The following is a 55,848-nucleotide window of genomic DNA, read 5'->3' as shown; positions in this document are numbered from 1 at the left end:
GGCGGCGGCTGCGCCCGGGCGCAGCTCGGTGAGCAGCCCGGCGGCGGCCAGCCTCGGGGCCGTCTCCGCGCCGAGGTGGAGCGAGCCCAACTCCGAGGCCCCGAGGGCGAGATCGGCGTCGTCCGTGGTGCGGGTGCAGCGGCCGGTGCCGTCCGCGGCGACCTCGATCGCCCAACGGCCGGACGCGAAGCCGAGCTTGTCGTCGACCTCCAGCACCACCCGGCCGGGGGCGCCGTACGTCCGGGCGCCGAACGCCGCCTCGACGTCCAGCACGCGCAGCCACATGAAGTCGGAGTTGTCCTCGTGCGGGGTGGCCGCACGAGGGTCCTGGAGCAGCAGCGGCAGCGGGTCGTCCGGGGAGGCGTTGCCCACCGCGATCCTGGCCACCCAGTCGACGGACATCAGGAAGCGCCACAGCTCGACCGTGGTGGGCAGGTCGAGGGCGGTGAACTCCTCGACGGTGAGCGTGCAGTCGGGGTAGGAGCCGTCCCACTTGTCGTCGATCCGGTAGGCCACCAGACCGGTGACCGCGCCGTAGGCGTCCCGGTGGACGGCCGCGAACGGCTCCTTGAAGTCGAAGCCCGGCACCCGGACCTCGCCCGTGTTGCGCTGCCACCACAGCTCGTCGCGGTCGATCGCGCCCGGCTGGGTGCGCCGCCAGCGTTCGTGCAGGGCCGGCCCGAGCTCGCGCGCCTCGGCCATGGTCACGAAGTCGATCCGGCCGCCGGGCACGCTCGGCAGGCCCGCGCGCAGGCCCCGGGTGCGGCGCAGGTCGACGCGCCAGCCGGCGCTCCGGGTGGCCGGGCCGAAGCCGAACCGGCCGTAGATGTTGTGCTCGGCGGCGATCAGGATGGCGACCGCCGTACCGCGATCGGCGGCAGCCGCGAGGTCCCGGCGCATCATCGTGCTGAGCAGGCCCCGACGGCGGTGGGTGGCGCTGACCGTGACGTGGGTGATGGCGTCGGCCGTGATGACGGCCCCGCCGGGGACGGTCAGTTCGGCGTCGTAGCTGCGGAAGGTGGCGATCGGGCGGTCGCCGTCGCCGTCGAAGCCGGCCAGCATCCGGCCCGGCTCCCACTGCCGGCGGCGCACCTCCGCCGCACTGCCCACGTGCGGGCGCAGGAAGCCGAGGGCCAGCGCGCGGTCCCAGGCCGCCACCTCGCCCTCGGAAACCGCCCGTACCCGGAGCCCGTTCACGATGTCGACGGCCGTGTGATCGATGCTGTTGCCCATGGGGCCACCGTACGGCGGCCCCCCGGCAGCGGCACCTGGTTTATTCCGTGCGCGACTCATTCCGTGCGCGACTCACTTCCGGGCCCGGCCCGGTGTGCTCTCCCGGCACCACGACCCAGTGGTTGGTGCGCAGGACGCGGTCCCCGAAGTCCACGTCCCGCTCGCCGAGCAGCCGGAAGCCGAGCGCCCGGCAGATCCCGTTGGAAGGGCCGTTGGCAGTCCCGGGGTTGGCGTGCACCGGGCCCCAGCGGCCGTCCGCGGCGGCGGCGTCCAGCACCCGGCGGACGGCCGCCTTGGCGAGGCCCCGGCCCTGGTACTCGGGCAGCACCATCCAGCCGATCTCGGAGAGCGCCACGCCGTCCTCCTCCTCCTGCGACCAGAGCATGACCGCGCCCGCGACCTCGCCGTCCTCGGCGCCGTCCGGGACGATCATCTTGGCCCAGCAGCGGTCCGCCGCCGCCTCGACCACGTCCTTGCGCAGCCGGGCCTCCACCTGCTCCCGGGGCAGCGGCCCGCCCAACTCGGCCATCATCACCGGGTCGCAGCGCATCCGGACGTACGCCTCGACATCCCCCGCCCGAACATCCCGCAGCATCATGACGCCTCCTCAGAACAGCCCGAGCGGCCACGGTAACGCCGACCACCGACAGTGGCGCGGGCGCGGCCCCCCTGCCGCCCTCGCGCGGGCTCCCGCCCCGGCCCCGGCCCGTGACCGGGGCTCAAGGCCGGGTCTCAGGGCCGGGTCTCAGGGCCGGGCGTAGAAGTCCGGGGTGCCCATGATCCAGAGGCTGGCCTGCTTGATCGGCATGCCCACGCGCGGGGCCTCGATCATCTGGTCGTCGCCGATGTAGAGCCCGACGTGGTGGATGTCCGCGGCGCGGCCGGTGTCCGTCCAGAAGACCAGGTCGCCCGGGCGCAGCTGGCGGTAGCCGATCGGGGTGCTCTGGGCGTACTGGTCGGCGGCGAAGTGGTTGAGCTGCCGGCCGGACTGGCGCCAGGCCATCATGGTCAGCCCCGAGCAGTCGTAGCCTTCCGGGCCCTCGCCGCCCCACACGTACGGCAGGCCGATCTTGGACTTGGCGAAGGCCACGGCGGCGGCCGCGCCCTCGGCGGACCACGGGCGCCCGGCGGGCGGCGCGGCGGCGGCCTCGGCCTCCCGGGCGGCCTGTTCGGCGGCGGCGCGGGCGGCGGCCTCGGCCTCGCGGGCGGCGATCGCCTCCAGTGCCTCGTGGCGCCGGCGCTCCAGCTCGACGGTGGTGTGCCGGGCGGCGGCCAGCTCGGTGAGCAGCTGCTCGCGGCGCCGGGCTGTGGCGGCCACCTCGTCCTGGTGGGCGGCCAGCCGCTGCTCGGCCCTCGCCCTGGCCGCGCCGACCTCGGTGGCGGCCTTCTCGGCGGCCGCGGTGGCGGTGCGGGCGGCGGCGGAGGCGCCCCGGGCGGCGGCGGCCGTGGAGGTGGCGGCGTCCAGGATCTGCCGGGTGCGCTCGCCGACCTGGCCGACGGCGGCGGCGCGGTCGCCCGCCTCGCGCGGGCCGTGGGCGCCGAGCAGGGCGTTGAGCGCGGACAGTTCGGCGCCGGCGCCCTGGCGGTACGTCTCGGCGGCGAGCCGCGCGGCGTCCTCGGCGGCGGCCGAGCGCTCGGCCTCGGCGGTGGCGGCGCGCCGCACGGCGGCGTCCTCTTCGGCGCGGGCCCGGGTGAGGGCGAGCTGGGCGCCGTTGTAGGCCTCGACGGCCTGTTCGGCGCCGCGCCCGGCCCGGTCCAGTTCGGTGCGGGCGGCGGTGAGCGCGGCCTCCAGGGCGGCGACGGAGGAGGCCCGGCGCTCGGCCTCGGCGCGGGCGTGGTCGATCTCCTCGGCGGTCGGGTACAGCTCCTCCCCCTTGGCCCGGCCGGGCGTCGGTCCGCCAGGCGTCGGTCCGCCGGTAGCGGGTTCGCCGGTGGCGGGTTCGCCGGTAGCGGGTTCGCCGGGCGCCGGGGTGGCCTGGGCGGCGGGGAGCAGCCCGAACAGGGCGGTGAGGGACAACAGGAGGGTCGGCAGGAGCCTGCGCGCCACGGGACATCCTTCTGACGGGTCCGGAGGGGACGGCGGCGGACGGCGCGCGGCGCACGGGCAGGCGGCGGCCGGGCGGTTCGGGAATCCGACGATTCATCCCATCACGTGACAGAACGGTCACATGACGCTCATGCTCTCAATTCCGCCGGCCCGCACACCTCGAAATGCGCTCCGCCGGTCGGGTGACCATCGGATGATCCGACCCTGACTCAACTCGGGTCAGGCGCACAGGCCCTAGCGGTGGATTCGGGGGGTGTGCGTCCGCAGCCGGGGGTGTCGCTCGGGGCGGCGCTCCAGCCCGGTCGGGGCCACGGCGTAGGTGCGGCTGCGCCCGGCCCGGACCGTACGGCGGCGCTGCTGCGACCGGTGGAAACGGCCCGGCCCGGCCGTCGTGGCCCCGTACGGCTGCCCCTCCCCGGCCGGGGACGGCGCCGTCGCCCCGGCGGCGGCGGCCGAGCGGCGGTCGGCCAGCCGGGCCCGGCGGCGGGCCAGCGCCCGGGCGGCGTGCGCGTCGAGGTGGGCGCTGGCCCGGGCGGCCATCCGCTCGGCCACCCGGTGGGCGGCGGGGTGGTTGGCCGGCACCTTGTCGGGGGCGCCGGCGATCAGGTCGAACAGCCAGGTGCGGGCCCGGTCCGCGCGCCGGTGCAGCAGGCGCTCACGCCGCAGCGCACGCGCCCGGCGCCGGGGGCGCGCGGTGTACCGCCAGCGGGCCCAGGGGCTGCTCGGGCGGGCCAGCCGGATCGCGCCGATCCAGGACAGGCCGGGGACCATGATCCCGAGCACGCCGGTCCACACCTTGCCCTTGAGCAGGGTGATCACCGAGGCCAGCGCGTTCACCGAGATCACCGTGATCAGGCCCCACCTGGTCTCCTCGCCGGGCACCACGCCCAGCGGCACGTACCCGATCAGCAGCAGGGCGGTGAACAGGATCCCGAAGATCACCGCGTCCACCGACTTGCGGCCCTGCTCGCTCCAGTACACGTCGTCCAGGTGCAGGATCAGCGCGAACTCGTCCAGCACCAGGCCGCAGCCGATGCCGAAGGCCAGCCCGAACCAGTCCATCCACGGCTGCCCGCCGTAGGTGGCGAACACGCCGATGCCGCCGAGCAGCAGGAAGCCCAGGCCGAACACCATGTGGTGGATGTGCAGCCCGCCCGGGGTCACGTTGCCGGGCCACCAGCGCACCTGGGCCCGGATCATCCGGACGCTGAACCGGATGAAGACGAAGGAGGTGATGAAACCGACCAGCACCAGGAACAGCGGTTGCTTGTGCGCGTTGATGATGTGCTCGCGGTAGCTGTCCAGCAGTGTGGTCATGGGTCTTACCTTCGTTCCTGGTCCTGCGTCCTGCGTGCCGCGACATGGCCGGGAGCCCGGGAGGCTCCGACACCGGTCAACGCGCGGTCAGAACCCTCGGGTGCGCTTGGCCGCCCGGCGCGGCACCGCCGGGTAGAGCGACGGGAGCTCGGCACCGACCGGCAGTTTCAGGAACAGCCGGGCGATCTCCCCACCGAGGTTCACCCCGACCGCCAGCGCCATGGCGATCGCCGCCGCCCGGAAGACGGACACCAGGCCGGCGCTGGAGTGCCCCTGGGCGAAGGCGAGCATCCCGAGGTAGAGCGCCGAACCCGGCATCAGCGGGCCGATCGCGGCGGTCACGTACGGCAGCGCCGAGTCGTTGCGGGAGCGCGCCATCAGCTGGCCGAAGAGGCCGACCAGGCCGGCCGCCACGCCGGTCGCCGCGATCGGGTTGACGCCCGCGTTGTAGACCAGCGCGCCGTAGCTGGCCCAGCCGATGCCGCTGTTGACCGTGACCCAGGCGAGCGTGCGGCGGTCGGTCTGCAGCAGCGTCGCGAAGGCCAGGGTCAGCAGCATCGCGGCGACCATCTGGACCGGCGGGTAGCTGATGCCCACCAGGCTCTCGTCCGGCTTCAGCTTCGCCTCGAAGCCGACGCCCAGGTAGAGGATCACCATCACGCCGATCACGATGCCCGCGACCAGGTAGATCACCTCCAGCAGGCGGGCCGCGGCGGTGATGTAGAAGCCGGTCAGGCCGTCCTGCACGGCCGCGACCAGGGCGCGCCCGGGCAGCAGGGCGAACAGGCCGCCGGTGATCACGACCGAGCCGCGCAGGCCCCAGTCGTTGAAGGACAGGATGATCCCGGAGGCCGCGGCCGGCATCGCAGCCGCCACGAACTGGTAGAACTCCGGCAGCCGGCGCTTGGCCAGTGCGGAGGCCAGCCGGTCGCCGAGCACGGCCGCGACGAAGGCGCTGGCGAAGACCAGCCAGCCCTTGTCGTCGATCCGCCCGCCGACCAGGAAGGTCGCCGCGCCGGCCAGCAGACCGGTGGTCAGGGCGAGCAGCCAGGCCGGGTACGGGTGCCGGTTGCGGCGGATCAGGGCGAGCCGGCGGTAGGCGTCGTTGACCGACACCTTCTCCGCGGTGATGTCCGCGACCAGCTCGTACACCGCGTTCAGCCGGGTGTAGTCGGAGGTGCGGCGGCGCACCACGCGGTCGGCGGTGACCGGCGGCTCGACCAGCGAGGGCTGGTGCGAGATGCCGATCAGGGTGAAGGTGACCTGCGGCTCGCAGCGGTCCAGCCGGTAGGCGTGCGCGATGCCGAGCATCGCCGCCTCGACGTCCTCGGCGGCCTCGCCGCTGGCCAGCAGCAGCTCGCCGATGCGCAGGGTCAGGTCGAGGATGCGGGGCACGTTGCGGGTCACGCCCGCGGAGGGGTGCAGCTCGCGGGCGGTCCGCTCGAAGGAGGGGCGCTCGGACATCGGGGTGCGCAGCAGCGTGCGCATCCGGTCCGGCCAGGGCGCCTCGCCGGGGGCGCCGGCGATCAGGTCCGCGACCGGGATGCCGGTGGGCGGGGTGTAGCCGGCCGCCCGCCACTCCTCGGGGGTGAGGGTGTCCTCGGCCACCGAGCGGCGGCGGCGCGGCCGGGCGTCCTCGGGAGCCACGCCCGGGAGACGCATCTCGACGGTCAGTTCGGGATGCGGCTCGGGGTGCGGCTCGGGGTGCGGCTCCGGGGAGGGCTCGGGGTGCGGCTCGTGCTCGGGCGCCAGCAGGCCCCTGGTCTCCGGGACGGGCGGGAGGAGCGGGACGACGGTGACGGGCTCGACGGGCGGGGCCGGGTGGCCGAGCAGGCCCTCGGTGGGCGGGGCGTCGGCGGGGTGCACCGGCGTCGGGGGCGCCTGCCGCGACCGATCTACCGCCCGGCCTCCCCTCGTCCGCTTGCCCGCACCCGGTCGGCCCCGCTTAGGCACTTCCGCTCCTTGCCGCCCCTGGTGGCCGCCGGCCACCGCTCGATCTCGGGTACACCTTGCCTGATCGAACAGCTGGACGCACATGTACGCGACGTCCCACGGCCTCGGCGGCGGGTGCCTGGGCGGCGCGGCGGCCGGCGGATACCCGGCGCGGCGGCGGGCGTCTACCCGGCGCGGCGGCCGGCGGGCGTGGCCGAGCCGGACCGGCGGGCCCGCAGCAGTTCGACCGCCACCGGGATCACCGAGACCAGCACGATGGCGACCAGGATGGCCTCGATGTTGTCCCGGACGAACGGGATCTGCCCCAGGAAGTAGCCGAGCACGGTGACCCCGCCGCCCCACAGCACGCCGCCGACCAGGTTGAAGACCACGAAGCTGCGGTAGTTCATCCTGCTCACCCCGGCGACGATCGGGGTGAAGGTGCGCACGATCGGCACGAAGCGGGCCAGCACGATCGCCTTGGGCCCGTGCCGCTCGAAGAAGGCGGCGGCCTTCTCGACGTTCTCCTGCTTGAAGACCCGGGAGTCGGGGCGGCGGAAGAGGCCCGGCCCGACCTTGCGGCCGAAGAGGTAGCCGACCTGGTCCCCCGCCACCGCGGCGGCCACGATCAGTGCGCAGACCAGCCAGAGCGGCTGGTGCAGGTAGGTGCCGTCGGCCACCAGCAGGCCGGTGGTGAACAGCAGCGAGTCACCGGGCAGGAAGAAGCCGATCAGCAGGCCGGACTCGGCGAAGACGATGGCCAGGATGCCGAGCAGGCCGAAGGTGGAGATCAGGGTGGTCGGATCGAGCCAGGACGGGCCGAGGGCGAGGCTGGTCACGGTGCGGGCACTCCCGGAGGTCGAGTCTTGGCAATGAAATGGTAAAGCATTGACAAAGACTCGGCCGGGGGTCGGATGGTTCCCGAACGCGCGCGGCCCCGGCGGGGCCCGGAAGGGGCGGCCCGCCGGGGCCGGAGGCTCGGAGAGTGTCGGAGGCGGTCAGAGGCCGTAGCGCTCGACGATCTCCTCGTGCCGGGCGAGGTCCGCGCCGGCCGCCTCGGCCAGGGCCGGCCAGGCGAGCGGGTGCGGCCAGCCGCTGGTCAGCCGGTGCAGCAGTGCGTCGGCTTCGGCGGCCGAGGCGGTCGGCGGCACCCCGAGGGCCGCGTAGATCCCGGGCAGCGTGTCGCCGTCCTCGGCCGGGTCGGTGATCCGGTACTGGTCCCCGCTGTACGCCCAGACCGCGTACCCGGCCTCCTGCAGCTCCTCGCGCAGGGTGCCCCACCGCTCGTCGCCGGGCCAGCCGCCGTCGATCCAGTAGGTGGTGTACCCCGCCGGGTCGAGCAGGGTGAGCATCTCGAACACCGGGCGCCAGTGCCGCTGCTCCTCCTCGGGGGCGTCCTCGGCCGGCGGGCGCTCCAGCAGGGCCGGGGCGAAGACCACCACGTCGCCGTGGTTGAGCGTCAGGTCGTCGCCGAGCACCGGCAGGATGCGGGCGGTGGCCGGGCCGGTCCGGACGGCGGGGAGGTCGGCCGTCGCGCCGTTGGTACGGGCGGCGCGGACGGTGATCAGCTGCCACTCCTCGTCCACCGGGCCCTCGGGCTCGTCGAACTCGATGCCGAGCAGCGTGCCGGCCGAGCGGACCGCGGCCCAGTCCCGGTTGGCGCTGGCCGCGGTGATCAGGTGCCAGAGGTCGGGCTCCTGGACCGTCCGGTGGCCGTCCTCCGAGCCGTCCTCGGCGGCGTCCTCGGAGGCGTCCTCGGAGGCCTCCTCAGCGGCGTCCTCGGAGCCGCCCTCCGGGCCGCCCCCGGCGGGCAGCGCGCGCTCCAGCAGCTCCTGGTAGAGCCGCTGGGCGGTGGCGTGGTCGCCCAGCTCGGTGGCGGCGCGGGCGGCGAGGCGGCGGGTGTTGAGCACCTCGTCGTCCAGCGCCAGGATCGCCTCGCACTGCTCCAGCGTCTCGGCCCAGCGGCCCTCGGCGGCGGCCCAGCGGGCGCGTATCCAGTGCGCGTCGGCCGGCGCGGTGGCGGCCGTCCGGTCGGCGAGGCGGCGTATGCCCTCGGCGTCCCGGGCCTCGATCAGCATCTCGCCGAGCGTGCCGGCCAGCTCCTGGTCCTCCGGGTCGGCCTCCAGCCGCTGCCACAGCAGGTCGGCGGCGGCCCGGGCGTGGCCGAGGCCGCCCAGCACGGTGGCCAGCAGCACCGCCAGCCCGGTGGCGCCGGCCTGCTCACCCCGGTACCGGTCCAGGGCGACGGAGAGCAGGTCGGCGCCGGTCTCGTAGGGCACCTGGACCTCGGCCAGGTGCGCCGCCAGCTCGCCCGGCGGGACGGGCAGCTCGGGCTCCGGCAGCGCCTCGGCGGCCGCGCGCAGGGCCGCGACCTCCTGTGACACGCCGTCGGTGCGACGCAACCGGGTGAGTTTACGCTCTCCCGTCGCGGCGAGCGTGAGCGCCACCGTGCGGGCGCCGCGGGCGAGCGCGAGCCGACCCGCCGCCAGCAGCAGGTCCACGCAGGGGCGGTGTGCACCGACGGTGTCCAGGTACCCGACCCAGCCGGCCAGGACGGCGCCCAGCTCGGCGTCGTTCTCCCAGGCGCCGGCCGCGACCAGCAGCTCGACCGTCTGCGTCCAGGTGGGCCGCAGGTCGGCGTGCTGCTCGGCCTCGGAGCGGGACGGGAGCAGGGCGAGCGACTCCTCCGTCCGACCGAGCGCGGCGAGCGCGCGGGCCCGCAGCAGGGCGCCCCAGCGCTGGTCACGCTCGTCCAGCTGGTGGCCCTGCGCCTGTTCGGCCCGCTCGGCCGTCTCCAGCAGCTCCAGCACCTCCTCGTGCCGGCCCAGCAGGTGCAGGGTGCCGGCCCGGGCCTGGTGGAAGCGGAGCGAGACCCGCTGGCCCGCCGTCCGCATCCGGTTGGCGGCCGTGTCGAGGTGGTCGAGCGCCTCGGCCGGGCGGCCGTCGTCCTCCAGGGCGTCGGAGTACTCGCGGGAGAGGCAGTCGTAGCAGGCGCGGCCCGGATCGATCCGGTCGAGTGTCTCGCCGACCACCTCCAGCCGCTCGGCCACGTACCCGGGCCCGTCGACCCGGGCGTGGCAGATCGCGAAGTCCTGCACCACGCAGACGGACTGCGGGCAGCCGGCCGTCTCCTCCCGGTGGGCGAACTCCAGCAGGTCGACCACCTCGGACATCACCGCCTCGCCCTGCTGGCGCTTGTTCAGCAGGTTCTGCATCCGCCAGTGCCGCAGGTAGACCTCGACCCAGGGCAGGCCGAGCGAGCGCGCGGCGGCGACCGCCTCCGGGTAGAGCGCGTCCAGCTGCTCGTTGTGCCCCTCGGTGGCGTGCTCGGGCAGCTCGATGATGGCGTCGGCCAGCCGGTGGTGCCCGGACTCGACCAGCTGACGGTGCGCGTCGCGCACCCAGGCCCAGATGTCGGTGGTCATGCTTGGTGTTCCCCCTGCGTCGTGCTGATGAGTTGTCTATCGCGGACCACTGACAATCCGTCCGTCACGCTTCGTCCGTCACGCCTCTACGCCTCGCCCGAGAGGAAGCCGGGGCTGTCCGGGACGTCCGGCAGGCCGGCCGGCACGGCGGCGGTCAGCGCGGAGACCGCGGTGCCGACGCCGGACAGCGCGGCGGTGAGGTCGCCCTCGGCGGGGCCGGACGAGGCCGCCGCCATGATCACCTTGAGCGAGCGGAGCAGCCCGGCCGCGGTGGCGCTGCCGGTGTGCCCGGTGCGGTAGGCGGTGAGCAGGTCCTGGACCGCCGGGCAGGCCAGGTTGAGGTAGAGCCGGGCCTTGACCTCGCCGTCGGTGCGGGCGGTGAAGGCGCGGGCCAGCCGCAGCGCGGCGGAGGGGATCCGGGCGTCCGCCTGGTCGTCCTCGATCCGGGCCTTCAGCTCGGCCTCGCGGTCCGGGACCAGCACCAGCGGCAGGCCGGGCGGGTCGAAGCGGGCCGGGACGAGCTGCTCGCCCGGGTCGGCCAGGGCGCCGGCCAGCCAGGCCGACTCCTCCTGCGGCAGCGGGCGCTCCGGGTCGCGGAACAGCTCGCGGTTGCCCTGCTCGCTGCCCAGCTCGACCAGCCGGCAGCCGCGCAGCTGGGCGTAGCGGCGCAGGAAGGGCAGGACGGCGTAGCGGTCGCCGCGCGCGATCGGCACCCGCATCGCCCGGTACAGCATCTCCTCGAAGCCGCCGCCGCTGCCGAGCGCGACATGCACCGCTCCCCCGCCGGCGGCGCGCAGGGCACCGGCGGTGAGGTCGCCCTGCGAGGTGGGCACCGGGACGTCGTCGGCGAGCAGGGTGAACAGCCGGTCGTCGCAGAGCGCGGCGCCGAGCAGGTCCTGGCCGTGCCGGGTGAGGATGCGGCGCCAGGCGGCGGGCCGCAGCCGGGCCGTCTCGTACAGGCCGTCCACGATGGCGTCGGTGAGGGCCTTCTGCAGCGCGCGGTAGTGCTCGTCGCGCTGGAGGTCCTCGCGGCTGGCGGTGGGGGTGAGCCGGCTGGACTCGACCACGCCGCCGATGAACCCGGCCCAGCCGGGCAGCAGGTCGCGGGCGTCCTCGGCGAGCAGCATGCCGCGCAGGTAGACGGCGAGGTCGCGGTTGTCGCTGCTGCCGTAGGTGCCGCCGTCCTGGACCCAGAGCAGGCCGATCGCGTCGGTGGCGCCGTCGACCGGGTGGACCGGGAAGGCGGTGAGCGGCTCGAAGCGGCGGCCGAAGGCGGTGGCGAAGCGCATCCGGGCGGCGTGCTGGTCGCCCTCCACCTGCTGGCGCCAGGGGACTTCGACGGAGTTGACCGGCTGCTCGTCCTCGCCGACGTAGACCGGGATGGGCAGCAGCACGCAGTACCGGCCGAGGACGTCGCGCAGGTTGTCCTCGTCGGCGAGGTGGGAGTGCTCGGCCTTGAGCGCCAGCTCGACCACGGTGCCCGGGCGGGGCCGGGCGGGCACCGGCTCGACCCGGTACTGCTCGCCGCCGCGGCTGCGGTAGCGGTGGCCGAGCTGCGGCTCGCGGTGCGAGGTGGTGGTGACGGTGACCTCGTCGGAGACCGAGAAGGCGGAGAGGAAGCCCAGCCCGAAGGCGCCGATCAGCTCCTGGTTGCCGGTGAGTTCGCGCAGCATGCGGGTGTAGCCGGTGCCGACGGTGGCGAGGTAGGAGTGGATCTCGGGCTCGGTGAGGCCGGCTCCGGTGTCCTCGATGGAGACCGTCCGGCGGGCGGCGTCGGCGCGTACCCGGATCTGCGGGCGGTGGTCGCCGTCCGGGTCCTCCAGGAGCCGGCGGGTGTGCGAGTCGTGCGCGTTCTGGACCAGTTCGCGCAGGGCGACCAGCGGGGTGGAGTAGAGGTGGGTGGCGAGGACGTTCACCAGGCCGCCGAGATCGACCTCGGTCGTCCGAAGCTCCTCGGCGGGGGTGGGCTCGGGCTGGACGGGCTGGACACCTTCAGACATGGGTCCTCAGTGTGCCAGTGCGACAATCCGTCGACCATTTCTTTCTTTCCGGGCCCCTCCGGGCGGATTGACGATATGACGGAATACGGTCAATTCGGAATTGACCGGGCCCCCACCATCGAAGGAACTGCCACCCATTCGGTGGAGTTCGTCCACACCGCTGGTGAATGCTGGACGGGCGACGTCAGGCAACGGCGCTGCGGAGCGGCCACTCCGCTCGCGCCACCATTCGCCCTTCCAGCCAGGGAGACCAGCGTGTCCCGTATTCGCGCAGCCGCCGCCGTCACCGCCCTCGGCGCGTTCCTCCTCGTCGGCATCGGTGCCGCCGCCGCGCACGCCGACAACGGCGCCGGCGCGATCGACCACTCCAACGGCAGCGTCGTGAGCAACGTCGGCTCCGGAAACGTCATCGGCAACGTCCACGGCAACGTCGTCAACACCCAGCAGACGGCCACCGGTTCGGGCGCGAGCAACCAGAACAACGGCCTCGCCGTGACCGGCAACGGCGGGAACATCGGCGCCCTGCAGGGCAACGGCAACGTCGACGCCCGGGTGTACTACCCGCACGTCCTCTACTAGGCCGCAGCCCCGCAGCCGGGCCGGGTGCCCGGCCCGGCCGTTCCTCAGGACAGCCCCAGGACGGCCCGGCCGAGGCGCAGCAGACACTCCCCGAGGTCCGGCCGGGTGCTGTGCGGACGGTTCCGCACCCCGTCGTTGACCACTGCGAACAGCGCGTGCACCCGGATCCGGGCGGCCGCCGCGTCGTACTCCGGACGCACCTGCCGCAGCAGGCCGACCCAGGTCCGCAGGAAGTCCCGCCGGAAGTCCACCGCGGCCCGGCGGTCGGGCGGGGCCAGCCGCTCCGTCTCGCTGAGCATCGCGCCCAGGTAGTCGCCGTTGCGCAGCGCGAAGCCGACGTACGCGCCCAGCCCGGCCGCCAGAGCCGCCTCCGGGCCGTCGGCGGCCGCGATCGCGCCGTCCACCTCGTGCCACAGGCGCTCGCGGCTGCGCACCAGCGAGGCGGCGAGCAGCTGGGCCTTGCTGTCGAAGTGCCGGTACACGCTCGGGCCGGATATCCCGACGGCGGCGCCGAGTTGGTCGGTGCTGACGTTGTCGAAGCCACGCTGGTGGAACAGCCGGACGGCCGCCGCGAGCAACTCCTCCCGGCGCGCCTGCGGCCTGGGTTCCGGCGCGGGTTCCGGCGCGGCTACGGATGTGGGGCCGGATGTGGGACCGGATGTGGGACCGGCCGCCGTACCGGACAGCGGGACGGCGAGGACGACCGCGACCAGCTCGCGCAGCAGCGCCTCGGCCCGGCGGGGCTGCGGCGCGGCCGACTGGTAGGAGAGCCCGGCGCAGGCCGAGAGCGCCGACCAGCAGAGCAACTCGGCCTCCTCGGCGGAGAGTTCGGGGCGCTCGGCGCGCAGTACGGCGGCCATCAGGGCGACGTCCGCGCGCAGTTCGCGGCGCAGGGCGGCCCGCCGGGCCGGCGGCAGCAGCCGGGCGTCGCGCTGCACCAGGGTGCCGAGCGGGCGGTGCCCGACCGCGACGGCGGCCAGTGCGGCGCCGACCTGCCCGGTGGTACCGGCCGCGCGCAGGCCCTCGGCGAGCGCGTCCAGCCCCACCCGGACGGCGCGGTCGAGCAGTTCGGGCTTGCCGCGGAAGTGCCGGTAGAGCGCCGGAGCGGTGATGCCGACCCCGGCGGCGACCTCGGACATCGAGACCTGGTGGTAGCCGCTGCGGTGGAAGCGCTCGGCGGCGACCGCGAGGATCTGGGCGCGCCTCCCGGGCGGCCGTCGGACCACCATGGCGCGCCTCCCCGTCGTCTTCCCGGACCCTCCCGGGGCACTCCCGGGGCACTCCCGGAAGGCTAGCAAGGATTCACTTGTCCCCCTGGCCGACCTTGACCCGTACGCCCGTCGACTCTGGACAGCCGAAGCTACCCGGGATTAACTTGTCGGGCCACCACCTGGCCCGTTCCGCCCCGCCGGCAGCTCCGGCCGGCACCGTCGAAGGGAGCGCCGCCGTGCGCCGCACCGTGTTCAACGAGGACCACGAGGCCTTCCGGGAGACCATCCGGGACTTCATCGCCAACGAGGTCGTCCCGGTCTACGAGAGCTGGGAGGCCGAAGGCCACCCGCCCCGCGACTTCTACCGGCAGCTCGGCGAACTCGGCATCTACGGCATCGAGGTGCCGGAGGAGTACGGCGGCGCGGGCGAGAGCGGTTTCAAGTACCAGGCGGTGATCGCCGAGGAGACCGCCCGGGCGGGCGTGAGCTTCGGCTCCTCCGGCGTGCACACCGGGCTGGTGCTGCCGTACCTGCTGGAGTACGCGAACGAGGAGCAGAAGCGCCGCTGGCTGCCCGGCTTCGTCTCCGGCGACATCATGACCGCGATCGCGATGACCGAGCCGGGCGCCGGCTCCGACCTCGCGGGCATCACCACCACCGCGCGGCTCTCCGAGGACGGCACCCACTACGTCCTGAACGGCGCCAAGACCTTCATCACCGGCGGTGTCCTGGCCGATCTCGTCCTGGTGGTCTGCCGCACCGCGCGGTACGACCCGGAGAACCGCCGGGCCGGCCTGTCCATCCTCTGCGTGGACACCGCCTCCGAGGGCTACACCGTCGGCCGCAAGCTGCAGAAGATCGGCCTGCGCACCTCGGACACCGCCGAGTTGGCGTTCAGCGACGTCAAGGTGCCGGTGGAGAACCTGCTCGGCGAGGAGGGCCTGGCCTTCACCTACCTGACCCACAACCTGGTGCAGGAACGGCTGGCCATCGCCGTCGGCGCGTACGCGGCGGCCGCGGCGGCGGTGCGGTTCGCGGTGCAGTACGTCAAGGAGCGCAAGGTGTTCGGCAAGGCGGTGGCCGAGTTCCAGAACACCAAGTTCACCCTGGCCGACTGCGAGGCCCAGGTGGTGGCGCAGCAGTCGATGGTGGACCGCGCGCTGGAGCTGTACCAGAGCGGCGAACTGACCGTCGCCGACGCGGCCGCGGCGAAGCTCTTCTGCACCGAGTCGGCCTCCACCGTGATCGACAAGTGCCTCCAGCTGCACGGTGGTTACGGCTACATCCTGGAGTACCCGATCGCCCGGCTCTACACCGACAACCGGGTGTTCCGGAGGGCTGCCCCCACGGCGGCCCGCCGCGCCGTACGGGCAGGCTCAGTTGGGCGAGCCGTGCTGGGCGCGCCAGGCGTCCCAGCCGGCCGAGGACGCCACCCTCGCGTCGTGCAGGGCCCGCTGGGCGAGCGCGGTCGGCGGGGTCTCCAGGCTGCGCACCCAGCTGCGGCCGGCGGTGAACAGCGCGGCGCACACCATCGCCGCACCGGCCGCGCCGAGCAGCGAGCCGACGCCGGTGAGCACCACGCCGCCGGCCAGCAGTGAGCGGTTGACCTGAAGCCCGTTGAAGATCTGGTTGGTCGCCATGCCTCCACGATGCGGGCAGTCGGCGGGGCCTGCACCTCGGACTGCTCGGGTCGGGCCGCTCGCGCTCCCCCTTCCGGGTGCGGGAGGTCGGGCTGCTCCGGGTGCGGCGGGCCGGGGCGTCCGCGACCCTGGGCACACGGAGTGAGGAGGCGGCGCGATGCCCGATCTCGAACAGCTCGCCGTGGAACAGGCCGCCCGGGCGGCCGAGAGCCCGCACGGGCGCAGCGCCCATCTGGTGCTGCACGACGGCGTCCTGCGGCAGACCGTGATCGCGCTGACTGCTGGGACGGCGCTGGACGAGCACAACCCGCCGGCCGCGGGGAGCGTCCAGGTGCTGCGCGGCCGGGTCTCGCTGACCATCGCCGGCCGACGGCTGGAGCTGCCGGCCGGCCGGCTGGAGCCCGTCCCGCAGGAGCGGCACGGGCTGCTGGCGCACGTGGACTCGGTGGTGCTGCTGACGGCCGTCACGACCTGACGGCCGGGGCCGGGCCGGCCCGGGTGGGGCTGGGCCGGGTGAGGCCGATCCGGTCAGCCCGGGTTGAGCACGCTGTCGCTGACCAGCCGCAGCCCGCGCAGGAAGTCCAGCCCGCTGGGCGCGAGTTCGGGCGCGGCCAGCCACTGGGCGGCGTAACCGGCCAGCAGGGTCTGGTAGAAGGCGCCGCGGACGAGCTCCTCCTCGGTGTCCGGCACCTCGGGCAGCCCCTGGAACAGTGCGGAGAGGCCGAGTCGGCCCTCCTTCTGCGCCCCCGCGAAGGCCTCCGCCAGTTCGGGGGCGTACCCGGCCTGGGCGAGTGCCTCGAACTGGGCCGCCCAGAGCCCGCGGTGCTCGACGAAGACGTCCCGCAGGCCGTTCCAGACGGCCGCGAACCGCACCTCCGGATCCTCCGACACCTGGGTGGCGGCGTACACGACCGCGCCCAGGGCCTCTGCCATCTCGCCGATCGCCTCGATCATCGCCGCGTTGAGCAGCGCGTCCTTCGAGCCGAAGTGGTAGCCGATCGCGGCCAGGCTGACACCGGAGGCGGTCGCGATGTCGCGGGCGGTGGTGCGCCCGTAGCCCTTCTCGTACAGGCAGCGCTTGGCGCCGGCCATCAGGTCTTCGCGGTTTCCCATGCCCCGATCCTACGGGTGCTCTGCACAGATGTCTTGCACGTTCGTCTGACACGAAAGTCTTGCACGCTCGATTTACACAAACGTACTAGACAAGCGTCTGACACGTCCGTACTGTCTTCCCCATGACCGCAACCACCGGCCGCGCAGGCCGTCGCGAATGGATCGGCCTGGCCGTCCTCCTGCTCCCGACTCTCGTCCTCACCATGGACATGGGCGTGCTCTTCTTCGCCGTCCCGTACATCTCCACCACGCTGGCGCCCAGCGGCACCCAGCAGCTGTGGATCATGGACATGTACTCGTTCCTGCTGGCCGGGCTGCTCATCACGATGGGCTCGCTGGGCGACCGGATCGGCCGCCGCCGGCTGCTGATGATCGGCGCCACCGGCTTCATCGGCGCCTCGCTGCTGGCCGCCTGGTCGCACGACGCCGACCAGCTGATCGCCGCCCGGGCCCTGCTCGGCGCCGCCGGGGCCACCGTGATGCCCTCGACCCTCGCGCTGATCCGCAACATGTTCCACGACCCCAAGCAGCGGCAGGTCGCCCTCGGCGCCTGGGGCGGCGTCCTCACCGCCGGAGCCACCCTCGGCCCGGTCGCCGGCGGCCTCCTCCTCGACCACTTCTGGTGGGGCTCGGCCTTCCTGCCCGCCGTCCCGGTGATGGCCCTGGTGCTGCTGGCCGCGCCCGCCCTGCTCCCCGAGTACCGCTCCAGCGCCCGCGCCGCCCGCACCGGCCGCTTCGACCTGCTCGGCGCCGCGCTCTCGCTGACCGCGATCCTGCCGCTCGTCTACGGGGTCAAGACCCTCGCCGTCGAGGGCTGGAGCCTGCTGCCCGCGCTCGCCCTCCCGACCGGCCTGCTGCTCGCCGCCGCCTTCGTGTGGCGCCAGCGCACCGCCGCCGACCCGCTGCTCGACCTGAGCCTGTTCCGGATCCGCACCTTCAGCGGCGCGATCAGCGTCAACACCATCGCGATGTTCGCGATGATGGGCTTCTCCCTCTTCACCTCGCAGTACCTCCAGCTGGTCAAGGGCATGAGCCCGCTGACCGCCTCGCTCTGGTCGCTGGCGCCCAGCGTGGGCGTCGGCGCGGCCGTCGGGATCAGCTCGGCGCTGGCCGGCAAGGTCCGCCCGGCGGTGCTGATGGGCGGCGGGTTCCTGGTCGGCGCCGCGGGCTTCGCGGCGATGACCCAGGTCGGCCCGCACTCCCCGCTGGCGCTCATCCTCACCGCGGCGGGCGTGCTGGCCGCCGGGACCGTCGGCACCATGACGATGACCGCCGAGATGGTCGTCTCCGCCGCCCCCGTCGAGCAGGCCGGCGCCGCCTCCGCCACCTCGGAGACCGCCGTCGAGCTCGGCAGCTCGCTCGGCATCGCCCTGCTCGGCGCGGCCGGCGCCGCGGTCTACCGCCACCAGCTGGACGGCTCCCTCCCGGCGGGCGTCCAGGGCGAAGCCGCCCGGACCGCCCAGGACACCCTCGGCGGTGCGGTCAACGTCGCCGCCCACCTGCCCGGCCGGCTCGGCACCGACCTGCTGGAGACCGCCCGCACCGCCTTCACCGACGGCCTGCACGTCGCCGCCGGGGTCGGCATGGCCTTCGCCCTCGGTGCCGCGCTCCTGGCCTACCGCCTGATGCGCCACCTCCCGGCCGCCGCACCCGCCCAGGCCCCGGCCGCCGAGCCCGAGGCCGTCACCGCCTGACCCACCCCGGCCCCACCGGCCCGGTCCACGCGAGTCATCGAGAGCCCCCGCCCACCCCGGGCGGGGGCTCTGTGCCGTTCGCGGACGAGCGTGCGGCGGCCGTGCGGCGGGCGTACAGCGGGCGTGCGGCGGCGGCACGGCGGCCGTGCGGCGGCCGGGCCCCGGAAAAGCGGGGTGCCCGGGCGGGCCCGCGTGCCAGGGTGGGCGGCATGACTGCTGATCATGCGCGGGTGCGGGGGAGTTACGACGCGGTGGCGGAGGAGTACCTGGGGCGGATCGGGGGTGAGCTGGCCTTCAAGGTGGTGGACCGGGCGCTGCTGGGGGTGGTCGTGGAGGAGGCGGCCGGCGGGGTGGTGGCGGACCTGGGGTGCGGGCCCGGGCACGTGGCGGGCTGGCTGGCCGACCGCGGGGCCGAGGTGGTGGGGATCGACCTGTCGCCACGGATGGTCGAGCTGGCCCGGCGCGAGCAGCCGCGAGCCGCGTTCCGCACCGGCGACCTGCTGGCGCTGCCCGCCGCCGACGGGGAGTTCGCGGCCGCCGTGGCCCTGTACTCGGTGATCCACCTGGAGCCGGCGGAGCTGGCGCCCGCGTTCGCCGAGATGCTGCGGGTGCTGCGGCCCGGCGGGGTGCTGCTGGTCTCCTTCCACCTGGGCAGCGAGGTGCGGCGGATGGAGGAGTGGTGGGGCCATGCGGTCGACGTGGACTTCCACTTCCTGGAGACCGGGGCCGTCGCCGCGCTCCTGGCCGGGGCCGGGTTCGCCGTCGAGGTGCGGCTGGAGCGGGAGGGCCTGCCCGAGGAGGCCCCCACCCGGCGCGGCTACCTGCTGGCGCGACGCCCGGCGCGGCGCCCGGCGTGAGCGTCCACCCGGGGGTGGACGGCGGCGCATCCACCCCCGGGCGCATGCGCCGGCGGGCCCCCGGGAGGACCGTGGAGGGGTCGTCCCTCCGACCGCCGGGAGCCGCCGTATGTCCCTGCCCACCCTCCTCTCCCTCCTCGGCGTCCTGTGCTGGGCCGCCTACGAGCTGCTGCTGCGCCGCCGCGAGGACGCCGCCGCCGGCAGCTGGCACGCGGACCGGCGCGACCGCGGCTCGACCAGGCTGCTGCTCGGCTGCTACCTGGCCTCGGTGCTGGTCGTGGTGCTGTTCGGCCGTGCGCCGATCGGCGAACTGCCCGACCGGGCGCGCTGGTTCGGGGTCGCGCTGGTGGCCGCCGGGCTGGCCCTGCGGGCCTGGGGCATGCGCACCCTGGGCGCGTACTACACCCGGACGCTGCGCACCGTGGGCGCCCAGCACGTCGTCCGCACCGGCCCGTACCGGCTGATCCGCCACCCCGGCTACGCCGGCAGCCTGCTGGTCTGGATCGGCTACGCCCTCGGCACCGGCAGCTGGGCGGCCGCCCTGGTGGTCGCGGTGCTGCTGCTCGCCGCGTACGGCTGGCGGATCGCCGCCGAGGAGCGGCTGCTGCTGGACTCGCTGGGGAGTGAGTACGCGCAGTACCGCCTGGCGTCGAAGCGGCTGGTGCCGTTCGTCTACTGATCACACCCGGGCGGGCCGCGGGTGGACTGCGCGGCCCGCCCGGCGCCTGCCCGGCGCCTGCCCGCTGCCCGCCCGCCCTCGACCCCGCGCTCCGCTCGGAGCGGCACCTGGTTTTTGGCCAGCGTTTCCCGGCCGGTGTATCCGTACGCCGTGAGGGCCAGGCATACTGGCCAGCACGGGCGCTAGCCCGCCATGACTCTAGACAAGAAGGGACCGGTGGCCAGGGATGCTGCGGAACGGTCTTGAGCCCTGGCACATCTTCGTGGTGCTGGCGGTCGTCATCCTGCTGTTCGGTTCGAAGAAGCTGCCGGAGATGGCGCGCGGCCTCGGCAAGTCGATGCGCATCCTGAAGGCCGAGACCAAGGCCATGCGCGAGGACGAGACCCCGGCGGACGCCGGCACCGCGCAGAGCACCGCCGCTCCCCAGCAGGGCGCCGAGCGCCCGGCCGTCACGCCGACCAACGTGACCAAGGCCACCGAGACCACGCGGCCCGAGACGACCGCCTGATCTCTCCCGTTCTGTCGGAAAGCCCCCGGTGAGCCCACCGGGGGCTTTCCGCCGTCCGGGGCCGCTCCGCGTGAGGGCCGCCGGCTGGCCGTCCGATCTGATCCGTTATCTCCTGGGATGCACCCACCGGAGGAACGGAGTCGCGGCATGCCGACCGACGAGCCCCGCGACGGACGGACCGACGGTCCGGACGACGTGCCCGACGACGTGCCCGACGACGTGCCCGACGACGAACGGGCCGACGAGCTGGCCGAACTACGGGCCCGGCTGGGCGCCGTCGAGGCCCAGGAGGCGCAGCTCGCCCGGCGGTTGGCGGACGGTCCGGCCGAACACCCGCAGCGCCACCGGGCACGCTCCTTCCTCGCCGCTCTCCTGATCCTGCTGGCCTTCGTCCTGACCCCGCTGGGCGCCGTCTCGGTCTGGGCGAAGTCGCAGATCAGCGACACCGACCGGTACGTCGCCACGATGGCCCCACTGGCCAAGGACCCGGCGATCCAGGCCGCCGTCACCGACCGGGTGACCGACGAGATCATGAAGCAGCTCCCCGTCGACTCCCTGCTCGCCGACGTCGCCCCCGACGACCGCCCGAAGCTCGGCGCCCTGCTGAACGGCATCAGCCACGCCCTCACCAGCGGAATCACCGGCTTCGTCCACTCCCAGGTCCAGCGGGTGGTGCAGAGCGACGCCTTCGCCACCATCTGGACGGGCGTCAACCGGGACGCCCACGCCGCGATCGACAAGATGCTCACCGGGCAGGGCGGCGGCGCCGTGGAGATCAAGAACGACACCGTGGTGCTCGACCTCGCCCCGCTGATCGCCCGGGTGAAGACCGCGCTGGTCGACAACGGGCTCCCGCTGGCCTCGAAGATCCCGGAGATCCACACCTCGTACACGCTGGTGCAGTCCGACGCCATCCCCAAGGCCCGCACCGGCCTGCGGGTACTGGACCTGGCCGGCTTCTGGGTGCCGGTGCTGGCAGTGGCCTGCGCGCTCGGCGGGGTGCTGCTGGCGGCGCGGCGGCGCCGGGCGGTGGTCACGGCCGCACTGGCCATGGCCGGTGGGGCCCTGCTGCTGGGCATCGGGCTGAGCGTGTTCCGGGCGATCTACCTGGACAAGCTCCCGGCCGGGGTGAACCAGGCGGCCGCCCAGGCGGTGTACGACACCCTGGTGCGGTACCTGCGCTCGGCCGTCCGGGTGGTGGTCGCGCTCGGCCTGCTGGTCGCCCTCGGCGCCTGGATCAGCGGCGGCGGGCGGTGGGCGCGCACCATCCGGCGCGGCTGGCACGCCGGGCTCGGCTCGGTACGGCGGGTGGCCGGCCGGGCCGGGCTGCGGCTCGGGCCGGTCGGGCGCTTCGTCCACCGCTGGAAGACGGCGCTGGGCTGGACGGCGGTCGCGGGCGCGGCACTGGCCTTCGTGCTCTGGAGCTACCCGACGGTCCTGGTGACGCTCTGTCTGGCGCTCGGGCTGGTAGCCGTCCTGGCGGTGCTGGAGCTGCTGGACGAGCCCGGGCGGTCGGGGCGGCGCGCCTCCTCCTCCGGATGAATCCGAGGGCTTCTCGCGGCCCGTCGGGCAGGAAGCCACCCGGCAGTCGCCTGATCGGAGCAGGCGGGCGGGCGCCGGGGAGTTCGGTGAATGAGGCTGGGCGGGATGTCCGAGACCCCTCCGCCGCCGCCCGCCGACCTCAAGGCCTGGTCCTGGCTGCTGGCCGCGTTCACGCTGCTGATGGTCGGGTACTTCACGCTGCCGCTGACGTGGTTCGGTGACCGCCGGCCGGTGCTGAGCTGGTTCGTCTTCGGCGGGGCGCTCGCCGGGATGTCCTGGCTGATGCTGGCCAAGATCGTCGGGGTGATGCGGGGGACGGCCAAGCAGCCGGTGCTCTGGCTGGTGTTCCTGATCGCGCTGGCGCTGACCATCTTCGCGGCGACGTACTACGTGCTGGGCTCGCACAAGGCGGAGTTCGCCGGGCTGGAGACCCGGCTGGACGCGCTGTACTTCACGGTCGTCACGATGGCGACGGTCGGGTACGGGGACATCACGCCGGCGGGGCAGACGGCGCGGCTCGTGGTGGTGCTGCAGATCGGGTACAACTTCGTGTTCCTGGCGGCGGCGGCCGGAACGGCGTCCCGGGCGGCCCGCAGCAATGTGGAACGGCGGATCCGGGGGAAGGACTGACCGGCACGGCGGGCCTGTGCACGCGACCCGCCGCGCATACCGGTCGGTCGTCAGCCGTCCTCGCCGGACGGCGGGGCGGCGGGGCCGCGCGGAGGGCGGTGACGACGCCCAGGGCGACGGTGGAGATCGCGAGGGCGAGGAGGACGGCGAAGGCCGTCGCGATCAGGAGCCTCACCAGGTCTTGCGTTCGGCGTCGAGGAGGAGGGTGAGGAGGTTGAGCAGGGTCGAGGCCGGAGCCGTGTTGAAGCGGACGAGGACGCGGCCGTCGAGGGTCCTGTCGGTACCGGCGGACGGCCAGATCAGGCCGAACTTACGACCGCGCTCGTCGACTTCGGCGAGGAGCGCGCGGATGTGGGCGTCGGTGTAGTGCCGGATCCGGGGGTCGGTCGGCAGCATCGGGTGGCGGGGGGCGGCCATCAGGCGGCGTCCTTCTCGCACTCGAACCAGACAGACTTGCCGCGCTCCTGCGGGTCGACGCCCCACCGCCGGGTGAGGCTCGCGACGAGTTGGAGGCCCCGGCCGGACTCGGCGAGGAGGGAGAGGGGGGCCTGGTCGGGGAGGACGGGGCTCTCGTCGGAGACGGAGACCCGGAGGACCGCGTTGAGGAAGAGGATCTGGACGATCGGCGCGGGGGTACGGCCGTGCCGCCACGCGTTCACGAGCAGCTCGCCGAGGGCGAGTTCGGCGTCGAAGGTGGCGGAGGGCGGCCAGCCGGCGCGGATCATCGCGTCGCGGAGGGACTGGCGGGTGAGGGCGAAGGAAGGCGTGTTGAGGTGACGCATGGGACTTCTCCCGAGGCGTGAGTGAGGGAAGAACCGGCGGATACGTCGCCGTGAACCAGGCCAGGCACGAGGGCATGGCTGCTCTGCGGTGCGACGGATAGGCGTTACTGACGATCCGTCGGATCGATGTGACATCGACCATAGCGCAGCATGACTTCAATTGTAGGCACTCTCGCCGCAGGTTCCCCCTTCCGTGCGAAGCGCGGCAGACTGGTCCCACGCGCCCCACCGAGAGGACACCATGCCGCTACGCCGCGAACCGACCTTGCGCCAGCGCCGGCTGGGAGCCGAGATGCGACGGATGCGCGAGCAGGCCGGCCTCGGAGGCAGCCAGCTGGCTCGCGAGCTCGGCCTGGCGCCAACTCAGGTAACACAGATGGAGAATGGGAAGATCGGCGTGAGCGCCGAACGCCTGCGCACGGTCGCCGCAGCCTGCAGCTGCTCCAACACTCCCCTCATCGAAGCCCTCGCAGAGATGGCTGCCGAGCGAAGGAAGGGCTGGTGGGAGAAGTACCGGGGGACCCTGTCCACCGACTTCCTGGAGATCGCCGAGCTTGAAGCGAACGCACACAGGATCTCGACCTGGGCCACGGCCTACCTCCCAGGGCTACAGCAGACCGAGGCCTACGCGTCTGCAGTATTCTCCCGATTCGCTCCCTTCATCCCCAGCCATGACCTCGATGCCAGAACCACCTTCCGCATGCAACGGAAGGAGGCTGTCCGTCATCGCGGAGTGCCCTATGCGTCCTTCATCCACGAAGCCGCACTGCGAATGCAGTTCGGAGGTCCTCGGGTTCTTGCCGATCAACTTGACCATCTCATCGATGACTCGCTGGCAGGCCGGATCTCAGTCCGCGTAGTGCCCTTCGACCTCGACACCTTCCCGGGCTGCGGGGAAAACATCATGTTCGTCGAGGGCCCTGTGCCTGAGCTCGCCACCCTCCAGATGGATACTGTGGCCGGGTGCATGTTCTTCGATGCGCAGGCGAGCCTGGGCCGGCACCGGAGCGTCTTCGAGCACCTGGACTCATCCGCCCTCGCCGAAGCTGAGTCGCGGGAGTTCATTCGATCGATCGGGGATGAAATGCGAGGCAAGTATGCGAGTCCGACGAAGGCCACCTCATCCTCCGCACCACCCCCGCCACCTTCGCCACCCTCCTCCACGCCCTCAAAACCGGCGAGTTCGACCACCACGCCTAGCCGTTCCGGCCCCTCGCGCGACGGAGCGCGAGGGGCCGCACCACCCAACTCGCGGAGGCCAAGATGCCCCGTTCCGCCTGGCAAAAGGCGAGTCCGACGAAGGCCACCTCATCCTCCGCACCACCCCCGCCACCTTCGCCACCCTCCTCCACGCCCTCAAAACCGGCGAGTTCGACCACCACGCCTGACCCGGCCCACCACACAGGAAGTCGGCCCGCCCGACTTCCCACGCAACCACCCCTCCCACTCCGTCGGCCCCTTGCTCCGCGCAAGGGGCCGACGGAACAGGCCATGGCCGTGCAGCTCGACCGGCTGGCCTCCGTCTCACGCTTGCCGAACGTTCGGCTGGGAGTCATCCCGATGGCCGGCCACATGCCATGGGCTCCGCTCAACGTCTTCACGGTCTACGATTCCGCCCTGGCCACCGTGGAAGTCTCCACGGGCGCGCTCGTGTTCCGCGACCCGCGCGATTTCCAGGAATACCTGGACGAGTTTCGAACCTTTGAAGGATATTCCCTCTGGGGCGATGAGGCCCGCGCCAAGCTGAGCGCGTGGGCGGACCGCTTTCGGAGCATACTGCGAGATCTCTAGTCGATATCAGGAATACCGTTGGGCAATTGTTCGAAATTGCCCTAATCTCCCCTACACGAAGGGCTGAACCATGAAGAAGATCGTCGCGAAGCTCTGGCGGATCATCCGTGGTCCGATGCAATGGCGCGTGCTGTGGCTGTGGCACTCGAAGTTCATGGTCGGCGTGACGGGCATCGTCCGCGACCAGGACGGTCGGGTGCTGCTGCTGAAGCACCGCATGTGGCCGGAGGGCCGACAGTGGGGTCTGCCGACCGGCTATGCGAACGCGGGCGAGAGCTTCGAAGACACGATCGTGCGTGAAGTCCGGGAGGAGACCGGACTCACGGTGAAGGTGTGCGAGTTGGCGCACCTGAAGAGCGGTTACAAGCTTCGCGTCGAAGTCGCCTACGAGGCCCTGTACGTCAGCGGGCAGATCGAGGCGGCCTCGTTCGAAGTCCTGGAGGCTCGATGGTTCTCACCGGACGAGCTCCCCGAGGGGGTGCAGGACTCGCACCGGCTGCTGATCAGTCGTCGGCGGTCCTGACCTTCCCTGGTTCCTGCGCAGGGATAGCGTCTTCCGCATCACATCCCGCGCCCTGCTTCCGGAGAATATTCGAGAATCGACGCTCACTCCGCGTGGCTCTCCGGCCATTCTGAGTCAGCCAGACCGACTGTGAGGGGAGCGGCAGTGAGCCGACGACTGCGATTCATCGGAAGCAACTCGGGGCACAACGGATGCCCGACGCTCTACGAAGACATGGAGACCGGCGAGGTCATCGTGCAGGGCGATGTCGTGACCGACCCTGCCGAGATCGCCCAGCTCCGCAACATCAAGCCCGGCGAGGGGTTCGTGACCGTGCCGCGCGTGCTGCTCGCCGACTTCGCGCCGCGCGACATGGACCGGGAGCGCATGATGATCAGCTTCGACGAGTTCGACGAGATGTTCGTGAGTTTCGAGCACACGGCCTTCCGGCTGGAGACCCGCCGCCGGTACCTCTCCGACGAACAGAGCGAAACCTACCGCCGGTTCGTCGCCGGGCTGGATCCCGAATGGGACCTGGACCACCCCTGGTGCCGCTCGCGGCGCGAACAGTCGGCCCTGGGCAAGCGGTTCGAGCGGGTTCGGATCATGGACAACCCGCCCACCATGGGGCAGCGGTACCTGCTCAACAACTCCGTGCGGAACGGCCTGGTCGGCGAGGACATCCGGTACCTCTGGCGTGCCGACGCCGACCGCCTCGCTCTTGCCGCCGAGGACGCCTGGCTGTTCGACTCCCAGGTCATCGCCCTGCTGCACTTCGACGCCGACGCCGACGACGACCTGACCGAGATCGAACTGATCACCGACCCGGTGCAGGTGGCGCGCGCCTGCCAAGTCCGTGACGCCGCCTGGCACTACGCCACCCCGCACCGCGAGTTCGGCGCTGGGGTACCGTCCGACATGTGAGCACCGACTTCCAGCAAGCCAGGATCGCCCTCGGCCTGCGGCTCCGTGAGCTGCGCGCCGAGGGCGGTCTCACAGGTCGGCAACTGGCCGACCGACTGGGCTGGACGCAGTCCAAGGTCAGCAAGCTGGAGACCGGCCGGCAGACGGCCACCCACGACGACCTCAAGGCCTGGGCCGAAGGTGTCGGACAGCCCCGCGCGGCAGCCGAACTGGCAGCCAGGCTAAGGGCCTTCGAGTCCGGAACCCGCTCGTGGCGGCGGCAGTTGGCCGCCGGGCACAAGCCGGTACAGGACACGCTGACCGCCGAGAACGACCGCTCAACTGTCATGCGCGCTTGGGAAGGCGCCATGATCGTCGGCATGCTCCAGACGGCCGACTACGCTCGTCACATCTTCAACGCGTACGTCGGCCTCCACCAGTCGCCTCGCGACATCGAGGATGCCGTCCGAGCCCGCATCCAGCGGCAGGAAAGCCTGTACCGCCCCGGCCGGAAGTGCCACATCGTCATGTGGGAACCGGCTCTGCGTGCGCGGCTCTGCCCACCCGCCGTGATGGCCGCGCAGCTCGACCGGCTCAGTGGTGTGATCGGGCTGGACACCGTCTCGCTGGGCATCGTCCCGTTCGAGGCCTCCCTGACTCTCCCGCCCGCCAACGGCTTCTGGATCCACGACGAGCGGCTCGTCATCGTCGAGGACTGGCACGCCGAACTCTGGCTCGACCAGCCGGAGAACGTGGCGCTGTACCTGCGCGTGTGGGAGACCCTGGCCGGCGCGGCCGTCTACGGCGCGGATGCCCACAAGGTCATCACCCGCTGCCGCCGGGCTCTCGGGGACGTCTGAGGAATCCCCGCGAACCCCACGCGCGGCGGCTCGAATAGTCGAGAATCACGCGCTCGCCCTCGAAGCTCGCACACCTAGCGTTCTGGCTGGCACCCGTGACCAGCACGGGAGTTGTAGGCAGTCCGACCGACAGCGAAGGGGACACACATGCCCATGTTCGACGGTGGCAAGCACGGTGGCGGCCAGGGGGACGGCAAGGGCGGCAGCCAGCAGGACGACAGCAGCAGCGGCAACAAGCACGGTGGCGGCGGCAGCGACGAGGGCGGGAACACCTCGGACGGCAGTGGCCCGGCGTCCGGCAGCTGACGGGTGAGCGAGCAGCACGTGGCGGAGGCCGGTCGGACCCGGCTGGCCTCCGCGCTCATCGCGAACGGGTCCCTCTCCTCGGACTGGCTGTCGACCTACCACGCCGTCCCGCGCCACTGGTTCGTCCCTGATCTGATCTGGCCGGGGCAGGGGGACGGCGTGCGCCAGGGCGACGCCGTGAACCGGCACGCCGACCCGGTCACCTGGTGGAACGCCGTCTACACCGACGCACCCCTCACGACCCAGTGGGACGACGGCGACCACACCGGGGACGGCCGGGGCACCGTTCCCACCTCCTCCAACTCCATGCCGACCATGGTGTTCTCCATGCTCGGAGCCCTGGACGTGGCGGACGGCGACCGGGCGCTGGAGATCGGCACCGGCACGGGGTGGAACGCGGCTCTCCTCTCCCACCGCTTGGGCGCCGGGAGCGTCGCCACGGTCGAGGTGGACGAGGCCAGCGCGGCCGAGGCACGGTTCCGGCTCGCCCGCGCCGGGTACGCACCGCAGCTGGTGGTCGGCGACGGGTCGAAGGGCTTCGCCGCCGGTGCGCCGTTCGACCGCGTGATCGCCACCTGCTCGGTGCGCCGGGTGCCGTACGCCTGGGTGGAGCAGGCCCGCCCCGGTGGGGTGATCGTCGCGCCGTGGGCGCCCGAGTACGGCGGGGAAGCCGTGGTTCGGCTCACGGTCGGCGAGGACGGCACCGCGAGCGGCCGGTTCGTCGGGTCGTCCGCGTTCATGCGACTGCGGCAGCAGCGCACGTCCCGGCCCGGCAGCCTGGAGTACCTGTCCGACCCGTGGCCGGCGGACGGGGCGAGGTCGTCGACGTCCTTGTCCCCGGAGGACGTCGGCGGGTGGCTGGCCATGTTCGCCATCGGCGTGCAGGTGCCCGAGGCCTTCCCACTGGTCGAGCGGTATGCCGACGGCACGTACACGCTGTGGCTGCACGACACCGCCGTCACGTCCTGGGCCACGGTCGAGTGGGAGCCTGACCGGACCGCCTACGAGGTGGTGCAGTCCGGCCGCCGCCGCCTCTGGGACGAGGTGGCGGCGGCGTGGCACTGGTGGGACAGCCGGGGGCGCCCCGGCTTCGACCGGTTCGGGCTCACCATCACACCGGGCGGCCAGATGGTCTGGCTGGACAGCCCGGACAACCCGGTACCCCAGTCATAACCCCCCTGCGCAGGAAGTCAGCCGGGCCGACTTCCTGCGCAGTCAGCTCCGGCTTGTGTCGATGACGCAGAAGCGGTTGCCCTCGGGGTCTCCCAACACTCTGGACTAGTAGTTCTGGAGTGGGCGCATGAGTACGGCAACGCTGGTCAGGGACGCGTCTGCGGGTAATGGGAAGTCGTTGCGCTCCCCGGAGAGCATGACCAATGGCACCAACCCCCTGGCCGGGACGGTCTTCACCGAGACCCTTCGGGGCGTCCGGTGCGTCCGGCTCTCGGTTCTGACCGACGAGACCACCAGCCCCGAACGACAGCGTGAGGCCGACGACCTGGTTGCCGCCGCGCTGGGCATCGACTTCGGCCAGGACGGCACCCTTCGAGAAGCCGTCGATCTGGACGTCAGCGCGTCCAAGACCAGCCCTTTCGACCGCCCGCAGCTCGGGAAGTGGCTTGCCGACCCTGGCAGCTTCGACGCCCTTGTGTGGTGGCGGTTCGACCGTGCCATCCGGTCCATGGGGCACATGCACGAGCTTGCCTCGTGGGCAAGGAAGCACCGGAAGGTGTTGGTATTCGCCGAAGGCATCGGCGGGGGCCGGCTGGTCTTCGACTTCCGGAACCCCATGGACCCCATGGCGGAACTCCAGATGCTCATGCTGGCGTTCGCCGCCCAGGTCGAATCCCAGAGCATCAGCGACCGCGTGACCGGCGCACAGGCAGCGATACGGACCATGCCCCTTCGCTGGCGCGGTGGTGGGCGTCCACCCTTCGGCTACATGCCAGCCCCCATGCCCGAGGAGCACGGCGGCAAGGGGTGGACCCTCATTCCGGACCCCGACGCGGTCAATGTGATCGAGCGCATCGTTCGGGAGCTGCTGGAAGGCAAATCGCTCTCAGCCATCGCGACCGGACTCAACGCCGACGGGGTGTTGAGCCCACGTGACTACTGGGCGAACAAGATGGGCCGCGAGAGGGGCGGCAAGACCGGCGGCGCCAAGGGACAGAGCGTCGTACGGACAGAATTCAAGTGGACGCCTGCCGTGCTCGCCCGCTTGCTCCGGAGTGAGACGCTGCTCGGCTGGAAGATGCATAAGGGCAAGCCGGTCCGCAACGAAAATGGCAACCCGATCATGTGCACTGAAAGTCCGATTCTTACCCGCGAAGAGTTCGACCAGATCGGATCTATTCTCGATGGCCGGACTAAGAGCTGGTGCAACGAGCGAACGGACAGTAATGCGCTTCAACTCGGCGTCATTCATTGCACCGGGTGTGGCGGTCGCATGTATCTGAACCCGCAAAACACGACCCGGAATCACCCGAACTACGGCTGCGGACACCATGCACGGGGAGTCAAGTGCCCCGCACCTGTCTACATCCGGGCCGACTGGGCAGACGAGTATGTGAGCACTGAATTCTTGCGACAGGCAGGCCCGATCTCGGTCACCCGAATTATCGAGATACCCGGATACGATCCGCAGCCCGAAATTGAAGCAACCAGCGCAGAACTTGAAGAGCACTACGAAGAGAAGAGAGAGCAGAAATCCGTGACGGCAATGACCATATGGAAGAAGCGGCGTGACGCACTGGATAGTCGATTGACCGAACTGGAGTCCCGCGAGAAGACGGAGCCGCAGCGCATCGTCACAGCCACCGGACGCACCTACGCGGACGAGTGGGCAGATGCGGACACGGAGGGGCGCCGCCGCATGCTGGTCGACGCGGGCGTGCGACTGGACGTCCGGAAGGGCACTCGCGGCGGGTGGCGGACCCTAGACCCGCAACGCGTCGAGTTCAGCATCTCCGGCGAGCTGGACGCGCCCATCGAGGAGCTTGCTGGGATTTCCCAAGCACTGGACTCCGAAGCCCGGGGAGACATCCCAACGCCCCGCAGCAAGGTTCGGCTAGCGGCCTCCGCAGCCGCCTGACGACCCCAACAGCCCCGGCATGGCCTCTGAGCCCGCCGGGGCTTTCTCATGCCCGGAAGCGGCCGCCTATGGCCCCTTCAGGGGCTCTCACACAGGAAGGTCAGCGGGCACTACTGCCTCTCAGCGACGGCAGGCGGCGCCTGGTGTGGTGAAGTGGTGGTTCGGATGCTCTTTTCGGTATGCCTTAAGAAACTCCTTAGCATATTGAAAACAGCCAGCAAACCGTCACTTCACCACGCTGGCCGGCTCCGGCTACCCCAGGACCGCCCCTGACGCCGGTGAAGCGTGCGCCGAGCCCGCCCCGGTCGTGACCACCTACTTCCGGTAGTAGGTGGTCGGCTCTGGCACTCAACACCACAGCCCCAACCGCTCCAGCGACCGGCTGCCAAGCCCCTAGGCTGACGCACTGACGATTTGATGCATTTTTCGGAACACCATAGAAAACTCTAAGGCAATCCGGATCGACCGGAAAACCATCAAACCGTCAGAGGAAGTCCTTGCGCTCTAGTGCTCCATGAGAAGACAGCGTCGCCTCTCCGACTGATGAGCTGCCGGGGGAGTCCCCGCGCTCCAGTGGGGTGTGAAATCACAGTTAGGCGCCGCGCCTTCGCTGGCCCCTGAACCTTCCCAGAGCGGAGTACAGCATGAACCATGCCGAAATTGCGCAGATAGCGATAGACAAGCGAGAGGTCGCCATAAGGAAGCTTCGCGAGCTTACCGACGGCGCGAAGAACCGTTCGCTTACTCGCGGCGAAAAGAAGCGAGAAGGCGAACTGCTCAACCTCATTGCCGAGGAGGATGGGAATGCGAAGCGGCATATCTCCGCTGCCGCCGCTGAGGATTCGGCAATGCGCGCACAGTCCCCGCTTCGCGGCGCCACATTCATAGAAGGCATCGAGCGCTTCTCGAAGACGCCTTCGAGTGCCACGCCCGGGGAACTCATGCATCGCTCGCTGGAAGCGTCCAGGGGCATCACCACAGCCGGCACGGGAAAGGCGTTCTCTCCCGAGCAGGTGGCGAAGAACTTCGTTGACCTCCTCGCGCCTCAGTCGGTGGTCATGGCATCCGGCGTGAACCGGGTGGAGACGGACGCCGAGACCTATTCATTCCCGGTGATCAGGTCGGACTTCTCCGCTGGATTCGTCGGGGAGCTGGACGACCTTCCGACCGGCGGTTTCGGAGCTGAGCCACTCAAGGTCACTCCGAAGAAGATCGCCGTTGCCGATCTGATCGCGAATGAGCTGATCCAGGACGGCGGCCCCGCCTTTCTGAACCCCATGGCGAAGTCGCTGCTACGGACCGTCGCCCTGGGGTTCGACCGGGAAGCCCTGGTGGGCACCGGCGGCGGGAAGGGCTTCGTCGGCATAGCCAACACTGCCGGGATTCAGAAGCTTGCCGTTGCGGGTGGTCTCAAGGATCTCGACCCGTTCGTGTCGGCCTTCGGCCTGCTGGAGTCCGCCAACGCGAAGGCTTCGGCAATCGTCATGGCGCCCAAGTCGTGGTCTGCGCTTATGGCGCTGCGCGAGATGTCCGGGTCGCTGAAGCCGCTTCTGAGCGAGTCGGCCGGCTCTCCCACTGCCGGAGTCCAGCGGTCGATCCTCGGGGTTCCCGTGTGGCTTTCCTCGTTCATGCCGAACGCCGATATTCTCGTGTACGAGGCGGATCAGGTTTTCGCCGTCTGGCGCAAGGATGCCGGATTCGAGATCAGCAATCAGTTTGGCTTCCTCAAGGACGGTACGGCGGTCCGTGCGATTGCCCGTGCTGCAATCGCCGTTCCGAACGCTGCCGCCGTCTGCAAGATCACCGTTTCCGCCTGATAAGGAGTTCACCGCCATGACCATCTTCAACACCGGCGAGCCGACCGCTTCCATTCGCATGACCGGCTGGATGGGCTACGGCCCGACCGGCAACGGCACCCCTTCGCGGACTCTCCAGAACGGGGAGACCTACGAGGTTCCGCAGAGTGAGGCGGAGTGGCTGGTGGGCGCTGGCCTGGCCGTACGGGTCTGACCATGTTCGTTGAACTGCTGACCGGGCTCCGGATCGACCGGGCCCCGGTAGGAGCAGGCATGCGGGTGGTGGCGCCCTCCGACGTCGGGGGGTACCTCATCGCACAGGGCTGGGGGCGGAAGGTCGAAACCGGTCACCGGGTCGGCGACGACCGCCAGCTCGTGGGGCTCAGGATCTCCCAACTCCCCAGCACAGACGAGTGGTTGAGTGAATGGCCGTCATGGATGCGGCCCGCGTGGATGCAGCCGGCTGGACGCGTGCTCCAGGACGACAGCGACCTGTCGTGGGTTCCCGTTCGCTGCCGCTCGTGCCCGCGCTACTCGTACGTGCCGGAGGACAGACTGCCTGCCGGCACCGAGCGCGAGCCGCGTTCGGATGCCTGGCTGGTCCGCTGCTCAGCATGCCGTCGACGTGCCTGATCGTGGCCGTGCTGGGTGGGCGGGGCGCTTCCGAAGTTCCCAGCTTTGCCGCCGCAGCGATCCCGGTAGCAGCACGCCGCGTACACCCTGGGTGTGATGCCGTTTTCCAGGCCCCCACGGGACAACTTGCCTGACAGTTAGGCTAGTTGGCATATCAATCCTGCGAGAAAGGCCACCCGTAAGCAGTCCTAACGGCGCGATCAGGGTGCGCAAAGTGCCCCAAAGAGCAAAGAGACCCCAGCGGATTCCCGCTGGGGTCTTTCTGCGTTCCGGGTCAGCCTAGGGCGTGTACTCGTAGCCGATGGTGAACCGGGGAGGCAGGCAAGCCTCCGTGTACTCGATCAACCCTTCGTCGTCCGACCAGCGGTGGACGAGAGCCAGGATCGAGCTGCCGACCGGTACCGCCAGGGCGGCGGCTTCGCGCTGGTCTGCCGTGCGCGCGTGCATGTCGTCGCGTGCCGCCGTGATGGTTCGACCAGTGGCTTCGAGGACTCGCGCCGTGATTCCGTCGTTCCGTCCCGGAGCCGTGTTGAGCAAGTCGGGCACAAGTGCGGCGAAGTGCGCGGGGTACCAAGACACCGCGAAGAGGGTTCGAGACTTGCCGCGCCCAGCGATGTACTCGCGACGCACCAGCTGGGCGCCGTGCTCCAGATCGAAGAGATCCGCGACGTAGAGCGGCGGAATGACGAGTTCGGCAGCCGTTACCCGGCTGGTCTCGCCCTCCATGAGGCTGGACTGGACCCTCTGCACCCGGGCGAGGCGATCCCGGCTGCTGGCGCTCACACGTGGATCATCCGCGACGAATGTCCCGCGCGGTGAAGTGCGCAGATAGCCCTCCACCTGTAGGTGCTGAAGTGACCGGCTGACCGTGGCCACGGCGACGTTCCAGCGGCCGGCGATCTCCTTGTTGCTGGGCAGCTTCGCGCCCGGCTCCAGTTCCCCCGACAGGATCCGCTGACGGAAGTGGTCTGCGATCACAGACCACGTTTTCGGCGTCTTGCTCGGCATGTTCGCTCGCTTCCGCTCGGTGGGCGCCCCCCGTTTGAGCAGACTAGTTCACTCGCAACCGTAGCGGCTGAACTAGGCCACTCTTCATCCTGGACTAGTTCACTGACTGACCGTCATGACGTCGGCGGTCGGTCTTGGCCCGAGGGAGCATGCATGCAGGTCACGGCGGGAAAGTGTGTGTGCGGCGAGTCGATCAGCGGCACCGTAGGCACGGACGGCATCAGTACGTGGACGTGCGACTGTCGCCGGTTCGGCTACCTGCTGCCGCCGGACTACGCGCTGACGCACCCGGACGAGCCCATCGTTCAGGTCTGCGGCCGGAAGCGCCCCCGGAACGTCGTCGCCCAGGCCGCCGCGTGATCGGTCGATCCTGCTGCCGACTGTGGCTTCATCGGCTTACCCATCCGGTGGTCACGGTTCAAATGTTCTGGGGCCTAAAGCTCCAATTCATGTTGCCCGTCACGCTGTTCAGCCCCCGGCGCCGACAGATCATCCGTGACGAACGCGCCCAGGTGATCCCCCGGCATCCCGAGTAGCACCCATCGACTCCCGTTCCGACCGGCTTCACTGCCAAGCGATCCCGGCCGGAAACGGGCTGCACAACCCGGGAAGAACGTTCCCGGTCGCACTGCCAAACCGGCACGGCGCCCGCCGTGCGCACGAACAAGAGGAGGAACGCTCATGAGCGAGTCCCTGGACTTCAACCCCGCGTCGCACCCCGACCTGGAGTGGTCGGTGGCGATGCAGAGCCAGCTGGACGACCAGGTCCAGTGCTTCGCCGTCGCCGACGCCGGTAACGGCCTGGTGGCCATCGCCAACATCGACAACGACAAGGCCGTGATCACCGGCACCCCCTGTGAGCTGCGCAAGCTGCGTGACGCCTTCGCCGCCGGCCAGTACGACGGCCTGATCGGCGCCTGACACATCAGCAGTGAGTGAGTGAGAGGCGACCGCCCCAATTCAGGTGGGGCGGTCGCCCCTTCCCACCCTACGAGAAAGGAGCACCGCCGTGCAGACCGCGCTTTCAAGGCTGGCCACCGACCCGAACGCCTTCCGGACCGGGTGGCCCACGGTGCCCACGGTGTACGACCGGGACGCCGCTGACCTTCAACTCCTCGCCACCCGCCAAGCGGCGCGGGAGATCCTGGCGGACCCGGACATCCGCCCCTACAGCTACGGCATGGTCCGCAGCGGGGTTCTGACCGCCGAACGTGCCTCCGCCGACCACCCCACGGACACGCTCGTCTGCAACGGGCTGCACGAGAGCTACCCGCCGATCGTGGCTTTCTGCAAGGACCTGGCCAGGCAGCTTGGCCACCCGATCACCGGAAATCTCTACCTCACCCCCGCTGGTGAGGCTCAGGGGTTTGGGTGGCACTGGGACTGCCACAATGTGCTTATCGCCCAGACCGAAGGGGCGAAGTTGTGGCGGATCTTTCGGCCGACGTTCACGGACCCGCTGGAACACCGCCACCACAACTGGTCGCGGATCGGGTTCGCTCCGGAGGACAAGGAACGCTTCGAGGCGACGGATCCCGACTACGAGTTCAACCTGACGGCCGGCCAGGTTCTCTTCATTCCGCGCGGATGGGTTCACGCGGGTCGGACCGGCCCTGATCAACACAGTCTCCACCTCACGTTCGGCGTGCAGCTGCTCACCGAACACTGGGCGCTGCAAAAGCTGCTGGAAGCCGGCGGGGAGTCGGTGGAGCTGCGCGGCGCCTTGCCTCCGAACCTTGCGGGTGCCGACTTCGAGGCCCTCGCAGAACACCTTCGTTCGACGCTGGTGAAGTGGGTGACCGACCAGTCGGCGGAGGAGCTCGGGGCGAAGCTCCGATCCGCGCAACGGATGTCCATCTACCACGGGACGCCGCAGTAGGGGTGTTGGGGAACACTGCCGGGATGGGCGTGGATCGGGCTACCAGCGGCAGGCACCGGCGGATGTGCCAGTGGGACGGGTGCCAGAACTACGCCAATCTTCGGGACCTCGACACCGGCCGTGACTTCTGTCTCGACTGTGCCCTTGCGATGCTGTACGCGGCACAAGATCCGATCACGGAGTACGTCGAGTTTGACGGGAACGAGTACTCGAAGGCTCTGGAGACGCGGGCCCCGTTCGCCTTGCTCGGTTGGCCCTTACCGCCGAACGGCGTTGGCCACTAGCCTCTGAGGGACGGCGAGGGAGAGGTAAGGACCCGTGCTCGAACCCGACGACGAAACCGTGTCCGACTGGTACGCCGCTCGGAACAACCGGCACCGCCCGCCGGGCACCCGGGACGCCATGGTCCTGGACCCCGGGGCCCGGCACGGTCTTCTCTTTCAGGACACGCCCCGTCTGGTGGTCGAGTGGGACGGGTCGGAGTGGCAGCCGGTAGGCGTGGCCGCCAACTACTCAGAGGCTTACTCGGTCATCGTCCGGCGGGGCGCCGACCCCGTTTCGCCGCAGGATGACACCCCCGTTGCGCTGCTGCGGAAGGGGAGCGGACGGCACCGTAGGAACTGAAGGCGCCACCCGCGTTCTTCCCTGCCCTGTCCGGGTTCGCCTGGGTGGGGCTACTCCGTACGGTCCGTCACGAAGCTCCCCATCCCGGTCTCGGTCCGGATCAGCCCGTCCATGCGAAGCGCCGCCGTGACCTTCTGGACGGTCGCTCGCGCTACTCCGAAGTCCCGTTCGAGTTGCACTGCCGAAATGAGATAGCCAGGCGGGTACTCGCCACTCTCGATCTTGCGGGCGATCTCGTCGCGGATCTGTCGCCACTTGGGGCGGGTCGGGTCGAACTCCATGCCATGAAGGTAATCGTCGGCGGACGCTGACGGGAATCGGGCACCATAGGGGGTGATAGACAGGGGTAGGGACCCCTAGTAAGGTCGACCCAATAGGAAGCCCGGCGACGAGGCGGTTGCAGCCGCTGATTCGTCCCGGGGATGGCCGACGCTTTCAAGGAGCGACGACATGACTCAGCTTATCGTCCTGGCATTCCTCTGGGCGTTGCGCGCGCTACTGCCGGCACGCGGAAGGCACCGTACGTCGTGGGACCAAAGGGAAGCCGCCCCGCAGCGTCCCGCGAACACCCTGCCGCTGTGCTCCGGCTTCCGGCAGCCGATCCCGCCGCACGTGATTGCCCGCACGATCATGCCGGAGTGGGAACCGGTCCGAGCACACGTGATCGCTCACACCGAGCACTACGCCACCGAAGCCGCCGCAACCCGCGCCCGCCGGGCCGCAGCGTTCGCCGCCGCACTTGACCTCCCCGACCCGGAACACTGGCTCGACACCGTAGTGACCGGCGTGCCGCACACCCTTGCCGGGGCGGTGGCGTGATGGCTGACGACGCGAAGGCGCACCGGTGCTGCATCTGCGGCACAAAGACGGCTGATGGCAAGGTTGTCGGCATCGTGGACCGCATGAGCGGCCCGGCGTACGTCCGCTGGGCGTGCCGGAACCCCTGCGCCCCGGCGAAGACCCGCTAGACCCCTCACAGCCCCGTCCGGGTTCGTCTGGGCGGGGCTTCGTAAGGCCTCTGAGCTGTCGGGATGCTCAGAAGTAGGAGTTAGAGGTGTTGGGGTCGGCGAGGACGACGAAGTCCGGGTCCTCCGGGTAGAGGTCCCAGTCGACCCGTCCCGCGCCGAGGGCGACCAGGCGGTCGACCTCGGCGGCCTGGTCGGCGGCGTCGCCGGCGTAGAGGTCCAGATGTACTCGTGGGTGCTCCTGGACGGGGGACTCGCTGAGGCCGAGCGCGAGTTGGACGCCGCTGCCGCCTCCGGCGGGGACGAGGACCGTCCAGTCGTCCTCGATGAGGCCGCCGCGTGGGGCGTAGTCGAGGACAGCCGTCCAGAACGCGACCGCGCGGGGCATGTCGGAGACACCGAGGACGAGGGAGCCGATCGTCAGCATGTCGCCATTGTGGCGGAGCGTCAGGCGTCCTGTCCGGATGGTGGAACGCTCGACCGGGGCTGCGGGCTGACACCTTCCGACCTGACCGGAACAGGCCAAGCCCGGACGACGCGCAGCTCAGCAGGGGTCGCACCCCTCCCCCGCCTGCTGGCCCGAAGGTGCCACGCGTTTCGTGCCACCCCTGGATCACTGCGCTCCTTCCGACGTGCGTGCGAATCTTGTCGCCGCTGAGGCCGCGGACGAATGCGGCCCGAATCCCCCACGTCGATCCGAAGGACTTCGCCATGCCCAGTTCCGTGCACCCTGCCCGAGCCGCCGCCTCCGCTGCCTCGGTGGGCGACGGCTTCTCCTGGGGCTGACCGGCCGTCGGCCCCCTCACGCCCCGGGACTTCCGGTGCACCTCGTCGGCGTCCTGCTGACCGCCACGGCGCGCGTGTCGGCGGACGCCTGGCCGACCGCCGGGGCCGCGCTCTCGGCCCTCGACAGCGTCACGTCCGCTCGCGACGGCGTCGAGCACGCCCACGTCCACGTCACCGACCGGGGCATCCGCCTGACGCTCTACCTGGCCGGCTGCGACCGGGTCGATGCCGTCAGCCGCGCCGTCACCATCGCCCACCGGGTCGTCGATGCCCCGCTGGTGCTCTCCGGCTTCGCCGTCGCGGACTTCAAGGTGCTCGACCGGCCGTCCGCCGGCCCGCGGCCCGCATCCCCGTGACAGCCGCAACGGCCTTCTCCCCCACCGCCGTTGCGTCCCCCCGGCCGCCTCCCCCGGGCCGCTTCCTCCTGACGTCGCTCGACTGACCTTGGAGACTCATGCGCATCACATCCGTCGGCCACGCCGGCCTGCTCGTGGAGACCAGTGCCGGGCGCATCCTGTGCGACCCGTGGTTCAACCCGGCCTTCTTCGCCTCGTGGTTCCCGTTCCCCGACAACGAGTCGATGGACACCGCCCGGCTGCACGCCGCCGAGTACCTGTACGTCTCCCACCTCCACCACGACCACTTCGACGCCGAGTGGCTGCGCACCCGGATGTCCAAGGACACCGTCGTCCTGCTCCCCGACTACCCGGTCCGCGACCTGCGCACGGCCATGGAGGACCTCGGGTTCCGCCACTTCGTCCAGACCCGCGACCTCGAACCGACCGAACTCCACAGCGGCGTCCGGGTCATGGTCAACGCGCTCACCTCACCGACCGACGGCCCGATCGGCGACTCCGCGCTCCTCGTCGACGACAACGGGACGCGCATCCTCAACCAGAACGACGCCCGCCCCGTCGACGAGCCCCGGATCCGCGAATTCGGCCCGCTCGCCGGCCACTTCCTCCAGTACTCCGGCGCGATCTGGTACCCGATGGTCTACGACTTCCCCGACCGGATGAAGCAGACCGTCGGCCGCCGCAAGCGCCGCAACGGCATGACCCGCGCGCTGAACTACGTCGAGCAGTACGGTGCCGAGCACGTCTTCCCGTTCGCCGGGCCGCCCTGCTTCCTCGACGAGGAGCTGTTCCACCTCAACGACCTGGACGGGGACGCCTCCAACATCTTCCCCGACCAGTGGGTCTTCCTGGACTTCCTGCGCGAGCACGGCGTGACCAACACGCACCTGCTGCTGCCCGGCACCGTGGCCGAACTCGGGCCCGACCGCAGCTGCCGGATCGAGCAGGTCGACGAGCGGGAGGTCGCCCGGATCCGCGACGACCGGACCGGCTACCTGCGCGACTACCAGGCCCGCCGTGCCGGCCGGATCCGCGCCGAGAAGGCGGACTGGCCGACCACCCGCACCGACCTGCTGCGAGAGCTCCAGGACTGGGTGGAGCCGCTGCTGCGGCACGCCGACCGCACCTGCGCCGGCATCAACGGCCGCGTCCTGGTCGAGGTGGTGGACGAAGCAACCAGCCCGCACGGCCAGGGCGCCCCCGCCGAACAGATCCTCCTCGACTTCCTGGACCGCCGAGTACGCCGCTGGGAGGGCGAGGAGTGCCGCTACCGCTTCACCCTGCCCCGGCCGCTGGTGGAGCGGATGGTCGCCGAGCGCTGCCCCGACTGGGCCAACGAGCTCTTCCTCTCCTGCCGCTTCAAGGCCGCCCGCAAGGGCCCCTTCAACGAGTTCGTGACCACCTTCTTCGCCTCTCTCTCGACCGAGCGGATGTCCTACGTCGAGGGCTACTACGCGGAGTCGGAGCAGACCGAGGAGCGTGCCGGGGCCGGCGACTACGTCGTCCAGCGGCTCTGCCCGCACCTCAAGGCGGACCTGGTCCGGTTCGGATCCCACCGGGACGGCGTCCTCACCTGCCGACTGCACGACTGGGAGTTCGACCTGGCCACCGGGCGCTGCCTGACCAGTGACGACCGGAAGATCATCAGCGAGGCGCGGATCGGCCCGCCCGGCGATGACCCGGACCTGCCCGAGATCCCCGCAGCCTGAACAGGACCGTTCATGAGCCTTCCCCTGGTGTCCGTGGTCATCCCGCTCTACAACGACGCCCGCACCCTGCCCGCCTGCCTGGAGGCGGTGGCCGCCCAGACCTACCCCAACCTCGAAATCGTCGTGGTCGACGACGCCAGCACCGACGACTCCGCCGCGGTCGCCGCCCGGTACCCGTGCCGGCTGATCCGCCAGGAGACGAACGCGGGGCCGGCCGAGACCCGCAACCGCGGCGCCCGGGAGGCCCGCGGCGAGATCGTGTTCTTCCTGGACGCCGACGTCGGCCTGTCGCCGACCTCGGTCGCCTCCGCGGTGGAGCAGCTGGCCGCCGATCCGCAGGTCGGATCGGTCTGCGGCATCACCGACAAGCACCCGCTGCTGCCCACCACCAGGGTCGGCGACTACCGGATCCTCCAGTCGTACTACTGGCGGATCAGCTCCGAGGGCACCGTCACCCCCTGGTTCTCCGCCCTGGCGGCCATCCGCCGGGCGCTGTTCCTGGAGTCCGGCGGGCTGAACCCGGCCCTGCGCCAGACCGAGGAGATCGACTTCGGTGTACGGCTGTCCGCCAGCCACCGGATCGAGCTCAGCTCGCAGGTCGTCGGCCGGCACAACGACGAGGAGCAACTGTCGGGCCTGGTCCGCAAGTTGTTCCGCCGGGCCCGGCTGCGCGTGCCGCTCTACGTGGACCACCGGGGCTTCATGCGCGGGTTCGAGACCCGCTCCCGCGCCGTCGCCGCGCTCGCCGCGGCCGGGGCGGTGGCCTCGCTGCCGCTGGCCCTGCTGTCCCGCCGCACCCTCCCGGCCACCGCCGCGCTGGCCGCCGGCGCCGTGCTCGCCGACCGCGGCTTCCACGCCTTCCTGGTCCGCGAACGCGGCGTCGCGACGGCGGTGGCGTACACCGCCCTGCACTTCGCGGCGGGCGCCGCCGTGACCGCGGGCGCCGCGGTCGGGGCCGGGCAGTGGCTGCTCAGCCCGGAGTTCCGGCTGCTGTACCGGCGGCAGACGGCACCCGCCGGCTCCGACCGGCCACCGCTCACCCGGACCGCAGCGACTACCGACGCACCGGCCACCGACACGGCAGCCACCGACGCACCGGCAGGCCAGGCATGACCACCAACCGCGCAGGCACCAACGCCGCCCGCCCCCAGCAGATCCTGCTCACCGGCGCGGCCGGCTTCCTCGGCAGCGCCCTCGTCCGCCGCCTCGGCAGCTCGCCCGGCCACCGGATCGTCGCCCTCGACCGCCGCCCGCTGCCCCCGGAACTGGCCGCCCTGCCCTCCGTCGAGACGGTGGTCGGGGACGTCCGGGACCGCACGCTGGTCGGCCGGCTGACCGCCGGGGCGGACGTGGTCGTCCACGGCGCCGCCGCGCTGCCGAGCCACCCGGCGGCGGAGATCCGCTCGGTGGACGTCGACGGCACCCGTACCGTCCTGGAGGCGGCCCGGCGGGCCGGTACGGACCGGGTCCTGCACATCTCGTCCACCGCGGTGTACGGGCTCCCGGAGTCGACCCCGACGCCGGAGTCCCACCCGCTCGTCCCGGTCGACCCGTACAACGCCGCGAAGATCGAGGCCGAGCGGCTCTGCGCCGACCACCGCCGCCAGGGGATGTGCGTCCCGGTGCTGCGTCCGAAGACCTTCATCGGCCCGGGCCGGCTGGGCGTGTTCGCGATGCTCTTCGACTGGGCGCTCGACGGCCGGGGCTTCCCCGTCCTCGGCGGCGGCCACACGCTCAACCAGATGCTGGACGTCGAGGACCTGTGCGACCTGGTGACGGCGATGCTGACCATGCCGGGCGAGCGGATCAACCGGGAGTTCAACGTCGGAGCGGCCGAGTACGGCTCGTTCCGCGAGGACTGCCAGGTCGTGCTGGACCTCGCCGGGCACGGCAAGCGGGTCGTCCCGCTGCCGCTCGGCCCCGCCAAGGCCGCGCTGCGGACCCTGGCGGCGCTGCGGCTCTCGCCGGTCTACGGGCGGCTCGTCCAGAAGCTCACCCGGGACTCCTGCGTCGACATCACCGCGGCCCGCGAGGTGCTCGGATTCCACCCGCACCACTCCAACGCCACCGCCATCGAGCGCAGCTTCACCTGGTACCGCGCGAACCGGTCCGCCGTGGGCGCCACCACCGGCCGGACGCACTCCGACCGCTGGCGCGAGGGTGCCCTACGCACGGTCAAGGTCCTCTTCTGACCGCGCAGGCCCGGCCGTTGACCGCTGCTGACCGTGAAGGTCCCACCGTGAAGGGAACGCAAGTGAGTACTGCGAGCGAGTACCGGGAGGGCGTCGCCTACCCGCCGGTCCATCCTCCCGACGGGGACACCGGCCGCCCGCCCGCCGACCTCCCGGAGGAGCCCGCGCGCGGCTCGCTGGTGCGCGGGCTGGTACGGCTGGTGCGGCCGTACCAGTGGTCCAAGAACGCGGTCGTCCTGGTGCTGCCCCTGCTGGAGTCCGGGACGGCGCCGTGGCGGGCGGTCGCCGGGGCGCTGCCCGTGCTGGTGCTCTTCGTCCTGGCCTCCTCGGCCACCTACGTCGTCAACGACCTCGCCGACCGGGAGCGGGACCGCCGCCACCCGGTCAAGCGCCACCGCCCGATCGCCTCCGGAGCCGCCCCCGTCCCGGCCGCGATCGTGCTCGGCGCCGCCCTCTACCTCGCCCTGCTGGCGGGCTCGGCGGCCGTGGGGGGCGCCGCGATCCCGGTGCTCGCCTACGCGGTGACCAACATCTGCTACAGCTTCGTCCTCAAGCACGTCTCGGTGGTCGACGTGTTCGTCATCGCCACCGGCTTCGTACTGCGGGTCTGCGCGGGCGCCATGGCGGCCTCGGTCACGATCTCCTCGTGGTTCCTGCTCTGCGTCTTCTCGGTCTGCATCCTGCTCGGCTTCGGCAAGCGCCGACACGAGCTGACCTCGGTCCAGAACGAGCCCTCCGAGCTTCACCGGCCGGCCCTGCGCGCCTACTCCGTGCCGTTCCTCAACAGCATGGTCACCTTCGCCGCGTCGGTGACGGTGCTCGCCTACGTGTCCTTCCTGCAGAGCGACGCCGCGGCCGGCGACATGCGCCAGCTGCGCATCCTGCTCTCCACCCCGCTGGCGGTCTTCGCCATCGCCCGCTACCTGCAGATCCTGCTGGTCAGCGGAGAGGGCGGTGAGCCGACCAGGACCCTCTTCACGGACCGGACGATGCTCGCGGTGGGCGGACTCTGGCTGACCGGCTTCGCCGTCCTCCTGGCGGTGCAGTCATGGTGAGCCTCCGTCGACTCCCGGAACCGAAGCGCTCCTGGTTCCTCGACCGGGCCGCCACCTGGCCGGTCCGGCTGCTGGCCGGGGCCGCCGTCCTCTGGCTGCTGTTCTGCCTGCTCCAGGAGGCGCTGGCCGGGCGGGTCTGGTTCTGGGTGGTTCCGGGGGCCGCGCCGCCGCCGGTGCTGCTCGGCGTCCCGGTCCTGGTGCTGCTGGCCGCCCTGGCCGTCCGGCTGCGCCGCAGCCGCAGCCGGGTCCGCTGGCCGGCCCTGATGGGCGTGCTCTCGCTCGCCGTCGGGCTGGACCAGTCGGGGCTCACCCTGGCCGCGGCGACGGCCGACCGGACGGTGCCGCCCGGCGCGATCCACGTCGTCGCGCAGAACACCGAGTACTGGGGCTCCGACGTGGACCCGGACCGGTTCTACGCGTACCTCAAGGCGCAGCACGCCGACGTGTACCTGCTCCAGGAGTACCTGCACTGGGACGAGTCGGCCGGCGCGGACGGCGCCCGCGAGGTGGACGACACCGCCCGGCTGAAGCGGGAGTTCCCCGGCTACCAGGTCGTCACCCGGGGCGAGTTGGTGACGCTCTCCCGGTTCCCGGTGGTGGCGCAGCCGCCGGTCGGCCCGGACCGTGCGCTGCGGGCCGGCGGGGACGACGACTGGGCGCACGCCTTCGCCGGGGCCAAGGTGCTGCGCACCGACCTCGCGGTGGGCGCCTCGGTGGTCTCCTTCTACAACGTCCACATGCTCGTCCCGGTCGCGTACGGGATGCCCCTTCAGGACTTCCCGGCGGACGTGCACCGCCGGCAGCGGGACCGCAGGGCGCAGTTCGACGGCCTGACCGAGGACGTCCGGGCCAACGCCAACCCGCTGTTCATCGCCGGGGACTTCAACACCAACGCCGGCATGGGCGACCTCAACGGGCTGCGCGGCATCACCCAGGACGCGGCGGACGCGGGCGACACGATCCTGCCGATGTCCTGGGACGCCGGCAGCTGGCACGACTGGTGGCGCTTCGACTGGGCGTTCACCGCGCACGGCGCCCGGGCCCACCGCTACGCGCTGAGCAGCCCCGAGGGCACATCCGACCATCTCCGCCAGGACGCCTGGATCTCCACATCCGGGCCCGCTTCGGGAGGCACGCATGGCTGACGCACGACCCACGGCTGACGCAGGACCCACGGCTGACGCACGACCCACGGTGTCGGTGATCATCCCCAACTACAACTACGAGAAGACGATCGCAGCGGTCGTCGAGTCCGTCCTGGCGCAGACCCACCCGGTGCACGAGGTGGTCGTGGTCGACGACGGCAGCTCGGACCGCTCCCCGGAGATCGTCCGGCGGTACCCGGACGTCCGGCTCGTCACCCAGCCCAACGGCGGGGTGTCCGTCGCCCGCAACCGGGGCGTGCAGGAGACCACCGGGGAGATCCTGTTCTTCCTGGACTCCGACATCGCGCTGGAGCCGGACGCGGTCGCCAACGCCGTGGCGCTGCTCCAGGAGCAGCCCGACCTCGGCTGCGTCCACGGAGTCGTCGGCAAGCGGGCGCTGTTCGACGACGGGCCGGTGGAGCGCTACCGCGTCCTGCACGAGCACTGGTGGCGCCGGCGCGCCACCGGCCGGGTCCGCACCGTCTTCTTCGCCATGTGCGCGATCCGGCGCGAGGTCTACGAGGAGGTCGGGCCGCTCGACGAGACGCTGCGCGAGTCGGAGGACGTGGAGTACAGCGAGCGGCTGTCGGAGAAGTACCCGATCCTGCTGACCGAGACCGTCGCCGGCCGGCACGACGACGAGGACCGGCTGGGCGCGATGCTCACCGAGCAGTACCGGCGCTCGCAGCTGCTGGTGGCCTTCGCCGGCGCCCACCGCTTCAGCCCGGGAGCGCTCAAGGCGAACCGGATGCCCGGCGTCCTGGCCACCGCCGTCACCTGGGGCTCCCTGCCGCTGCTGCTGCTGTCGCGCAAGGCGGCCCTCGGCCCGGCGCTGGGCCTGGCCTGGTTCGCGGTGGCGGACCCGGGGCTGGCGCGGTTCGTGATCAGGGACCGCGGGCTGCGGTACTACCCGGCGTTCGTCGGCTACCACTTCCTGCTGCACAGCGCGCTGGTGGCCGGGGTCGCGCGGGGTGTGGTGCGGGCGCTGACCGAGCGGGACTTCCGGCGGCCGCGGCACGGGGCGTCATGACGGACGCACCGGAAGCGGGCAGTTCCGAAGCGGAGCGTATGGCGGCGCCGCGGGCCGCCCGGCCGGGGCGGCGGCGCCTGCTGACCGCCGTCCTCCTGCTGGCGGGCGCCGCGGGCCTGTTCGCGGTGGCCCGCAACGACGCCTGGAGCCTGGTGGCCGCCATGGCGGACGGGCGCTCGCTGGCGCTGCTGGCGGTGTCCGTGCTGGCGAACGTCGGCGGGCTGCTGCTCGGCCTGCTGTCCTGGCGTGCCGTCCTGGACGATCTGGGGCCGCCCGTCGGCCTGTTCGGCAGCGCCCGGATCTTCTTCTGCGGGCTGCTCGGCAAGTTCCTCCCGACCCCGGTCTTCGGGCTGCTCGCGCACATCCAGCTCGGCGCCGAGTACGGGGCGACGGCCGGGCGGATGGTCACCACCTACGTGGTCAGCCTGGGCATCACCATGCTGACCGCCTGCCTGGCGGCGCTCGGCATCGCGCCCGCCGTGCTCGGCGGGAACACCTGGTGGCTGGCCCTGCCGGTGCTGCTGCTGCTCTGCTTCGTGGTCCGCCCGGGGCTGATCGGCGCGTCGGTCGAGTACGGTGCGCGGCTGTTCCGCCGCCCGCCGCCGACCGCGCGGGTCTCGGCCCGCGCGGTGCGGGTCTCGCTGGTCCTGGCGCTGCTGTCCTGGTTCTCGGCCGGCCTGCACCTGTGGCTGATCGTCCTGGCCCTGGACGGGCCGGCCGCCCGCTCGCTGCCGGCCTGCGTCGGGGGCTTCGCGCTGGCCACCGTCGCCGGGACGCTGACGATCGTGCTGCCGGACGGCCTGGGGGCCCGGGAGATGGTGCTGGTGCTGTCGCTGTCCACGGTCGTCCCGGTCTCCACCGCGGGCGCCGCGGCGATCGTCTCCCGGCTGGTCTGCACGGTGGCCGAACTGGGCACCGCCGGGGTAATGATTCTGCTGACCCGGTCGCGGCGGGCCCGACCCCCGGGCGCGGCCGGCTCCACCACCACCGACCCCCTGGGAGGGAAGACCGATGCACTATCGCAGCCTCGGCGTTGACGGACCGTCGGCGAGCGCGCTCTGTCTCGGCGCGATGACCTTCGGCACCACTGTCGACGAGGAGACCGCGACGGCGATCCTGGACCGGTTCACCGAAGCCGGCGGGACGTTCGTCGACACCTCGAACAACTACGCCTTCTGGGCGCCCGGCGCGAACGGCTTCGAGAGCGAGGAACTGCTGGGGCGCTGGATCGCCCGCCGCGGCAACCGCGACGACCTGGTGCTCGCCACCAAGGTCGGCGCCCGCCCGGTGCCCGGGCTGCCCTTCCCCGAGCACATCGAGGGCCTGTCCGCCCGCGCCGTGCGCGAGGCGGCGGAGGGCAGCCTGCGCCGCCTCGGCACCGACCGACTGGACCTGTACTACGCGCACGTGACCGACCCGGCCACCCCGGTCGAGGAGACCATGGGCGCCTTCGCCGCGCTGGTGGCCGACGGCAAGGCCGCCGCCCTCGGGTGCAGCAACCACAGCGCCGCCGAGCTGGAGGACGCCAACAGCCTCGCGGCCGACCGGGGTTGGCCCGGCTACCGCTGCGTCCAGCAGCGCCACAGCTACCTGCGGCCCCGGCCCGGGGCGGACTTCGGCATCCAGAAGCACGCCGACGAGGCGCTGCTCGCCCACGTCGCGCAGCGCCCGGAGCTGACGCTGCTCGCCTACTCGCCGCTGCTCGGCGGCTCGTACTGCCGCCCGGACCGGCCGCTGCGCGAGGAGTACGAGTGGCCGGAGACGAAGGCCCGGCTGGCCGTGCTGGCGGAGGTCGCCGAGGAGACCGGCGCCACCGTCAACCAGGTCGTGCTGGCCTGGCTGATCGGGCATCCCGTCCCGACCGTCCCGGTCGTCGGCGCCAGCTCGGTGGCCCAGTTGGAGGAGAGCCTGGCCGCCCTGGACCTCGTGCTCGACGAGGGGCAGCGCCGACGGCTGGACAGCGCGGCCTGACGACCGGCCGACCAGCCGACCAGCCGTCGGGGCCTGTCGTGCGGGACAGGCCCCCGGCCCACCGGGGGGACGGCGGCCACCTACCGGAAGAGCCGGCTCACAGCCACCCCTCCTTCGCCGCCCGGACCCCCGCCTCGAAGCGGCTGCGCGCGCCGAGCCGGGTCATCAGCTGGGAGGCCATCCGGCGCACCGTGCGCAGCGACAGGCCGAGGCGCCGCGAGGCCACCTCGTCCGTGCAGCCGATGCCCAGCAGGAGCAGCAACTCCCGCTCCTGGGGCGTCAGATCGTTCTCGTCGCGGCGCGGGTCCTCGCCGAACGGCGTGCCGGCCGCCCAGAACTGCTCGAACAGCAGGGCCAGCGCGCTCACCACGCCCGGGGTCCTGACCTCCAGCGCGCCCGCGCGGGCGTCCGCCGGGTCGATCGGGACGAGCGCGGTCTCCCGGTCCACCACGACCAGCAGCAGCGGCAGGACGGGCACCGTACGGGCCTCGCCGCCGAGCCGGGTGAACCAGCGGACGTACTCCAGCGTCGGCTGGTCGTTGCGGAAGCTCTCCTGGTAGATGCTCCTGATCCGCACCCCGCGCTCCAGCGCCTGGCGGTCCAGCGGCTCGCTGGCGTCCATGGTGTCCGGCAGTTGGGCGCCGCCCGGCACCAGGGAGAGGCACTCCCGCTCGGCGGTCGAGGCCAGGTCCTCCAGCCGCTTGCGGACCATGTCCAGCCCCTCCAGCCGGTGGATGATCTCGTGCCGCGAGGCCCGGTTGGCGTTGAACCGGGCGCTCAGCGCCGTCACCGCCTGCTCGGCGGACTCGATCTGCCGCTGGCGCCGGCTGAGGTCCGCGGTGGCGCGCGAGAGCAGGAACCCGAAGCCGACGTCCGGGTTGAACGGGACGACGTCCCGGCAACTGTCCTCCAGGTGCACCAGGTCGAGCTCGGCCAACTGGTTCAGCGCGAACCGCACCCGGTCCTCGCTCCACCCCAGCCGCTCGGCCATGTCGCCGACCCGGAATCCCGGCTCGTCGACGAGCAGCCGGTACACGGCCTCGGCAGACGGCTCGATCCCCAGAACTTCCAGCACAGCAATTCCCCCGTGTGATCACCGTCCGGTTCTCCAGGGAGGCTAAGCCAGCCCGCCAGGTAGGTCTATACCAATAGTGTCCTACGCCCCAGGCGCCCGGCTCCGTCCCGCTCCTACGACAGGGTTGCCCACAGGCTGTGGACAACCCGACGGCCCCGGCCGCTCAGCCGTCCAGGTTGTCCGCCGTCGCGTGGAGGGTGGTGAACAGGGCCGAGAGGCGGGCGTTCCAGTTGGCGTTGGTCAGCGGGTCGATGGAGTGCTTCTTCCCCAGGTCGTGGATCACCTTCTGGGCGCCCTTCAGCTCCTGCGCCGCGTCGTCGGGGTTGCCCTCGTTGAGGCGGGCGGACGCGGTGTCCAGGATCCTCAGCAGCTCCGCCTGCTTGTCCCGGTCCTTGGCGACCTGGGCCTGGGCCACCGCCTGGCGGAAGGACTGCAGCTGCAGCGCGGCCGACTGGTTGCGCGGGACGGCCTGCGTGGGCGCGGGGAGCCCGGGCGAGGTGGCGGCCGCGGTGGGCGTCGGGGCGGTGGCGGACGCCGCGCCCGGGGTGGTGGGCGCGGCGGCCGCGGCGGGCTTGGAAGGCTTGGCGGCGGCGTTGCCGGGCGGCTCGTCGAAGGCGGTGAGCACCAGGGCGATGACGCCGGCCAGCCCGGCGACCCCCAGCGCGCCGAGCACGAGGGGCTTGCGGCGGCTGCCCCGGGCCGGGGCGGCCTCGGGAGCGGGCGCGAACCCGGACGTGAGCCCGGACGTGAGCCCAGTCGCCCCCACGGCCGGCGCAGCGGCGGGGATCGGCGCCATCACCGAGGTGGCGGCCGCGGGCTGCGGCGGGAGCAGGGTGGTGTGCTGCTGGTTCGGCGAGGCGGACACCGGCGCCGGGACCGGCGGCAGCAGCTGGGTGGCGGCGGCGGTGGCGAGCAGCTCGGCCGTCGGGTCGCCGACGACCAGCCCCGGGACGGTGGCGAGCAGCTCCGCCCGCGCGGCGGTGGCATCGGCCGGGCGGTCGGCCGGGTTCTTGGCGAGCAGCCGCAGCACCGCCGCGTCCAGGGCGGGCGGCAGGCCCGGGCGCCGCGCGGACGGCGGCAGGGGCTGTTCGCTGACGTGCTTGAAGGCGATCGCCACCGGGGTCTCGGCGGTGAACGGGGTCTGGCCGGTGAGCATCTCGGTCAGCACGCAGCCGACCGCGTACAGGTCGGTCCGGCCGTCCAGCGCCGAGGCGGTGGCCTGCTCGGGCGAGAGGTAGGCTGCCGTGCCGAGCACGCTCGCGGTCTGGGTCAGGTTGCCGGAGGAGCCGGCCCGGGCGATGCCGAAGTCGACGACCTTCACCCCGCCGTCGTCGGTGATCATGATGTTCCCGGGCTTGATGTCCCGGTGCACCAGCCCGGCCCCGTGCGCGACCGCCAGCGCCTCGCAGACCGCCGTCGCGATGCCGACGGCGCGCTCCACCGGCAGGGCCGGCTGCTGCGCCAGCAGGGCGGCGAGCGAGCGGCCGCTGACCAGCTCCATGACGATGAACGGGGTGCCCTCGTCCACGCCCGAGTCGAAGACCATCACGATCCTCGGGTGCACCAGCATCGCCGCGTGCTGCGCCTCACGGCTGAACCGCTCGGCGAAGCGGGGGTCGTCGGCGAGGCCGCCGTTGAGGACCTTCACGGCGACCTGGCGGCCCAGCACCCGGTCCACGCCGCGCCAGACGGTGGCCATGCCGCCGACGCCGAGTATCCCGACGAGTTCGTACCGCCCGTTCAGCGCCCGTCCGATCACCTGGAGCTCCCCTCACGTGCCCTGCCCGGGGTTCCGGGCCGCCTCGTGCACCCGTGCACGATAGCCGTCGTCGGCCGCGGCAGCGGGCCCGGCGGCGGGCGGGACCGTGAGGCTGCCGTAGCGCTGCATCCGCTGCCAGCGCAGCCGGGAGCCGGCCAGCGCCGTGAACACCGACTGGATCACCACCAGGTACATCAGCTGCCGGTACACGAACTGCTGCAGCGGCAGGCTCCACAGCGGCCCCAGCCGCTCCTTGTCCAGCCGGAACGCGTACACCCCCATCAGCACCTGGACCAGCAGGAACGCCGCCCACAGGCCGATGATCCGGACCGGGTCGAGGAAGGCCAGCCCGTACAGCGCGAACACGTCCACGACCGGGGCGAGCAGCGGCAGCAGCACCTGGAACATCAGCAGGTAGAGCAGGCCGCGCCGGCCCAGCTTGCCCGCCTGCCCGCGCTGGGAGAGCGCCCCGCGGTGCTTCCACATCGCCTGCAGGGTGCCGTAGCACCAGCGGTAGCGCTGCCGCCACAGGGCGCTCAGCGAGGCGGGGGCCTCCGTCCAGGCCTTGGCCCGCTCCTCGTACACGACCCGCCAGCCGTCCCGGCACAGCGCCATGGTGAGGTCGGTGTCCTCGGCCAGGGTCTCCTCGCCGACGCCGCCGACGGCCAGCAGCGCGGAGCGGCGGAAGGCGCCGACGGCGCCGGGCACGGTGGGCATGCACTCGGCCAGGTCGAACAGCCGGCGGTCCAGGTTGAAGCCGACCACGTACTCGATGTGCTGCCAACGGCCCAGCAGGCCACCGCGGTTGACCACCTTGGCGTTGCCGGAGACGGCGCCGACGGTGGGATCGGCGAAGGGCTGCACCAGCATCCGGACGGCGTCCGGCTCGAAGACGGTGTCACCGTCGACCATCACCAGCAGCTCGGCCCGGGCGGCCGCGATGCCGGTGTTCAGGGCGGCCGGCTTGCCCGCGTTCTCCTGCCGGATCACCCGGACGTACGGCAGGTCCAGCGACTCCACCAGGTCGGCGGTGCCGTCCGTGGAGCCGTCGTCGACCACGATCACCTCGACCGGGTGGTCGGAGGCCAGCAGCGAGCGGACGGCCGGCTCGATCCCGGCGATCTCGTTGTAGGCCGGGACGATCACGCTGACCGGCTCGGTGACCGGCGGGCCCCAGCCGCGGCGGCGCAGCCGCTTGTGCCGGCGGGCCGCGTACAGGACGACGACCGCGCGCAGCACGCTGACCGCGCCCGCCGCCCAGAGCAGCCAGCCCAGCACGGCGAGCACCCAGCCGCCGCCGCGCAGCAGCCAGACCAGGGCCAGGCCCTGCCAGTGGTCGCCGGCCCCGGCCGGGTGCACCGGGTTCGGCAGGCCGACGGCCTCGCTGACGGTGGTGAAGCGGAAACCCCGGCCCTGCAGGGCGGTCAGCACGCCGTCGAGGGCGGCGACGGTCTGCGAGCGGTCGCCGCCCGCGTCGTGCATCAGCAGGACCTGCCCCTGGTCGCCGGGCCCGGCGGTGGCCGCCCTGACGATCTCGGACACGCCCGGGCGGCGCCAGTCCTCGCTGTCCCGGGTGGTGAGCACCGTCAGGTAGCCCTCCCGCCCGGCCTGCTGGACGGCGGACCAGCCGGGGTCGTCCACGGCCTCGGCGGTGGACGAGTACGGCGGCCGCAGCAGCGAACTGGTGACGTCGGCCACCCCGGCCAGGGTCAGCTGCGCCTCGCGCAGCTCCAGGGAGCGGCGCCAGGGGGCCGCGGCGCCGAGGTCGGTGTGGGTGAAGGTGTGGATGCCGACCTGGTGGCCCTCGGCGACGATCCGGCGGACCAGCTCCGGGTGGGCGGCGGCCTGGGTGCCGACCACGAAGAAGGTGGCGTGGACGCCGGCCCGGCGCAGCACGTCGAGGACCTGCGGGGTCCAGCGCGGGTCGGGGCCGTCGTCGAAGGTGAGCGCGATCGTGCCGGGCTTGGGCGCGGCCGTACGGGGCTGCCCGCCCGCGCTGTCGATCACCGGGCCGCCGGTGCGGATCGCCTCGGGGACGCCGGCGGCGGAGGCCGGGGCGGCGGACTGGTCGGGACGGTCGTCGTACAGGTGCTGGGTGTAGCCCTGGAACAGCAGGGTGGCGGCCAGGGTGAGCAGCAGGGCCGTCAGCAGGAGCCAGTGCGTGCGCAGCGGGCCCTGGCGGACCACGCCGCGCCGGCCCCGGCGGCTGTTCCGGGCGGGCGGGGCGGCTCTTCGGCGGCGGGCTGTGCTCATCGGGGTGCTTTCCGGGAGGCGGGGAGGCGGGAGGCGCGGCAGGGCATGGCGGAGGGACCCGGCGCCCTCGGGTCGGGCGGTGCGTTCCGGGCGGCGTGAAACGGGCGGTGCGTAACGGGGCCTGGCGGCGTCAGGGAGTCGGCGTCAGGGGGTCGGGGCGGGCTTGGTCGGCTTGTTGCCGGAGTTGCCCGGCGGCGCGGTCGGGCGCCCGTGGCCGGGGGTCGGGGCGGCGGTCGGCCCCGCGGAGCCGTTGCCGTTGGCGCCGGGGGGCGGCGCGGACGCGGTGGGCGCGGGGAGGTCCACGGGGACGGGCGTGGTCGCCGTCCGGCCCGGGCCGCCGGGGTGCCGGCGTGGGGGGCGGCCGTCGTCGGCTCGGCTCGGGCGGGCTGGACGGAGTCCGGGCGCTCCGTTCCCAGGTCCGAGGGCGTCGGCGCGGCCGGGGCGGCCGCCGGGGGCTGCGGCAGCGGCAGGAAGGGCGCGCTGACGGTGGGCCCGCCGAGCACGGTGCTGACCAGCAGGCAGAGGTAGCCGGCCGCCGGGACGGCGAGCAGGAGGCCGAGGCGGCGCACCCGCCGCTGGCGGCGGCCGGAGGAGTCCACGAACACGGGCGCAGCGGTGCTCTCGGCCGCTTCGGCGCCCTCGGCGGGTGCCTCGGCGGGTACCGGGAGGCCGGCGGCGTCCACGGAGTCCGCGGAGTCCACGTACGCCGGGAGGACGGCGGTGTCGGCGGTCGCAGCCGTCACGGCGGCCCAGGCGGTCCCGGCGGCTTCCGGGGAGCGGGGGTAGCCCACGGCCGCCATGTACGCCGGGACGAGGGCGGTCTCGGCGGCCTCCGGGGAAGGGGAGGCGGCCGGGGAACCGGGCAGCGGTTCCCCGACCGCCGGCTCGTGGTCGTACAGGTCGACGGTCACGATCGGGTCCAGGCCCGTTCTGGTCGCACGGGGTGTGCGGCCCGCCCTGACTGCGGGAGGGCGGGCCGCACGTTCCGGGCCGGTCGGCCCGGCGGCGCGTCCGGGGGGTGCGCCTGCCGGTCCGGCCGGGGCCGGCCGGGTGGACGGCTGGCACGGGGGAGCCGACCGGCCACCCGGAGCTTCGGGTGGTACTGCTTCCTGCTTCCTGCCTACCGGCAGGTCCTGCGGGTGGTTCGGTCCGGATGGGCGACGAGCCCGGGGGGAGTCGCTCGCCGCCCATCCGGAGATCAGGGGTTACCTCTCGGCGGTGGAACCGTCGGGATGGTCGGACTTGCTCGGCCGTACGGCCGGCGGGGTGGGCACGGTCGGCAGGGCCGGAGCCGTCACACCGGGCTTGCCGGGCTTGGCACCGCCGTTCGCGTTGCCGTCCCCACCGCCCTTGGTGTCGTTCCCGCTCCCGCTCCCCTTGCCGGCGCCGGGGCTGCTGGTGGCCCGGCCGGGATCGTGCGACTGCCCGCCGGCCCCCGGACGGCTGTCGCCGCCCTGGGCGTCGAGCGCCTCGTCGCAGTACCGCGCCACCTTGTCGGCACCGCCCGCCTCGGCGACCAGCGGGCCGAACTGCGGCTCGGTGACCAGCTGGCCGGGGCGCTCGCCCTTGCCTTCCCGGTCGGTGAAACCGCGGCAGAGCTCGACCAGCGCGGGCGCGAACGGCTGGCCGCCGTGCCCGTCCGCCGAGGGGGTGCCCGGCCTCGGGGACGCGGACGGTCCGACCTGCTGCGCACCGGCGCCGGACGGCTTGACGGAACCGTCCGGTGCGGAGCCTCCGGGCCGGAAGCCCGGGGCGGTGCCGGGGCCCGCCGAACCGCCGAGGGCGCCGCCGCTGAGCGTGTGCTCGGGCTCGGTGGAGCCGCCGCCCAGCGACGACAGGTTCCCCGTCCCGGCGGCGACCGCGACCCCGCACAGCGCAGTGGCCCCGAGCACGGCGGCAGCGGCCTTCGTGCTGAAGGCCCTGGCGAGCGTGGTGGTGGCCATCGGTCGTCTCCGGACGGGGTTGACTACGGGATCGGGCGTGAGACTCGCCTCCCGGAACGCGGCCAGGGCGGCCTCCTCCCCGGCCAGTTCTCCGGCCGTCGCGGGGGCGGCGGCCGCGGCCAGCACCCGGGCGAGCTGCCCGGGACCGTCCGGTCCGGTGAGCGAGGCGTCCTGCCCGGCCGACGGGCCGCCCACGGCACCGCCGAGCAGCTGCTCGGCGGCGTCACGGTCGATCCGACGGGATCGGTTGGTGCTCATCTCATGTCCTTCAGCGTCGCGGCCCGGCGTCCTGTCACACCTTGCGGAGGATTTTTTTTCGCGGACTTCCCCACGGGGTCCGCCGCCGGGTCCGTGGCCGGGTCCGCGCCGCCCGTCGCGGGGCCCGTCGCGGCCCCCGCACCGGCCGGATCGGCCCGTCTCGCGGCGGGGATGCCGACCGCTCCAGGCTGCTCCAGGAGCTTGGCCAGCCGCCGCAGCCCCCGGTGGGCGGCCATCCGGACGCTGCCCGCCCGTTTGCCGAGCACCCGGGCGGCGCTCTCCGCGTCCAGCTCCATGACCACCCGCAGCAGCACCGCCTCCGCCTGGTCGCGCGGCAGCCGGGAGATGAGCGCCAGCGCGTCGGCGGTGCCGACCGTGGCCAGCGCCGCGCCCGCGGTGTCGTCCCCGGCGGCCAGCTCGGCCAGGTACTCGAAGGGCAGGTCGGCCACCGGACGGCGGCGGCGGGCCCGCAGGTGGTCGAGCGCCCGGTGGCGGGCGATGGTGGCGGCCCAGCCGCGGAAGCCGTCCCCGTCGCCGGAGAAGCCGCGCAGGTCGCGGGCGATCTGCAGCCAGGTCTCGGAGGCGATGTCCTCCGCGTCCTGCATGTCCTCCGGCCGGCCGCCGACCAGCACCCGCAGGTAGCGCAGCAGCCCCGGCTGGACGGCCCGGAACAGCAGCCGGAACGCCTCCTCGTCCCCGCCCTGCGCGGCGCGGACCGCTTCGGCCAGGTCGGGGGGAGCGGGGGCCGGGCCAGGCGGCGGGGCGGAGG

52 protein-coding genes and 2 pseudogenes (1 of these 54 only partly in view) are annotated in these 55,848 nt (G+C 72.3%); 33 read left to right on the top strand and 21 right to left on the bottom strand.

All coding sequences use genetic code 11. The annotated features are described in order from the left end of the window. The 8 genes from OP86_RS25950 to OP86_RS25915 form a co-directional block, all read right to left on the bottom strand. Positions 1–1,233 carry the 5' portion of a GNAT family N-acetyltransferase gene (locus tag OP86_RS25950; RefSeq protein WP_051830643.1) on the bottom strand. 54 nt of this gene lie to the left of the window's left edge, so 1,233 of the gene's 1,287 nt are visible here — the first part of the coding sequence; it begins with the start codon at positions 1,231–1,233; its stop codon lies beyond the left edge, outside the window. A 40-nt stretch (positions 1,234–1,273) separates the two neighbouring features. Next, the gene (locus tag OP86_RS25945) at positions 1,274–1,831 is read right to left on the bottom strand and encodes a GNAT family N-acetyltransferase (RefSeq protein WP_051830642.1); all 558 of its coding nucleotides are present in this window, start codon (positions 1,829–1,831) and stop codon (positions 1,274–1,276) included. 147 nt (positions 1,832–1,978) lie between these two features. Next, positions 1,979–3,280, bottom strand: coding sequence for a C40 family peptidase (locus tag OP86_RS38885; RefSeq protein ID WP_030259420.1), 1,302 nt, complete (start codon positions 3,278–3,280; stop codon positions 1,979–1,981). Between the two features lie 234 nt (positions 3,281–3,514). Then, positions 3,515–4,597 carry a hypothetical protein gene (locus tag OP86_RS25935; protein WP_199815220.1) on the bottom strand — a complete coding sequence of 361 codons (1,083 nt, stop codon included), beginning with the start codon at positions 4,595–4,597 and terminating at the stop codon, positions 3,515–3,517. An 87-nt stretch (positions 4,598–4,684) separates the two neighbouring features. Further along, complete coding sequence (locus OP86_RS25930; RefSeq protein ID WP_418952635.1) at positions 4,685–6,259, bottom strand: threonine/serine exporter family protein; 1,575 nt, start codon at positions 6,257–6,259, stop codon at positions 4,685–4,687. 455 nt (positions 6,260–6,714) lie between these two features. Beyond that, positions 6,715–7,368, bottom strand: coding sequence for a DedA family protein (locus tag OP86_RS25925; protein WP_051830640.1), 654 nt, complete (start codon positions 7,366–7,368; stop codon positions 6,715–6,717). Positions 7,369–7,527: 159 nt separating this feature from the next. Next, the gene (locus OP86_RS25920) at positions 7,528–9,954 is read right to left on the bottom strand and encodes a tetratricopeptide repeat protein (RefSeq protein WP_030259411.1); all 2,427 of its coding nucleotides are present in this window, start codon (positions 9,952–9,954) and stop codon (positions 7,528–7,530) included. Between the two features lie 86 nt (positions 9,955–10,040). After that, on the bottom strand, positions 10,041–11,954 hold the full coding sequence (locus OP86_RS25915) for an ATP-binding protein (protein ID WP_051830637.1): 1,914 nt from the start codon (positions 11,952–11,954) through the stop codon (positions 10,041–10,043). A 255-nt stretch (positions 11,955–12,209) separates the two neighbouring features. Between OP86_RS25915 and OP86_RS25910 the strand changes: the two genes are divergently transcribed. Beyond that, positions 12,210–12,533 (top strand): hypothetical protein, encoded by a 324-nt coding sequence (locus OP86_RS25910; protein ID WP_030061010.1) that lies wholly within the window; start codon positions 12,210–12,212, stop codon positions 12,531–12,533. A gap of 44 nt (positions 12,534–12,577) precedes the next feature. On the opposite strand, the gene OP86_RS25905 is transcribed toward OP86_RS25910, so the two are convergent. Beyond that, positions 12,578–13,762, bottom strand: coding sequence for a TetR/AcrR family transcriptional regulator (locus OP86_RS25905; RefSeq protein ID WP_033333403.1), 1,185 nt, complete (start codon positions 13,760–13,762; stop codon positions 12,578–12,580). Positions 13,763–13,980: 218 nt separating this feature from the next. Between OP86_RS25905 and OP86_RS25900 the strand changes: the two are divergent. Further along, a pseudogene (locus OP86_RS25900) lies at positions 13,981–15,129 on the top strand (acyl-CoA dehydrogenase family protein); the annotation flags it as partial. Between the two features lie 412 nt (positions 15,130–15,541). Further along, the gene (locus OP86_RS25895; RefSeq protein WP_030061006.1) at positions 15,542–15,859 is read left to right on the top strand and encodes a cupin domain-containing protein; all 318 of its coding nucleotides are present in this window, start codon (positions 15,542–15,544) and stop codon (positions 15,857–15,859) included. A 53-nt stretch (positions 15,860–15,912) separates the two neighbouring features. Here OP86_RS25895 and OP86_RS25890 read toward each other — a convergent pair whose 3' ends face one another. After that, positions 15,913–16,497: a TetR/AcrR family transcriptional regulator gene (locus OP86_RS25890; protein WP_030061005.1), complete on the bottom strand. Its 585-nt coding sequence runs from the start codon at positions 16,495–16,497 to the stop codon at positions 15,913–15,915. Positions 16,498–16,619: 122 nt separating this feature from the next. Between OP86_RS25890 and OP86_RS25885 the strand changes: the two genes are divergently transcribed. The 6 genes from OP86_RS25885 (at position 16,620) to OP86_RS25860 (ending at position 22,407) form a co-directional block, all read left to right on the top strand. Further along, complete coding sequence (locus OP86_RS25885; protein WP_030061004.1) at positions 16,620–18,191, top strand: MFS transporter; 1,572 nt, start codon at positions 16,620–16,622, stop codon at positions 18,189–18,191. Between the two features lie 209 nt (positions 18,192–18,400). Next, the gene (locus OP86_RS25880; RefSeq protein ID WP_030061003.1) at positions 18,401–19,048 is read left to right on the top strand and encodes a class I SAM-dependent methyltransferase; all 648 of its coding nucleotides are present in this window, start codon (positions 18,401–18,403) and stop codon (positions 19,046–19,048) included. Between the two features lie 109 nt (positions 19,049–19,157). Continuing rightward, complete coding sequence (locus OP86_RS25875; RefSeq protein WP_030259401.1) at positions 19,158–19,727, top strand: methyltransferase family protein; 570 nt, start codon at positions 19,158–19,160, stop codon at positions 19,725–19,727. Between the two features lie 226 nt (positions 19,728–19,953). After that, positions 19,954–20,235: a Sec-independent protein translocase subunit TatA gene (gene tatA, locus OP86_RS25870; RefSeq protein ID WP_030061002.1), complete on the top strand. Its 282-nt coding sequence runs from the start codon at positions 19,954–19,956 to the stop codon at positions 20,233–20,235. Between the two features lie 147 nt (positions 20,236–20,382). Next, on the top strand, positions 20,383–21,777 hold the full coding sequence (locus OP86_RS25865; RefSeq protein WP_234435033.1) for a hypothetical protein: 1,395 nt from the start codon (positions 20,383–20,385) through the stop codon (positions 21,775–21,777). Between the two features lie 105 nt (positions 21,778–21,882). Continuing rightward, positions 21,883–22,407, top strand: a complete 525-nt coding sequence (locus tag OP86_RS25860; RefSeq protein ID WP_063832461.1) for an ion channel — start codon at positions 21,883–21,885, stop codon at positions 22,405–22,407. Between the two features lie 171 nt (positions 22,408–22,578). Here the strand turns inward: OP86_RS25860 and OP86_RS25855 are convergent, their stop codons facing one another. Continuing rightward, complete coding sequence (locus tag OP86_RS25855) at positions 22,579–22,824, bottom strand: hypothetical protein (RefSeq protein WP_030060999.1); 246 nt, start codon at positions 22,822–22,824, stop codon at positions 22,579–22,581. After that, positions 22,824–23,189: an ATP-binding protein gene (locus tag OP86_RS25850; protein WP_051830634.1), complete on the bottom strand. Its 366-nt coding sequence runs from the start codon at positions 23,187–23,189 to the stop codon at positions 22,824–22,826. The genes OP86_RS25855 and OP86_RS25850 overlap by 1 nt, the downstream gene beginning before the upstream one ends. 241 nt (positions 23,190–23,430) lie before the next feature. Between OP86_RS25850 and OP86_RS39265 the strand changes: the two are divergent. The 10 genes and pseudogenes from OP86_RS39265 to OP86_RS36895 form a co-directional block, all read left to right on the top strand. Beyond that, positions 23,431–24,198: pseudogene (locus OP86_RS39265) on the top strand (helix-turn-helix domain-containing protein); the annotation flags it as partial. A gap of 482 nt (positions 24,199–24,680) precedes the next feature. Beyond that, complete coding sequence (locus OP86_RS38375) at positions 24,681–24,980, top strand: Scr1 family TA system antitoxin-like transcriptional regulator (RefSeq protein WP_051830630.1); 300 nt, start codon at positions 24,681–24,683, stop codon at positions 24,978–24,980. Between the two features lie 70 nt (positions 24,981–25,050). After that, the gene (locus tag OP86_RS25835) at positions 25,051–25,503 is read left to right on the top strand and encodes an NUDIX domain-containing protein (protein ID WP_030057137.1); all 453 of its coding nucleotides are present in this window, start codon (positions 25,051–25,053) and stop codon (positions 25,501–25,503) included. Between the two features lie 213 nt (positions 25,504–25,716). Beyond that, positions 25,717–26,406, top strand: a complete 690-nt coding sequence (locus OP86_RS25830) for a DUF6879 family protein (protein ID WP_078589177.1) — start codon at positions 25,717–25,719, stop codon at positions 26,404–26,406. Further along, the gene (locus OP86_RS25825) at positions 26,403–27,245 is read left to right on the top strand and encodes a helix-turn-helix domain-containing protein (RefSeq protein ID WP_030057139.1); all 843 of its coding nucleotides are present in this window, start codon (positions 26,403–26,405) and stop codon (positions 27,243–27,245) included. The genes OP86_RS25830 and OP86_RS25825 overlap by 4 nt, the downstream gene beginning before the upstream one ends. 147 nt (positions 27,246–27,392) lie before the next feature. Continuing rightward, a complete protein-coding gene (locus OP86_RS36900; protein WP_157849841.1) occupies positions 27,393–27,551 on the top strand; it encodes a hypothetical protein in 159 nt (52 codons plus the stop codon). A gap of 3 nt (positions 27,552–27,554) precedes the next feature. Further along, positions 27,555–28,724, top strand: coding sequence for a methyltransferase domain-containing protein (locus tag OP86_RS25820; protein WP_030057140.1), 1,170 nt, complete (start codon positions 27,555–27,557; stop codon positions 28,722–28,724). Between the two features lie 196 nt (positions 28,725–28,920). Further along, on the top strand, positions 28,921–30,642 hold the full coding sequence (locus tag OP86_RS25815; RefSeq protein ID WP_030259385.1) for a recombinase family protein: 1,722 nt from the start codon (positions 28,921–28,923) through the stop codon (positions 30,640–30,642). A 644-nt stretch (positions 30,643–31,286) separates the two neighbouring features. Next, positions 31,287–32,459, top strand: a complete 1,173-nt coding sequence (locus tag OP86_RS25810) for a phage major capsid protein (protein WP_030259382.1) — start codon at positions 31,287–31,289, stop codon at positions 32,457–32,459. Positions 32,460–32,475: 16 nt separating this feature from the next. Then, entirely contained in the window at positions 32,476–32,652 is a 177-nt protein-coding gene (locus OP86_RS36895; protein ID WP_157849840.1) for a hypothetical protein, read from the top strand. A gap of 698 nt (positions 32,653–33,350) precedes the next feature. Here OP86_RS36895 and OP86_RS25800 read toward each other — a convergent pair. Then, positions 33,351–34,079 (bottom strand): GntR family transcriptional regulator, encoded by a 729-nt coding sequence (locus tag OP86_RS25800; protein WP_030057144.1) that lies wholly within the window; start codon positions 34,077–34,079, stop codon positions 33,351–33,353. Positions 34,080–34,232: 153 nt separating this feature from the next. Here OP86_RS25800 and OP86_RS25795 point away from each other — a divergent pair, with 153 nt between their 5' ends. The 4 genes from OP86_RS25795 (at position 34,233) to OP86_RS25775 (ending at position 36,582) form a co-directional block, all read left to right on the top strand. Further along, on the top strand, positions 34,233–34,439 hold the full coding sequence (locus tag OP86_RS25795; RefSeq protein ID WP_157849839.1) for a hypothetical protein: 207 nt from the start codon (positions 34,233–34,235) through the stop codon (positions 34,437–34,439). Between the two features lie 321 nt (positions 34,440–34,760). Continuing rightward, on the top strand, positions 34,761–35,000 hold the full coding sequence (locus tag OP86_RS25790) for a hypothetical protein (protein ID WP_030057146.1): 240 nt from the start codon (positions 34,761–34,763) through the stop codon (positions 34,998–35,000). Positions 35,001–35,088: 88 nt separating this feature from the next. Continuing rightward, entirely contained in the window at positions 35,089–35,958 is an 870-nt protein-coding gene (locus tag OP86_RS33955; protein WP_030057147.1) for a JmjC domain-containing protein, read from the top strand. Between the two features lie 318 nt (positions 35,959–36,276). After that, the gene (locus OP86_RS25775) at positions 36,277–36,582 is read left to right on the top strand and encodes a DUF6087 family protein (protein ID WP_030057149.1); all 306 of its coding nucleotides are present in this window, start codon (positions 36,277–36,279) and stop codon (positions 36,580–36,582) included. 50 nt (positions 36,583–36,632) lie between these two features. Here OP86_RS25775 and OP86_RS25770 read toward each other — a convergent pair whose 3' ends face one another. After that, the gene (locus tag OP86_RS25770; RefSeq protein WP_030057150.1) at positions 36,633–36,863 is read right to left on the bottom strand and encodes a GntR family transcriptional regulator; all 231 of its coding nucleotides are present in this window, start codon (positions 36,861–36,863) and stop codon (positions 36,633–36,635) included. A 169-nt stretch (positions 36,864–37,032) separates the two neighbouring features. Here OP86_RS25770 and OP86_RS25765 point away from each other — a divergent pair, with 169 nt between their 5' ends. Then, the gene (locus tag OP86_RS25765) at positions 37,033–37,401 is read left to right on the top strand and encodes a hypothetical protein (RefSeq protein ID WP_030057151.1); all 369 of its coding nucleotides are present in this window, start codon (positions 37,033–37,035) and stop codon (positions 37,399–37,401) included. A 216-nt stretch (positions 37,402–37,617) separates the two neighbouring features. On the opposite strand, the gene OP86_RS25760 is transcribed toward OP86_RS25765, so the two are convergent. Next, complete coding sequence (locus tag OP86_RS25760) at positions 37,618–37,974, bottom strand: VOC family protein (RefSeq protein ID WP_030057152.1); 357 nt, start codon at positions 37,972–37,974, stop codon at positions 37,618–37,620. Between the two features lie 394 nt (positions 37,975–38,368). On the opposite strand from OP86_RS25760, the gene OP86_RS25755 reads away from it, so the two are divergent. From OP86_RS25755 to OP86_RS25715, 9 genes are all read left to right on the top strand, one after another. Next, entirely contained in the window at positions 38,369–38,689 is a 321-nt protein-coding gene (locus OP86_RS25755; protein WP_030057153.1) for a hypothetical protein, read from the top strand. A gap of 98 nt (positions 38,690–38,787) precedes the next feature. Next, positions 38,788–40,398, top strand: a complete 1,611-nt coding sequence (locus OP86_RS25750; protein WP_030057154.1) for a Rieske 2Fe-2S domain-containing protein — start codon at positions 38,788–38,790, stop codon at positions 40,396–40,398. 12 nt (positions 40,399–40,410) lie between these two features. Continuing rightward, positions 40,411–41,511 (top strand): glycosyltransferase family A protein, encoded by a 1,101-nt coding sequence (locus tag OP86_RS25745; protein ID WP_063832460.1) that lies wholly within the window; start codon positions 40,411–40,413, stop codon positions 41,509–41,511. Beyond that, positions 41,508–42,590: an NAD-dependent epimerase/dehydratase family protein gene (locus OP86_RS25740; protein WP_051830628.1), complete on the top strand. Its 1,083-nt coding sequence runs from the start codon at positions 41,508–41,510 to the stop codon at positions 42,588–42,590. The genes OP86_RS25745 and OP86_RS25740 overlap by 4 nt, the downstream gene beginning before the upstream one ends. Before the next feature lie 62 nt (positions 42,591–42,652). After that, entirely contained in the window at positions 42,653–43,645 is a 993-nt protein-coding gene (locus tag OP86_RS35180) for a UbiA prenyltransferase family protein (RefSeq protein WP_051830626.1), read from the top strand. Next, positions 43,639–44,790 carry an endonuclease/exonuclease/phosphatase family protein gene (locus OP86_RS25730; RefSeq protein ID WP_051830624.1) on the top strand — a complete coding sequence of 384 codons (1,152 nt, stop codon included), beginning with the start codon at positions 43,639–43,641 and terminating at the stop codon, positions 44,788–44,790. The genes OP86_RS35180 and OP86_RS25730 overlap by 7 nt, the downstream gene beginning before the upstream one ends. A gap of 55 nt (positions 44,791–44,845) precedes the next feature. After that, positions 44,846–45,820 (top strand): glycosyltransferase family 2 protein, encoded by a 975-nt coding sequence (locus OP86_RS25725; RefSeq protein WP_033333411.1) that lies wholly within the window; start codon positions 44,846–44,848, stop codon positions 45,818–45,820. A gap of 38 nt (positions 45,821–45,858) precedes the next feature. After that, on the top strand, positions 45,859–46,857 hold the full coding sequence (locus OP86_RS25720; protein WP_030057159.1) for a lysylphosphatidylglycerol synthase domain-containing protein: 999 nt from the start codon (positions 45,859–45,861) through the stop codon (positions 46,855–46,857). Further along, positions 46,832–47,791, top strand: coding sequence for an aldo/keto reductase (locus tag OP86_RS25715; RefSeq protein ID WP_030057160.1), 960 nt, complete (start codon positions 46,832–46,834; stop codon positions 47,789–47,791). Before OP86_RS25720 ends, OP86_RS25715 begins: the two co-directional genes overlap by 26 nt. Positions 47,792–47,888: 97 nt before the next feature. Here the strand turns inward: OP86_RS25715 and OP86_RS25710 are convergent, their stop codons facing one another. The 6 genes from OP86_RS25710 to OP86_RS25685 all read right to left on the bottom strand — a co-directional run bounded on the left by OP86_RS25710 (position 47,889) and on the right by OP86_RS25685 (position 55,807). Further along, positions 47,889–48,866 (bottom strand): helix-turn-helix domain-containing protein, encoded by a 978-nt coding sequence (locus tag OP86_RS25710; protein ID WP_030259365.1) that lies wholly within the window; start codon positions 48,864–48,866, stop codon positions 47,889–47,891. A gap of 163 nt (positions 48,867–49,029) precedes the next feature. Then, positions 49,030–50,625 carry a protein kinase domain-containing protein gene (locus OP86_RS25705; RefSeq protein WP_051830621.1) on the bottom strand — a complete coding sequence of 532 codons (1,596 nt, stop codon included), beginning with the start codon at positions 50,623–50,625 and terminating at the stop codon, positions 49,030–49,032. Positions 50,626–50,637: 12 nt separating this feature from the next. Next, complete coding sequence (locus OP86_RS25700) at positions 50,638–52,878, bottom strand: bifunctional polysaccharide deacetylase/glycosyltransferase family 2 protein (RefSeq protein ID WP_078589152.1); 2,241 nt, start codon at positions 52,876–52,878, stop codon at positions 50,638–50,640. A 144-nt stretch (positions 52,879–53,022) separates the two neighbouring features. Next, positions 53,023–53,181, bottom strand: coding sequence for a hypothetical protein (locus OP86_RS36890; protein ID WP_157849838.1), 159 nt, complete (start codon positions 53,179–53,181; stop codon positions 53,023–53,025). Positions 53,182–54,083: 902 nt separating this feature from the next. Continuing rightward, complete coding sequence (locus OP86_RS25690; RefSeq protein WP_030057168.1) at positions 54,084–55,079, bottom strand: hypothetical protein; 996 nt, start codon at positions 55,077–55,079, stop codon at positions 54,084–54,086. Further along, a complete protein-coding gene (locus tag OP86_RS25685) occupies positions 55,076–55,807 on the bottom strand; it encodes an RNA polymerase sigma factor (protein ID WP_033333406.1) in 732 nt (243 codons plus the stop codon). Before OP86_RS25685 ends, OP86_RS25690 begins: the two co-directional genes overlap by 4 nt. Between the last annotated feature and the right edge of the window lie 41 nt (positions 55,808–55,848).

The sequence above is a fragment of the Streptomyces novaecaesareae genome (genome assembly GCF_000716875.1).
Classification (GTDB): domain Bacteria; phylum Actinomycetota; class Actinomycetes; order Streptomycetales; family Streptomycetaceae; genus Kitasatospora; species Kitasatospora novaecaesareae.
Note: the sequence above shows the minus strand (reverse complement) of the source record. Positions and strands in the feature narration are given on the sequence as shown.

Excerpts from the sequence above, each read along its gene's own strand:
- OP86_RS38375 (WP_051830630.1), top strand. The coding sequence starts at position 24,681 with ATGGCCGTGCAGCTCGACCGGCTGGCCTCCGTCTCACGCTTGCCGAAC.
- OP86_RS25835 (WP_030057137.1), top strand. The coding sequence starts at position 25,051 with ATGAAGAAGATCGTCGCGAAGCTCTGGCGGATCATCCGTGGTCCGATG.
- OP86_RS25875 (WP_030259401.1), top strand. The coding sequence starts at position 19,158 with ATGTCCCTGCCCACCCTCCTCTCCCTCCTCGGCGTCCTGTGCTGGGCC.
- OP86_RS36895 (WP_157849840.1), top strand. The coding sequence starts at position 32,476 with ATGACCATCTTCAACACCGGCGAGCCGACCGCTTCCATTCGCATGACC.
- OP86_RS25690 (WP_030057168.1), bottom strand. The coding sequence starts at position 55,079 with ATGAGCACCAACCGATCCCGTCGGATCGACCGTGACGCCGCCGAGCAG.
- OP86_RS25700 (WP_078589152.1), bottom strand. The coding sequence starts at position 52,878 with ATGAGCACAGCCCGCCGCCGAAGAGCCGCCCCGCCCGCCCGGAACAGC.
- OP86_RS25855 (WP_030060999.1), bottom strand. The coding sequence starts at position 22,824 with ATGGCCGCCCCCCGCCACCCGATGCTGCCGACCGACCCCCGGATCCGG.
- OP86_RS25790 (WP_030057146.1), top strand. The coding sequence starts at position 34,761 with ATGAGCGAGTCCCTGGACTTCAACCCCGCGTCGCACCCCGACCTGGAG.
- OP86_RS25770 (WP_030057150.1), bottom strand. The coding sequence starts at position 36,863 with ATGGAGTTCGACCCGACCCGCCCCAAGTGGCGACAGATCCGCGACGAG.
- OP86_RS25850 (WP_051830634.1), bottom strand. The coding sequence starts at position 23,189 with ATGCGTCACCTCAACACGCCTTCCTTCGCCCTCACCCGCCAGTCCCTC.
- OP86_RS25865 (WP_234435033.1), top strand. The coding sequence starts at position 20,383 with ATGCCGACCGACGAGCCCCGCGACGGACGGACCGACGGTCCGGACGAC.
- OP86_RS25930 (WP_418952635.1), bottom strand. The coding sequence starts at position 6,259 with ATGCGTCTCCCGGGCGTGGCTCCCGAGGACGCCCGGCCGCGCCGCCGC.
- OP86_RS25745 (WP_063832460.1), top strand. The coding sequence starts at position 40,411 with ATGAGCCTTCCCCTGGTGTCCGTGGTCATCCCGCTCTACAACGACGCC.
- OP86_RS25890 (WP_030061005.1), bottom strand. The coding sequence starts at position 16,497 with ATGGGAAACCGCGAAGACCTGATGGCCGGCGCCAAGCGCTGCCTGTAC.
- OP86_RS25720 (WP_030057159.1), top strand. The coding sequence starts at position 45,859 with ATGGCGGCGCCGCGGGCCGCCCGGCCGGGGCGGCGGCGCCTGCTGACC.
- OP86_RS25885 (WP_030061004.1), top strand. The coding sequence starts at position 16,620 with ATGACCGCAACCACCGGCCGCGCAGGCCGTCGCGAATGGATCGGCCTG.
- OP86_RS25750 (WP_030057154.1), top strand. The coding sequence starts at position 38,788 with ATGCGCATCACATCCGTCGGCCACGCCGGCCTGCTCGTGGAGACCAGT.
- OP86_RS25945 (WP_051830642.1), bottom strand. The coding sequence starts at position 1,831 with ATGATGCTGCGGGATGTTCGGGCGGGGGATGTCGAGGCGTACGTCCGG.
- OP86_RS25905 (WP_033333403.1), bottom strand. The coding sequence starts at position 13,762 with ATGGTGGTCCGACGGCCGCCCGGGAGGCGCGCCCAGATCCTCGCGGTC.
- OP86_RS25715 (WP_030057160.1), top strand. The coding sequence starts at position 46,832 with ATGCACTATCGCAGCCTCGGCGTTGACGGACCGTCGGCGAGCGCGCTC.
- OP86_RS25730 (WP_051830624.1), top strand. The coding sequence starts at position 43,639 with ATGGTGAGCCTCCGTCGACTCCCGGAACCGAAGCGCTCCTGGTTCCTC.
- OP86_RS25740 (WP_051830628.1), top strand. The coding sequence starts at position 41,508 with ATGACCACCAACCGCGCAGGCACCAACGCCGCCCGCCCCCAGCAGATC.
- OP86_RS25795 (WP_157849839.1), top strand. The coding sequence starts at position 34,233 with ATGCAGGTCACGGCGGGAAAGTGTGTGTGCGGCGAGTCGATCAGCGGC.
- OP86_RS25765 (WP_030057151.1), top strand. The coding sequence starts at position 37,033 with ATGACTCAGCTTATCGTCCTGGCATTCCTCTGGGCGTTGCGCGCGCTA.
- OP86_RS25880 (WP_030061003.1), top strand. The coding sequence starts at position 18,401 with ATGACTGCTGATCATGCGCGGGTGCGGGGGAGTTACGACGCGGTGGCG.
- OP86_RS25860 (WP_063832461.1), top strand. The coding sequence starts at position 21,883 with ATGTCCGAGACCCCTCCGCCGCCGCCCGCCGACCTCAAGGCCTGGTCC.
- OP86_RS25800 (WP_030057144.1), bottom strand. The coding sequence starts at position 34,079 with ATGCCGAGCAAGACGCCGAAAACGTGGTCTGTGATCGCAGACCACTTC.
- OP86_RS25810 (WP_030259382.1), top strand. The coding sequence starts at position 31,287 with ATGAACCATGCCGAAATTGCGCAGATAGCGATAGACAAGCGAGAGGTC.
- OP86_RS25760 (WP_030057152.1), bottom strand. The coding sequence starts at position 37,974 with ATGCTGACGATCGGCTCCCTCGTCCTCGGTGTCTCCGACATGCCCCGC.
- OP86_RS25920 (WP_030259411.1), bottom strand. The coding sequence starts at position 9,954 with ATGACCACCGACATCTGGGCCTGGGTGCGCGACGCGCACCGTCAGCTG.
- OP86_RS36900 (WP_157849841.1), top strand. The coding sequence starts at position 27,393 with ATGCCCATGTTCGACGGTGGCAAGCACGGTGGCGGCCAGGGGGACGGC.
- OP86_RS25815 (WP_030259385.1), top strand. The coding sequence starts at position 28,921 with ATGACCAATGGCACCAACCCCCTGGCCGGGACGGTCTTCACCGAGACC.
- OP86_RS25915 (WP_051830637.1), bottom strand. The coding sequence starts at position 11,954 with ATGTCTGAAGGTGTCCAGCCCGTCCAGCCCGAGCCCACCCCCGCCGAG.
- OP86_RS25895 (WP_030061006.1), top strand. The coding sequence starts at position 15,542 with ATGCCCGATCTCGAACAGCTCGCCGTGGAACAGGCCGCCCGGGCGGCC.
- OP86_RS25935 (WP_199815220.1), bottom strand. The coding sequence starts at position 4,597 with ATGACCACACTGCTGGACAGCTACCGCGAGCACATCATCAACGCGCAC.
- tatA (WP_030061002.1), top strand. The coding sequence starts at position 19,954 with ATGCTGCGGAACGGTCTTGAGCCCTGGCACATCTTCGTGGTGCTGGCG.
- OP86_RS25830 (WP_078589177.1), top strand. The coding sequence starts at position 25,717 with ATGGAGACCGGCGAGGTCATCGTGCAGGGCGATGTCGTGACCGACCCT.